Origin of the sequence: Streptomyces sp. NPDC050509, from assembly GCF_044457965.1 — a bacterium.
Lineage (GTDB): Bacteria > Actinomycetota > Actinomycetes > Streptomycetales > Streptomycetaceae > Streptomyces.
In genome coordinates, this window is the sequence record NZ_JBITHL010000024.1 from 1 (window position 1) to 57,671 (window position 57,671).

Annotated in this window: 45 protein-coding genes and 3 pseudogenes (1 of these 48 running past the window's edge); 26 read left to right on the plus strand and 22 right to left on the minus strand. The window is 68.1% G+C overall.

Annotated features, from left to right (window positions below; all coding sequences use genetic code 11):
* Positions 1–128: 128 nt before the first annotated feature.
* From ACIBJC_RS38335 to ACIBJC_RS38345, 3 genes are all read right to left on the minus strand, one after another.
* Complete coding sequence (locus ACIBJC_RS38335; RefSeq protein ID WP_399301143.1) at positions 129–815, minus strand: siderophore-interacting protein; 687 nt, start codon at positions 813–815, stop codon at positions 129–131.
* Positions 816–825: 10 nt separating this feature from the next.
* Positions 826–1,095, minus strand: a complete 270-nt coding sequence (locus tag ACIBJC_RS38340) for a hypothetical protein (RefSeq protein ID WP_399301145.1) — start codon at positions 1,093–1,095, stop codon at positions 826–828.
* 179 nt (positions 1,096–1,274) lie between these two features.
* The gene (locus ACIBJC_RS38345; protein WP_399301147.1) at positions 1,275–1,634 is read right to left on the minus strand and encodes a darcynin family protein; all 360 of its coding nucleotides are present in this window, start codon (positions 1,632–1,634) and stop codon (positions 1,275–1,277) included.
* 242 nt (positions 1,635–1,876) lie between these two features.
* On the opposite strand from ACIBJC_RS38345, the gene ACIBJC_RS38350 reads away from it, so the two are divergent.
* Positions 1,877–2,449 carry a TetR/AcrR family transcriptional regulator gene (locus ACIBJC_RS38350; protein ID WP_399301149.1) on the plus strand — a complete coding sequence of 191 codons (573 nt, stop codon included), beginning with the start codon at positions 1,877–1,879 and terminating at the stop codon, positions 2,447–2,449.
* A 59-nt stretch (positions 2,450–2,508) separates the two neighbouring features.
* On the opposite strand, the pseudogene ACIBJC_RS38355 reads toward ACIBJC_RS38350, so the two are convergent.
* Positions 2,509–2,701: pseudogene (locus ACIBJC_RS38355) on the minus strand (transposase); the annotation flags it as partial.
* A 131-nt stretch (positions 2,702–2,832) separates the two neighbouring features.
* Here ACIBJC_RS38355 and ACIBJC_RS38360 point away from each other — a divergent pair.
* Positions 2,833–3,288 (plus strand): Lrp/AsnC family transcriptional regulator, encoded by a 456-nt coding sequence (locus ACIBJC_RS38360; protein ID WP_399301151.1) that lies wholly within the window; start codon positions 2,833–2,835, stop codon positions 3,286–3,288.
* A 58-nt stretch (positions 3,289–3,346) separates the two neighbouring features.
* Here ACIBJC_RS38360 and ACIBJC_RS38365 read toward each other — a convergent pair whose 3' ends face one another.
* From ACIBJC_RS38365 to ACIBJC_RS38380, 4 genes are all read right to left on the minus strand, one after another.
* Positions 3,347–4,480 carry an epoxide hydrolase family protein gene (locus ACIBJC_RS38365; protein WP_399301153.1) on the minus strand — a complete coding sequence of 378 codons (1,134 nt, stop codon included), beginning with the start codon at positions 4,478–4,480 and terminating at the stop codon, positions 3,347–3,349.
* A 100-nt stretch (positions 4,481–4,580) separates the two neighbouring features.
* Positions 4,581–5,243, minus strand: a complete 663-nt coding sequence (locus tag ACIBJC_RS38370) for a TetR/AcrR family transcriptional regulator (RefSeq protein WP_399301155.1) — start codon at positions 5,241–5,243, stop codon at positions 4,581–4,583.
* Between the two features lie 153 nt (positions 5,244–5,396).
* Entirely contained in the window at positions 5,397–5,870 is a 474-nt protein-coding gene (locus ACIBJC_RS38375) for a transposase (RefSeq protein WP_399301157.1), read from the minus strand.
* A gap of 475 nt (positions 5,871–6,345) precedes the next feature.
* The gene (locus ACIBJC_RS38380) at positions 6,346–7,320 is read right to left on the minus strand and encodes a TetR/AcrR family transcriptional regulator C-terminal domain-containing protein (protein WP_399301159.1); all 975 of its coding nucleotides are present in this window, start codon (positions 7,318–7,320) and stop codon (positions 6,346–6,348) included.
* 182 nt (positions 7,321–7,502) lie between these two features.
* Here ACIBJC_RS38380 and ACIBJC_RS38385 point away from each other — a divergent pair, with 182 nt between their 5' ends.
* Together ACIBJC_RS38385 and ACIBJC_RS38390 are read left to right on the plus strand one after the other, a co-directional pair.
* Complete coding sequence (locus ACIBJC_RS38385; protein ID WP_399301160.1) at positions 7,503–8,747, plus strand: FAD-dependent monooxygenase; 1,245 nt, start codon at positions 7,503–7,505, stop codon at positions 8,745–8,747.
* An 11-nt stretch (positions 8,748–8,758) separates the two neighbouring features.
* Positions 8,759–9,211 carry a VOC family protein gene (locus ACIBJC_RS38390; protein WP_399301162.1) on the plus strand — a complete coding sequence of 151 codons (453 nt, stop codon included), beginning with the start codon at positions 8,759–8,761 and terminating at the stop codon, positions 9,209–9,211.
* Between the two features lie 161 nt (positions 9,212–9,372).
* Here the strand turns inward: ACIBJC_RS38390 and ACIBJC_RS38395 are convergent, their stop codons facing one another.
* The 3 genes from ACIBJC_RS38395 to ACIBJC_RS38405 all read right to left on the minus strand — a co-directional run bounded on the left by ACIBJC_RS38395 (position 9,373) and on the right by ACIBJC_RS38405 (position 11,357).
* Positions 9,373–9,813: a helix-turn-helix domain-containing protein gene (locus ACIBJC_RS38395; protein WP_399301222.1), complete on the minus strand. Its 441-nt coding sequence runs from the start codon at positions 9,811–9,813 to the stop codon at positions 9,373–9,375.
* A 62-nt stretch (positions 9,814–9,875) separates the two neighbouring features.
* Positions 9,876–10,577: a hypothetical protein gene (locus ACIBJC_RS38400; RefSeq protein ID WP_399301164.1), complete on the minus strand. Its 702-nt coding sequence runs from the start codon at positions 10,575–10,577 to the stop codon at positions 9,876–9,878.
* Between the two features lie 279 nt (positions 10,578–10,856).
* Positions 10,857–11,357, minus strand: a complete 501-nt coding sequence (locus ACIBJC_RS38405; protein WP_399301166.1) for a hypothetical protein — start codon at positions 11,355–11,357, stop codon at positions 10,857–10,859.
* A 445-nt stretch (positions 11,358–11,802) separates the two neighbouring features.
* Here ACIBJC_RS38405 and ACIBJC_RS38410 point away from each other — a divergent pair, with 445 nt between their 5' ends.
* Both ACIBJC_RS38410 and ACIBJC_RS38415 read left to right on the plus strand, forming a co-directional pair.
* Positions 11,803–12,039 carry a hypothetical protein gene (locus ACIBJC_RS38410; RefSeq protein ID WP_399301168.1) on the plus strand — a complete coding sequence of 79 codons (237 nt, stop codon included), beginning with the start codon at positions 11,803–11,805 and terminating at the stop codon, positions 12,037–12,039.
* A gap of 99 nt (positions 12,040–12,138) precedes the next feature.
* A complete protein-coding gene (locus ACIBJC_RS38415) occupies positions 12,139–12,837 on the plus strand; it encodes a class I SAM-dependent methyltransferase (protein ID WP_399301170.1) in 699 nt (232 codons plus the stop codon).
* A 535-nt stretch (positions 12,838–13,372) separates the two neighbouring features.
* Here the strand turns inward: ACIBJC_RS38415 and ACIBJC_RS38420 are convergent.
* The 6 genes from ACIBJC_RS38420 to ACIBJC_RS38445 form a co-directional block, all read right to left on the minus strand.
* Positions 13,373–15,193, minus strand: a complete 1,821-nt coding sequence (locus tag ACIBJC_RS38420; protein WP_399301172.1) for a DUF885 domain-containing protein — start codon at positions 15,191–15,193, stop codon at positions 13,373–13,375.
* Entirely contained in the window at positions 15,193–16,800 is a 1,608-nt protein-coding gene (locus ACIBJC_RS38425) for a gamma-glutamyltransferase (protein ID WP_399301174.1), read from the minus strand. The genes ACIBJC_RS38420 and ACIBJC_RS38425 overlap by 1 nt, the downstream gene beginning before the upstream one ends.
* Positions 16,801–16,984: 184 nt before the next feature.
* Positions 16,985–18,202 (minus strand): PucR family transcriptional regulator, encoded by a 1,218-nt coding sequence (locus ACIBJC_RS38430; RefSeq protein ID WP_399301176.1) that lies wholly within the window; start codon positions 18,200–18,202, stop codon positions 16,985–16,987.
* 448 nt (positions 18,203–18,650) lie between these two features.
* Complete coding sequence (locus tag ACIBJC_RS38435; protein WP_399301178.1) at positions 18,651–20,270, minus strand: alpha/beta hydrolase family protein; 1,620 nt, start codon at positions 20,268–20,270, stop codon at positions 18,651–18,653.
* 419 nt (positions 20,271–20,689) lie between these two features.
* The gene (solA, locus tag ACIBJC_RS38440; protein ID WP_399301180.1) at positions 20,690–22,018 is read right to left on the minus strand and encodes an N-methyl-L-tryptophan oxidase; all 1,329 of its coding nucleotides are present in this window, start codon (positions 22,016–22,018) and stop codon (positions 20,690–20,692) included.
* A gap of 155 nt (positions 22,019–22,173) precedes the next feature.
* Positions 22,174–22,431, minus strand: coding sequence for a hypothetical protein (locus tag ACIBJC_RS38445; RefSeq protein ID WP_399301236.1), 258 nt, complete (start codon positions 22,429–22,431; stop codon positions 22,174–22,176).
* On the opposite strand from ACIBJC_RS38445, the gene ACIBJC_RS38450 reads away from it, so the two are divergent.
* From ACIBJC_RS38450 to ACIBJC_RS38465, 4 genes are all read left to right on the plus strand, one after another.
* Positions 22,318–23,478: an amidohydrolase family protein gene (locus ACIBJC_RS38450; protein WP_399301224.1), complete on the plus strand. Its 1,161-nt coding sequence runs from the start codon at positions 22,318–22,320 to the stop codon at positions 23,476–23,478. The two genes, ACIBJC_RS38445 and ACIBJC_RS38450, sit on opposite strands and share 114 nt — an antisense overlap.
* Positions 23,479–23,538: 60 nt before the next feature.
* Positions 23,539–24,996, plus strand: coding sequence for an MFS transporter (locus ACIBJC_RS38455; RefSeq protein WP_399301182.1), 1,458 nt, complete (start codon positions 23,539–23,541; stop codon positions 24,994–24,996).
* Complete coding sequence (locus tag ACIBJC_RS38460) at positions 24,993–25,919, plus strand: hypothetical protein (RefSeq protein WP_399301184.1); 927 nt, start codon at positions 24,993–24,995, stop codon at positions 25,917–25,919. The genes ACIBJC_RS38455 and ACIBJC_RS38460 overlap by 4 nt, the downstream gene beginning before the upstream one ends.
* Before the next feature lie 98 nt (positions 25,920–26,017).
* Complete coding sequence (locus ACIBJC_RS38465) at positions 26,018–28,201, plus strand: alpha/beta fold hydrolase (RefSeq protein WP_399301186.1); 2,184 nt, start codon at positions 26,018–26,020, stop codon at positions 28,199–28,201.
* An 85-nt stretch (positions 28,202–28,286) separates the two neighbouring features.
* Here ACIBJC_RS38465 and ACIBJC_RS38470 read toward each other — a convergent pair whose 3' ends face one another.
* Both ACIBJC_RS38470 and ACIBJC_RS38475 read right to left on the minus strand, forming a co-directional pair.
* Positions 28,287–29,816, minus strand: a complete 1,530-nt coding sequence (locus ACIBJC_RS38470; protein WP_399301188.1) for a helix-turn-helix domain-containing protein — start codon at positions 29,814–29,816, stop codon at positions 28,287–28,289.
* Between the two features lie 175 nt (positions 29,817–29,991).
* Positions 29,992–30,648: a class I SAM-dependent methyltransferase gene (locus tag ACIBJC_RS38475; protein WP_399301190.1), complete on the minus strand. Its 657-nt coding sequence runs from the start codon at positions 30,646–30,648 to the stop codon at positions 29,992–29,994.
* A 237-nt stretch (positions 30,649–30,885) separates the two neighbouring features.
* Between ACIBJC_RS38475 and ACIBJC_RS38480 the strand changes: the two are divergent.
* The 6 genes and pseudogenes from ACIBJC_RS38480 to ACIBJC_RS38505 form a co-directional block, all read left to right on the plus strand.
* A pseudogene (locus tag ACIBJC_RS38480) lies at positions 30,886–31,150 on the plus strand (SWIM zinc finger family protein); the annotation flags it as partial.
* A 374-nt stretch (positions 31,151–31,524) separates the two neighbouring features.
* Complete coding sequence (locus tag ACIBJC_RS38485) at positions 31,525–32,556, plus strand: hypothetical protein (RefSeq protein ID WP_399301191.1); 1,032 nt, start codon at positions 31,525–31,527, stop codon at positions 32,554–32,556.
* Positions 32,557–32,770: 214 nt separating this feature from the next.
* Positions 32,771–35,485 (plus strand): aconitate hydratase AcnA, encoded by a 2,715-nt coding sequence (acnA, locus tag ACIBJC_RS38490; RefSeq protein ID WP_399301193.1) that lies wholly within the window; start codon positions 32,771–32,773, stop codon positions 35,483–35,485.
* A 174-nt stretch (positions 35,486–35,659) separates the two neighbouring features.
* A complete protein-coding gene (locus ACIBJC_RS38495; protein WP_399301195.1) occupies positions 35,660–35,929 on the plus strand; it encodes a hypothetical protein in 270 nt (89 codons plus the stop codon).
* Positions 35,922–36,551 carry a DUF6879 family protein gene (locus ACIBJC_RS38500; RefSeq protein WP_399301197.1) on the plus strand — a complete coding sequence of 210 codons (630 nt, stop codon included), beginning with the start codon at positions 35,922–35,924 and terminating at the stop codon, positions 36,549–36,551. The genes ACIBJC_RS38495 and ACIBJC_RS38500 overlap by 8 nt, the downstream gene beginning before the upstream one ends.
* 147 nt (positions 36,552–36,698) lie before the next feature.
* Positions 36,699–38,969, plus strand: a complete 2,271-nt coding sequence (locus ACIBJC_RS38505; protein ID WP_399301199.1) for an ATP-binding protein — start codon at positions 36,699–36,701, stop codon at positions 38,967–38,969.
* Between the two features lie 97 nt (positions 38,970–39,066).
* Here ACIBJC_RS38505 and ACIBJC_RS38510 read toward each other — a convergent pair whose 3' ends face one another.
* Entirely contained in the window at positions 39,067–42,936 is a 3,870-nt protein-coding gene (locus tag ACIBJC_RS38510) for a GH92 family glycosyl hydrolase (protein WP_399301226.1), read from the minus strand.
* A 423-nt stretch (positions 42,937–43,359) separates the two neighbouring features.
* Between ACIBJC_RS38510 and ngcE the strand changes: the two genes are divergently transcribed.
* The 8 genes and pseudogenes from ngcE to ACIBJC_RS38550 all read left to right on the plus strand — a co-directional run bounded on the left by ngcE (position 43,360) and on the right by ACIBJC_RS38550 (position 52,973).
* Positions 43,360–44,808, plus strand: a complete 1,449-nt coding sequence (gene ngcE / locus ACIBJC_RS38515; protein WP_399301201.1) for an N-acetylglucosamine/diacetylchitobiose ABC transporter substrate-binding protein — start codon at positions 43,360–43,362, stop codon at positions 44,806–44,808.
* A 123-nt stretch (positions 44,809–44,931) separates the two neighbouring features.
* A complete protein-coding gene (locus tag ACIBJC_RS38520; protein ID WP_399301203.1) occupies positions 44,932–45,855 on the plus strand; it encodes a carbohydrate ABC transporter permease in 924 nt (307 codons plus the stop codon).
* Positions 45,855–46,787, plus strand: a complete 933-nt coding sequence (locus ACIBJC_RS38525) for a carbohydrate ABC transporter permease (RefSeq protein ID WP_399301205.1) — start codon at positions 45,855–45,857, stop codon at positions 46,785–46,787. Before ACIBJC_RS38520 ends, ACIBJC_RS38525 begins: the two co-directional genes overlap by 1 nt.
* 308 nt (positions 46,788–47,095) lie before the next feature.
* On the plus strand, positions 47,096–48,319 hold the full coding sequence (locus ACIBJC_RS38530; protein ID WP_399301207.1) for an ROK family protein: 1,224 nt from the start codon (positions 47,096–47,098) through the stop codon (positions 48,317–48,319).
* A 133-nt stretch (positions 48,320–48,452) separates the two neighbouring features.
* On the plus strand, positions 48,453–49,553 hold the full coding sequence (locus ACIBJC_RS38535) for a substrate-binding domain-containing protein (protein ID WP_399301228.1): 1,101 nt from the start codon (positions 48,453–48,455) through the stop codon (positions 49,551–49,553).
* 284 nt (positions 49,554–49,837) lie between these two features.
* Positions 49,838–50,626 (plus strand): ATP-binding cassette domain-containing protein, encoded by a 789-nt coding sequence (locus ACIBJC_RS38540; RefSeq protein WP_329823598.1) that lies wholly within the window; start codon positions 49,838–49,840, stop codon positions 50,624–50,626.
* A complete protein-coding gene (locus ACIBJC_RS38545; protein ID WP_399301210.1) occupies positions 50,623–51,948 on the plus strand; it encodes a sugar ABC transporter permease in 1,326 nt (441 codons plus the stop codon). Before ACIBJC_RS38540 ends, ACIBJC_RS38545 begins: the two co-directional genes overlap by 4 nt.
* Positions 51,949–52,390: 442 nt before the next feature.
* Positions 52,391–52,973 (plus strand): annotated as a pseudogene (locus ACIBJC_RS38550) (HD family hydrolase).
* Positions 52,974–53,062: 89 nt separating this feature from the next.
* Here the strand turns inward: ACIBJC_RS38550 and cutA are convergent.
* A complete protein-coding gene (cutA, locus tag ACIBJC_RS38555) occupies positions 53,063–53,389 on the minus strand; it encodes a divalent-cation tolerance protein CutA (protein WP_399301212.1) in 327 nt (108 codons plus the stop codon).
* Positions 53,390–53,831: 442 nt separating this feature from the next.
* Between cutA and dxs the strand changes: the two genes are divergently transcribed.
* Both dxs and ACIBJC_RS38565 read left to right on the plus strand, forming a co-directional pair.
* Positions 53,832–55,739, plus strand: coding sequence for a 1-deoxy-D-xylulose-5-phosphate synthase (gene dxs, locus ACIBJC_RS38560; protein ID WP_399301231.1), 1,908 nt, complete (start codon positions 53,832–53,834; stop codon positions 55,737–55,739).
* A gap of 173 nt (positions 55,740–55,912) precedes the next feature.
* Positions 55,913–57,412, plus strand: a complete 1,500-nt coding sequence (locus tag ACIBJC_RS38565; protein ID WP_399301214.1) for an amino acid permease — start codon at positions 55,913–55,915, stop codon at positions 57,410–57,412.
* Positions 57,413–57,464: 52 nt separating this feature from the next.
* On the opposite strand, the gene ACIBJC_RS38570 is transcribed toward ACIBJC_RS38565, so the two are convergent.
* Positions 57,465–57,671, minus strand: the 3' portion of a protein-coding gene (locus ACIBJC_RS38570; RefSeq protein ID WP_399301233.1) for an NTP pyrophosphohydrolase. 183 nt of this gene lie beyond the right edge of the window; only the last 207 of its 390 coding nucleotides appear in the window; its start codon lies beyond the right edge, outside the window; the stop codon is at positions 57,465–57,467.

Consider the following 57,671-nt stretch of genomic DNA (forward strand, 5'->3'; position numbering starts at 1 on the left):
CAGCAGTCAACACGAACTCGACGGAAGGACGCCTCGGAAACGACATCCAGAAACCCTAGCAACTTAATGCCGGAATTTCAGGCGCATAACACTAGTCGGGGGGCGGACGGGGGAGTATGCCCCGGCCGTCATTCCATGCCTTTCTTGCCTGGCGTCCAGAAAGGTTTGGTCAGGACCGCGCGCCGGTCCCAGCCCGCTTCCTGGACGAGCACCCGCCGCACTGCTTGCACGTCCCGTGCCTCTCCGGCGACATATGCGATCCCTCCGGGTTTGGGAGCGATTCGTCGTACCGCGTCTGGCAGTGACGTCTCGCCCCGGAGTACCCAGTCGAGCCGGTCGCCGCTTGCCAGGGGTAGGCGATCCGCGGCTGTCGCCGTCTCGACGCACCCGGAGACGACGGCTTCCCCGGGAAGTGCCGCGAGCATCGCACCGAACGCGACTGAGGCCGTCTCGTCGCCGACGAAGAGGTGGCGGGCGGCATCGGGGCGCAGCGTGAAAGTGCCCTCGGGTCGCCGCAGGCGCACCTGTTCGCCCGGTGCGGCGGTGCGGCCCCATCGGGCGCCCGGTCCGCCCGCTGCGTGGTCCAGTACGCACAACTCGACGGCGCCGGACGGGTCGTAGTGCCAGATCGAGTATGTACGGAGAGTGAGTCCGCCGACCAGGACACGTACCTGCTGGCCTGGCTGGACCTCCAGACCGGCCAGATGTTCGCCGGCGATGCGCAGCCGACGCATCCGGGCGGTGAGCTGCTCGGCCTCGGTGACGGTGCCGCGTACGGTCAGAAGATCGAGGACGGGGTTCAGGACGGAGGGCATGAAGGGCTCCTCAAGGGGGCGGGTTGTCGTACTCAGCGGGAAGCGAAACGGGATAGTGCGCGTTCACGAGAGTGCGTGCCGGGGTGGCGCCTCCGTAACCGGAGACCACGGCCAGCGTCACCGCCGACAGAGTGACCGGCGCAAGGCCGGAGGTCAGGCCGGTGCGGGCGGACAAGATGATGTTGGCGGCCACAATGACCAGGGCGGTGCCGGTATCCCGGGCTGTGATGCCGAGACCGGAGTCCAGGCCCGCCTGGTGCGGCGAGAGCGAGGCCGCCACGCCGTAGGCGAGTGCCGGACCGGTGCCGACCGAGACGGCCTGGAGTCAGTAGGCGTGCTTCCAGTACGGGGGCGCCCGCTTCCGAGGGCGTCCTTGTGCCGCCGCGGAAGCTAAGTGGCCAGTGCCGAATCACGGTTCGTCGGATGGTCACCTACCGCGCCGCACCGGTAGGCGGATACTTAGGCGTTGACGGTCGCCAGAATGCCGGGGTCGTAGTGCTTGGCATATGCGTTCTCGACACCCACAAGAATTTCGACGACCTCGAAGTAGTGGTCCCAGAACGGCGTCTCGCGCAACGCCTCGACGACCAACTGGAAGGACTCGTGATCGCGTGCCTCCCAGATCCAGATGTCGGTGACGCGGGCCGTGTAGAACTCGGTGTCGAAGTAGCGCCAACGTACGTCCTGGGCCTTGTCCTTGACGGCGGGCAGAACGCTTTCCTGGAAGGCGGCGACACGCTCCGGCACGGACAGCTCCAACCAGGCTCGCTTGGTCTTGAGGAGGATGAACGCTGTTACGGCAGGCTCGAAGTCGGACATGCAGAATCTCCTCGCGGGGTGCTGGACGGTGGTCACGATGAGCCTCGATCAGGCTGGGAAGGTCGGATGTCGGTCGGGAAGCTCGCGCGCCGGTTCCCGTTGCCCCTGCGACGAGGGCGGGCGTGACTTTCCCCAACCGGTTTCGGTTCACCGTGTACCGAAACAATAGGAGTATCGATGCATGGTGTCTAGTTATCCGGCGAGGTGATGATCCAGTCGGGCAGTCTCGCTACCATGGCGGGATGATCGAGACGAAGCGCCGCGGTGGCCGACCCCGCAGCGAGCAGGCACGCCAGGCCGTCCTGTGTGCCGTCGACGATCTGCTGCTCGAGGTCGGCTACGCGGCGATGTCCATGAAGGGCATCGCTATGCGGGCGGGCGTCGGGCGGCAGACGGTCTACCGCTGGTGGTCGACGAAGGCGGAGGTCCTCTTCGAGGCGTGTGTGGACGACGCCGAGGAGGAGCTCGCCGTCGCGCCGTCGCCTACCCGGCTCGCCGAGGTCACGTCCTACCTCGACGCGCTGATGCGCTTCCTCGCCTACTCACCGGCTGGAGCCGGCTACCGCGCCCTGCTCGCCGCCGCGCAGCACGATCCGGCAGTGAAACAGCTGATCGCAACCAAGGACGTTCTCGGCGACAGCGCGAGGGCTGTCCTGCATCGCATCGACCCGGGCCGGCCGACCGGCGACCACGCAATCGACCGGCTAATCGGACCCACCTTCTTCTGGATCATGAGCGGGCGCGACCCGGCGCAGCTCGACATCCACGAGCTGGCGCGAAGCTTCCTCCATGGTTTCGGGTCTGAGGAATCCTGAAGGCGAGCCCGGCTTGTCACTCCCGGCCACATGCCGACGGCTGTCATCGGTGTTTCGTAGTAGACCGTCTTCCACGGGCCGAACCGTTCGGGCAGGTCACGCCCCCTGAACGCCGGTCCGCACCCGGTGCAGAATCCCGTCGATCACCTGCCGGTGATTCCGCCACCTGCCACAACGCCTGTTACTGACCGGCAGGAACGGTCGCAGCCGTTCCCACTCGGCATCCGTCAGATCCCCCCGCCCTACGTACACATCAACGACACGACTGCGAAGTAGTCACATGATCGGCCGGACAAGTCCTAGGAGGGAAGATAGGCGATGGATACGCGAAGGTGTTGTTGTATGTTCCCCGGATTTCCCGGTTCTCGGGGACAATATTCTCCATGGATGACCTGGACCGGAAGATTCTTGCCGAGCTGCAGATGGACGGCCGTCTGACGGTGACCGAGCTGGCCGCCCGTGTGAAGCTGAGCGTGTCGCCCTGCCACCGGCGCGTGCGCGACCTGGAACGAACGGGCGCGATCCGCGGCTACCGCGCCGTCGTGGACCCGGCCGCCGTCGGCCTGGACTTCGAGGCCCTGGTCTTCGCCACCCTGCGCTGGGAGGACCGCGACACCGTCGCCGCCTTCGAGCAGGCCGTGGCGGCGGTCCCGTACGTGGTGCAGGCCCAGCGCCTGTTCGGAGAGCCCGACTACCTGCTGCGCGTGGTGGCCGCCGATCTGCCGGCCTTCCAGCAGCTCTACGACGGGCAGTTGGCCACGCTGCCGGGCGTCCAGCGCCTGACGTCCACCATCGTCATGAAGCACATCGTCGACGACCGCCCGCTGCCGGCCCGCTGACCGGGCTCGTGCGCCGGTGGTCCGCCGTGACCGGACGGCACGCCATCTGTTCCGGTGTTCACCGGTGTGCGCGGAAGAATTCGGTGAGGTCGTGCGCGAGGAGTCCGGGTTCCTCGTGGGCGGCGAAGTGCCCGCCTCGGGGCATGCGGGTGTACCTGGTGACGTGGTACGTGCGCTCGGCCCAGCTCCGGGGCGGCCGGCTGAGGTCGGCGGGGAACAGGGCGACGGCGGTGGGTACGTCGACCCGCTCGACCCGCCTGGTCAGCCGCCGGGCGTATGCGTAGTAGGGCTGGAAGGAGGTCGAGATGGAGCGGGTGAACCAGTAGAGGGACGCCTGGGTGAGGAGGAAGTCGTCGCTGAACCGGGACGACAGATCCCCGCCGCAGTCGCTCCACGCGCGGTACTTCTCGACGATCCAGGCGAGCAGTCCGGTCGGCGAGTCGGCCAGGCCGTAGCTCAGTGTGACAGGGCGGGTGCTCTGCTGGTGCATGTACGCGCCCTCCTCGGTGGACCACTCCGCGACGGAGTCGAGGTACGCCCGCTCCTCGGGGGTGACACCGGCGGCGTCGTAGGTGAGCGGGCCGGCGATCGCCGTCAGGTGGATGCCCACCACGGCCTCGGGATGGGCCTCGGCGAGCCGGGAGGTGATGCCGGCGCCCAGGTCTCCGCCGTGGGCGGCGTAGTGGGCGAAGCCGAGTTCGTGGTGCATGAGCCGGTGCCAGACCTCGTGGGTCTGCGGCGGTTCCGTGAGGGAGGGGCGCTGCGGTGAGAACGTGAATCCGGGCAGTGAGGGGACGATGACGGTGAACGCGTCGGCCGGGTCGCCTCCGTACCGCGACGGCGTGGCCAGTCGGCGGGCGAGAGCGGTCAGTTCGAGGAAGGAACTGGGCCACCCGTTGGTCAGGACGATCGGCAGGGCGCCGGGATGTTCGCCGTCGAAGCGGAGGTAGTGGACGGGGGTTCCGTCGATGTCCGCGTAGTGGGACGGCAGGGCGTTGATGGCGGCCTCGTGGACCCGCCAGTCGTAGGCGGAGGCCCAGTGGGTGACGAGGCGTCCGAGCTCTTCGGGGTCGGTGCCGGCCTCCCATCCGTCGACGGGCCAGGGCGTCGGCCAGCGTGTGTGGAGGAGCCGCGAGCGCAGTTCGTCCAGCTCGGCATCGGTGACGGCGAGCAGGGGCGGGTGGTGGGTCACGTAAGTCTCCGGAGTTCTCGTTCTCACAGGACGGCCGTGCGTGCCGGAGCGCCGGTGCCGGTACGGGGGTGCCCGCCGGGGGTGGAGGCGGCCGTGCCCGTCACGACGCGGGCCGGCCCGTCGGGCCGAGCGTCAGGTCGATCGCGTCCCGCGTCGTCGCGCGCGACTCCGGCGCGGTCGTGAGCAGAGCATGCATGATCATTCCCTCCAGGAGCGCGTCCAGGCGCGCGGCGCTGTCCGGGTCGGTGAAACGAGCCAGCACGGTGCGGCTGTCCTCCGTCCACGCCCGTGTGAGGGTGCGCAGCCCGGGGCTGCGGAGCGCCGCCAGGTGCAGTTCGAAGCCGAGAACCGCGCTGCGGTGCCTGGCAGGACCTCCGTGTACGAGATCGACCAGGACCTCGACGAATCGCTCACGCGTCGCGACCCCGTCGAACAGGCCCTGGAACACCGCCGACTGGAGCTCGACGTGCCGGGCGAACGCCCGCGTCAGGAGATCGGTCAGGCTGGTGAAGTGATAGGTGATCGACCCCAGCGGCACATCGGCCCGGGCGGCGATGTGCCGATGCGTCGTCCCGGCCACCCCGTGCTCCGCGATGACATCGAGGGTGGCGTCCAGGATGTGCGTCCTGCGGTCGGGGTCGCTGCGACGAGTCCGCCGCCCACCGCCCGCCCCCGTGGAGGCGCTTCGCCGCTCACGGCCGGAAGCTTCCTCGGCCGTGTCGCTTCCCGGAGGAGCCGCCGACGGCGGTTCGATGCGCTGCATACGTACAAATGTACAAGCCGTAAGAACGGATGTACAAAGCGGTGGGGGGCGGCAGGTGGCCGCGATCGAGGCGTCCGGGGGCGCCAAGGTTGCGAAACTCGGTCGCCCGGGGCCCGCACGATCGTGGAGTCCACCCACACCAGCCAGCCGATGTCACCGGCCGCGTCCGTCTCCGTCCGGATCGCCTTCAGCATGCGGGAGAAGGTATCGTCCCAGCGCCCACCTGCAGGAACGTGTGTAAAGGGTCTGCCAGGAACCGTAGCGTTCCGGCACGTCCCGCCGGGCGGAGCCGGTCCGGAGCTTCCGCACGGTCCCGTTCAGCACCACCCGATCGTCCGCCCGGGGCAGCCCAGGGTTCCCTGACTCGGCACCACCGTGACAGCACAGTCCACTCGGCATCCGACAGCTCATGGACGCACCACACCCGAAATGAGCTCTCATCACGTGATCCGCTGTGAGGACGATCTCTGGGCGACCGTGAGCACGATCTTGCCCTGGATACGCCCTCGGGCGGCGGGTTCGTGCGCGGTCGCCGGTCGGCACTGCATCGCCGGACCGCCACCCTGGAACGACTCCGCATGGGCCGCCACTCGCGAACTCACGGGCCTCATGGCCTCCGGGGAGCATCGGAGCGGCAGCAGCAAGTCCACGACAACGCGACGGCGGTTGTCCTGGCGACGCAGGCCGTACTCGCTGCCAGAGGGTTTCGTCACCGTGCTGGCGGCCCCAGCATCGGCGAAGCCGTCGGCTCTCTGGCAGCTCTGCCCATGGGCTCGCTGGAGGTCACTCTCGGGTGCCTCATGCAAGATCGGCCGGAGGGCTTCAAGCGGCTCCTCATTCCACTGCGAGACCGTGACGGAGTGCGTGGAGGTGTGCACGGCTGCCGCTCTGGCGTACAGCACACCGCACGTGTTGAGACCAACTGCCCTGCGGACCAATCCCACCGGCCACGGCCCTGAACAGACCCGCTACGAAACCCTGGGTAGCTGTGACGGAATCCGTAGTACCAGCTCCCACCTGCGGAAACGTGGTTTGGAAGGGGGTATCCCAGCACGGGTGCTCCATCCCGGCACCATGCAGCTGAGGTACGGGGACCAATCGACTACGCCGGCGCGGCGGAGCTGCCCCCGCGGCCGCCGACCAGTGCGGCGAAGCCGTCGAGATGGCGTTCCAGTCCGTACTCGAACAGGACGTCCAAGTCGGGTGCCGTGTCGTCCGAGATGGTTGCCAGGAGGGGAAATCTTCCGCTGGCGAGGAGCTCCCGGCGGTGGGACCGCTGAGTTTCGGACCAGCGATTCAATGTCATGCCGGTGTTCCTCTCGGCCTGGGCCTCGTCGGCCCTGGACAGTCCGATGGTCACGACGAGCGCATGCAGGGTGAGCGTTTCTTGAAGTCGGACGTCCATGGGGAGATCGAGTCCGTCGAGGGCCCGCAGCGTCCATTCGGTGTGGGCCATCATGTTGGGGACCAGGACGGGGCGAGTGAACGAGACGACGTGAGGCAGCCACAGATGCCGTCGGCACAGCCGCCATTGCTGACGGGCGACGAGTTCGAGTTTGGCGCGCCACCCCTGCGGACCCTCTTCAGGCAGACTGAGATCACCGAACACGAGGTCGGCCATCTGTATCAGCAGTTCCTCCTTGCCTGTGACATGGCGATACAGGGACATCGGCCCGAGGTCGAGCCTGGCCGCGAGCCGGCGCATCGTCAGCGCCTGAAGCCCGTCGGCATCGGCCAGTTCGATGGCGGTCCTGAGGATGCGCAGCCGTAGCAACTCCTGATCGGGCGTCTCGGCTCCCCGTGCGGTCGGAGCGGCGCCGTGAGTCGTGGGTGCCCGTTGACGGCCGGCCTGTGGGCTGACCACCGTGCCGGAACCGACGTTCGCCTCGACGAGCCCCTCGTCGCGCAGGGCGGCTGTCACCTTGGTCGCGGTCGCGATCGCGACGCCCCACCGCTGCGCGATGGCCCGGATGGACGGCACTCGGTCACCGGGACGGAGATCGCCGCTGACGATCCGGGAGCGAATCTCCGCGGCGATCACGCGGTAGGGCGGTTCGGTGTACTGCGCTGACGGCACGTGATCCTCCGGTGACTTGGGTCCGCATCCAGGATGTCAGAGCATATTGAACTAGTTCACTTCGGTCGATGCACTAGTTCACCGTGTACCTGCTGATCCCTATTTTTCTTGAGGTTGGGTCAATACGGTGTACGCATAGCGACGCGTGAAACAGCGTATAGAAGGACGGAGGAGATGGACGTATGGAGAATCGCGACATCCTCGTGTCAGGGGGTGGCATCGCCGGGACGGCCCTGGCGTACTGGCTGGCCCAGTACGGGTTCCGGCCGACCGTGGTGGAACGTGCCCCTGCCCCTCGCACGGGTGGCCACGCGGTCGACATCCGCGGCACCGCGCGACAGGTGATCGAACGCATGGGTCTCGCTGCGCAGGTCCGACGCGCTCGGATCGGTGCCCGCGGCATGGCCTTCATCAATGAGAAGGGCAAGCCGGTGGCGAGGCTGGGCACCGACGTGTTCGGGCCGTCCGGCGGACCTGTTGCCGAGTGGGCGCTCCTCCGCACCGACTTGGCCCGGATCCTCCACGGCACGATCCGCGATGACGTCGAGTACGCCTTCGGCAATGCGATCACCAACGTGCGGCAGGACGAGGACGGCGTCACTGTCGCGTTCGAGAAGGGCCAGTCCAGACGGTTCGATCTGCTCGTGGGAGCGGATGGCGTGCATTCCGCCGTGCGTCGGTTGTCGTTCGGCCCTGAGGACCGCTACATACGTGACCTCGACTCCTTCATCGCTCTCTTCTCCCTCGCGACGGATGTCGATCTTGACGGCTGGCAGTTGATGTACACCATGCCTGGTGGCGCCGACCGGCCCGGCAGAACAGCGGGTCTGCGCCCGTTGGCCGAACCGGGCACGGCGCTCGCGGGGTTCTTCTTCCGCGCCCCTGGACTCGAGTTCGACCGGCGTGACGTTGCCGCGCAGAAGCGGATTGTCGCTCGCCATTTCGAGGACGCCGGGTGGGAAGTTCCGGGTTTCTTGTCGAAGATCTGGGACGCACCCGACTTCTACTTCGACCGGGTTGAGCAAGTGCACGTCGACACCTGGTCGATCGACCGCACCGTGCTGGTCGGGGACTCCGCTTTCTGCGCTTCTCCCATGTCCGGGATCGGCACCAGCCTCGCCCTGGTCGGCGCCTACATCCTTGCCGGCGAACTCTTCAAGGCCGGGGGCGATCACCGTGTGGCCCACGCCGCGTACGAATCGGGGATGCGCGAGTTCGTCGACCGTGCCCAGGAATTCGCCCGCGCATCCGGCGACGGCGGCCTGATGCCTGACTCGCACGCGCAGATGTGGCTGCGGAACCAGTCGGTGCGGGCCCTGCCGTACCTGCCCAGACGCATCGTCGGTCGGGGTCTGGAGAAGGTGGCCGACACCGTCGTGCTCGACAGCTACACCGATCTCGCACATCACCGAACAATCAAGCCGTAGGGGAAAACACCATGCACGTCAGCACCTTTCTGTGGCTCGACGGCCAGGCTGAAGCAGTCGCGACCTACTACACGACGCTGTTCGCCGATTCTCAGATCGGTGACGTCCGGCGGGACCCGGACGGTCGCGTCACCACCGTCGACTTCACTCTGGGCGGACAGCGATACGTCGCCTTCAACGGCGGACCGCAATATCCCTTCACCCGCGCCATCTCCATGTATGCGGAGTGCGACACCCAGCCGGCGCTGGACGCCCTCTGGGCGAGCCTCACCGATGGCGGCGAGGAAGGGCCGGGTGGCTCGCTGACCGATCGTTTCGGAGTGACCTGGCAGGTCTTGCCCACGAACCTGCGGGAACTCCTCCGCAGCGCCGACCCAGCGACCGCTGAACGCGTCCTCACCGCCCTGCACGCCATGACCAGGATCGACATCCAAGGCTTGATCGACGCCCATGACCAGGCATGAAACCGTACGGAAAACGCAGACAATGAATCCCAGCCCCCCGGCCTGGCCTGTCCAACCAGGGCCCTCCCAGCCCAAAAACGACCGACTGCGCGCCGCGTGGACGCCGGCACTGCTGACGACGTTGTGCGCGGAACTGACGTACACCGCAGTCGCCGTCACGATCACGTGGCTGCTTCGGGTGCGGCAGGACTGGGAGCCGGAAGACCTGATCGAGGACTGGACGCTTCTCGAAGCTGCGGCCGAACATGTAGCAGGCAGGGCAGAGACGTCCGCTGAAGTCGCCCCAGGCCAAATAGCTGTCGCAGGAGTAGGCGGGCTTGCGACAGCCCTTCGGATACCGGCTCATTCCGGCGGAAGCGACCGGCCGTCGCGGCGCTTGGGCGCCACCGCCGGAGCAGCAGTACCGGAGCAGCTGTGCCCGAGCTGACCGCGACTCGACCGGTCTCCTCCCGACCAGGGCGGTTGACCTTGCCCGGCTCCGGGATCAACAGGTCGCTGATCTCGCGGCCGAGGACGACGCAAATGACGTCCATGTCCTCCAGCTTGAGCGGGACCGGCCGGCCGGACCACAGCCCGGACATCCTTCCTGCCGAGAGCACCATCCCGTGCTCTGCGAGGCTTCGCTGGAGCTCGGACGCCTTCCGGATTCCCTTGTTCGCGGCGGTCAGCCGCAAGTACCACCTCGTCGGGCCAGTCCTTCCAGCCGCATCGCGGCCCGTTGCATCCCTGCGACCCGGGCGTCCTCGACGCGGGTCTGCTGCACGTGGATATGGCGCATCCTCGTGGCGATCCAGGAATGCCCCAAGACCTCCTCGCTCACCCGGAGGCCGACCTGGGACATCAGCTTCGAGGCGGTGTAGTTCCTGGCGGTAGGGGCGAACGTGCGGCAGGTTGCCAGCTCACCGCCCCAGCCGCTGAACAGCGTCCCGACCTCCGGCTCGCTCGGCGGGATCCGAAGCTGGGCGTCCTTGGCCCCGCTCGGCCGGTTCATCTCGTCGATCGGGCACTCGATAACCTGTCCGGTCATCCGGTGAATTTCGACCTTGTGCCGCAGCTCCAGGAACATGAAGTACGTGGTCAGCGCCTGCGACCGGGCCAGCCGGGTGCCGCTCGGCGAGTTCCTCAGGACCTTCCCGAAGTACACGTCCGCGTCGGCAGGTTCCATGTCCCACAAGGGCCGGCCGAACCAGGTCCTGATCTGGTCCAGGTGTCCGACGTCCCCGCGGATGGTGCCGTCCGCCAGCCCTGCCGAGGCCCGCGCGAGGACGAACCCGGACAGCACGTCGGTCTCGAACCGTTCCAGTTCCTCCGCCGTCGCGGGCGCCCGGTGCTCGCGCAGGCCCCGTACGACTGCCAAGGCCGCCAACCCGACCCTCGCCTTCGACCCGACTGCGGATCGGTCGGACGAAGTGATGACGTAACTTCGGGAATCCCGAAGTTACGTCACAAGCTGGCAGAGCACCCGAAGGAGGAAGAACCCCCTGGCCACGGGGTCGGGGTCTTAGGGAGGCGCAGAGGAACTCACGGGATGTCGCACACAACGCGGGGCGTTCCAATGATCTGCAACTTCCCGATTCCTACCGTCAACGGGCATGACAGAGATGGGGAACCCTGAAGGGCTCACGCCACCTCGACGAGCTCCGGTTCAGACGCTCGGTGAAATGCCGAGGCCTACACCGTTGATCGCCCCCGCCGAGTTCACCGGGGCGGCGTGGGTGATGGTCCGTCCGAAGCACACCGACCAGGATTTCGCCCCCACCCCCGATGACGAGCACGTCCACTCGTTCAGGTAACCGCTGGAGTTCGCCAGGTCCATGGCCGCTGTCGCACGGTAGGAACTGGATCGTTCGTTGCGCACGATCACCGCCCCCTGTACGCCGTTCCCGTTCCCGTTCGACGCCCTGACCGCGCAGACCTGAGCGAGCACATCGGACTCGATGTGGACCGTACTGGCGCAACGCCAGAGGCTGGAGCTGGAGGTGATCGGATTTGTGTTCCCGTAAGGTCGCCAACTGCCGCTCTCCGCGGCTGCGGCGGGGGCGGCGGTCGCCAGACTCAAACCGACGACAGCGGTGAGTGCGGCTGTCGACCCTGCGACCATCCGGGTAACTCGCGTGTTGATCCGTCGTGCTGGTTTCACGTTCATGTTTTCTCCCCGTTGGGCCTCGGGCGCTTCCCTGAGGCTGGTCGTGTTGACGGGGCCGATACTGCCGTGGTGCCAGCGGAAAGTCCTTGGCCGAGAGTCCACATGTCTTGACGATGCGTCTACAAGCAGCCCTCAGTGGCGGCACTGGCTCTGGCCCATTACCTTTTGCCTGTTGAGGACTTGTTGAACCGCTGATCCCTACCGCGGGACGGTGAGGGCGGACGGCGGGCGAAGAACCGGCCGCGTAGAGGCGTTCGGCGCGGGCCCGGCCTGGCCCGGCCCGGCCCCGCGGATTTCGGGGCCGGGCCGGGGCCGGACCGGCGTAGCCCGCGGGCCGGCCAAGAAGCCGCCGCCCGAGCGCTCGCACGCCGCATGCTCGCCGGCGAGCTCACGCCTCGGGAGTTCGCTTTCCGGATGCACCAGCGCTACGGACATGAGCTGCCCCTTGGCCGAGCGGCTCGCCGAACTCGCCGAACTCGCCGAACTCGCCCAACTCGCCCAACTCGATGACGAGTACGACGTCCTCGAATACGGCGACAGTACTGCGGGCCAAGTCGATGCCGAGGCCACGGCCGAAGCCCGCCGCCTCGAAAACCCACCCCGCGGGTCCAGCCGAACCCACGGACACACCCAGCACAAGTCCGACCCGCGAGTTCCCTTGAACAGACTTCGGTTTCCCTGAACTCGCGGGGCTCGCCTTGCGATGAGGGCGGACTGTTGGGGGATGCGGCAGGGGCAGACGTGGTCTTTCACAGCAGCCCCTGCCGTGTTCCTATGGGGTATGAGCGGGCGGATGCGCGAGGGTTGCCAAGGAACCGGGCCGGGAGCAATCACGCCGGACGGGTGTGCAGTCGAGCTGTACGAGCGGCTCCCCGTGGGCGACGAGCCCGACATTGTCCAACGGGCGGTCCCCGCCGAGGCTCGTATCCTCGAACTGGGATCCGGTGTGGGCCGCGTGACGCATCCGCTGGTTGAGCGAGGCTTCACCGTGACTGCCATCGATGAATCTCCCCAGATGCTGGAGCGGGTCCACGGCGCCCGGACCGTCTGCAGTCCGATCGAGGAGTTGGAGCTCGATGAGCGTTTCGATGTGGTGTTGCTGGGGTCATTCCTTGTTCACGCCAGTGATCCACAAGTGCGGCAGGGGCTGCTGCGGACCTGTCGACGGCATGTCGCGAACGACGGCTGCGTACTGATCCAGCGAGAGAGCGAGGGTCGGCACGAGGATCTGCCGCAAGAGCGGAAGATCGCTGACGGTCTTGTTCGGGTGGTGTCCTCCGACCCCGTGGGCCCAGGTGTGCGGTCCGTCCACGTCGAATACGTCTTCTCGGACGCCCGGTGGGCCCAGACGTTCCTGTCACGCCCCCTGACCGCCAAGGCCTTCGAGCTTGCTTTGAGCGAGGCAGGGCTTGCCGTCGACGCCTACCTGACTGGCGACCGGACCTGGGTGCGGGCTCTGCCGGTCACCGGTCGGCCGTAGCCGGATCGTGCCAGCCGGCGCGAGAGGCATCCGTCCTGGAGGACATCGACTTCGCCGAGGAAGCCGTCCATGTACGGCGGCAGGTCAAGATGGTGCGGGCGAAGCTCTGTTTCGCGCTTCCCCAGGTCGGAAGAGCCTCTGGAGCGTAACTCGCAGCCCGCTGCGGGCCCAAAGTCCCAGAGCAGCCCCAGAGATGCCGCCGCACCCCATCCTGGCCTGCTGAGTAGCAGGTCGGACGGGGCGGCGGCATCTGCGTGTCAGATGTCCCGGAAGAGACCAGGGAGCGCGGTGACCTGCCACGATCAGGGGGACGTGGTTGCTGACCCGCGCGAATGGTCTTTCAGTTGTTTCACGCTCGTGCCGGTTGATGAAGCCGGAAGTCCCAGAGAAGTCCCGGAGTGCCGGCCAATGCCGACGTGCTCGGATGGGAGCTTCGCGCGTAGGCCACTGCTGAAGCTGATCAGGAAGAGCTCGACCACATGGTCGCCGACCTGGAGGCGACCCCTGAGATCGATGTCGGCCGTCCTCCGGCAGCTCATCGTCCGCCGCCACGCTCAGCTCTTGTGACGTGCGCGGCGGAGTCACGGACGAAGCGCCGGCGCCCTTCTGTGCCGGCTTTCTCGTTGGGGTGCGCCCGGGTGAGCTCTTGCCGGACGTGCGCCGCGACGAGGGGGAGGGGAAGCCCGGATCCCCGGAGCACGGCGTCGTGGAAGCCGACGAGGCTGAAGTCGTCTCCGAGCGTCACGCGGAGTTCCTCGCGAAGCTCGTACAGGAAGTCGTCGCCGAGCTTGTAGGCCAGAGCCTGCGCGGGGATGTCGCAAGAGTAACGGAGGGTCTCGGAGTCGATCTCCGCCGTGTCCATGAAGGCGTTCTCCCTCATGTATTCGCGGGCCTGCTCCAAGGTCCAGCCGTGGGCGTTCATGCCTGTGTCCACGACGAGGCGGGATGTGAGGAAGGCTTCCATGACGAGCCGCCCGAAGCGCTCTTCCGGCTCCCGGTACATGCCGATCTCGCCGGCGAAACGGGCCGCGTACTCGGCCCACCCCTCGTCGAACGCATTGACCGGCGCGTGACGTCGGATGGGGTGGAACTGCGTGGCCTCGCGTTGTGTGGCCATCTGGAAGTGATGGCCCGGCACCAGCTCGTGGTAGTTGAGGGCGGCCACCATGGGCAGGGCGGCCCGGGAGAGGTTCGCCGCGTTGAAGAGGTAGAGCCCGCGGTCGCGATCCGGCTGCGGCGGAGAGTAGTAGCCGAACGTCATCGTGCCCGCTGAGGCTGCGGGCAGTGGCACCACGCCATAGCCTGCGCGCGGCCGCGAGCCGAAGTAGGTGTCCACCTCGGGGGCGAAGCGATCGATGTAGCGATCGAAGAAGACCGTGATCTCTTCCGGCGTCGTCGCTCGCCAGGCGGGGTCATCCGCGAGGTACGCGAGGTATTCGAGAGGGGTTCCTTCGAAGCCCACCTGAGCGACAAGCGCTCGCATGTCCTCACGGATACGAGCCATCCTCGCGTGCCCGCGATCGTGCACCTCGGCGGGCGACAGATCCAGCGTGGTGTGGATCCTGACGAGCTCCGCGTAGACCTCTTCTCCGCCCGGGTAGTGGGCCATCCCGACGACGTCCGGAGCGCGATCCGCGTATGTGGTGCTCTCAAGGATCTGAACGAGCTCATCGAAGGCGGGATCGACCTCCGCTGTGATGCGAGTCTCGACGAGGCCGAGATGGGAGAGCTCAGGAGACCTCTCGGCCACCGCTCGCAAGACGCCGCGGGCTACGCCCTTGAGGCCGCGGAAAAGCGGTGTCGCCCGTGTGAGCTGCGCGGCAGGCATGATGATTCCGCGGTCCGCCTGACCCGCGGTGCGCTCGCCGAGCTGGCGCACCAACCGTCCGTACTCGTCTATGAGTGCGAGGTAGCGGTCGATCGTGACCTCGTCCCCGATCGTCACTTTCTCCAGCGCCTCGTGCACGATGTTGAGCAGGAAGCCGCCGGAGTAGGCGGCCGGTGCGAACATGCTGAAGAACCCGACCCCCATCGGGTCGAAGGCGAGCCAGTACCAGTCCTCTTCGCGAGCCCATCGCGCCGCCATGGTGTGCGACGCCGCGAGCGTGATCGCGAGGTCCCCCGGTAGCAAGTCCGTGTCCACCCGCGCGATGCGGGCGAGAATCTCTTTGCCATCACGCGTTCTGCGCGAGACCGCGTCGAGCCCGATATCCGGGAGTCGGTCGACGGTTCGCCCCAGCTCACGCGAGGCGTAGGGCGTCTCCGAGACGACGCGCCAGGTCTCGTCGAGGATCGCTCGGGCGGCCGACACAGCGGCGTCCACCGCGGAGTTCGGAGTTTCCTCGTGGTCCGGCATCAGAATCCTCCTGCCGATCCCTCGCGGCGCGGCCCCGAGCCTGCGTGCAGCACGTTCGACTCGCGCCAGGCGGTCTGGTAGCTGCCCATGTGGTAGTCGTATTCGGGGAGGGGGTTCACGAGGACCCCCAGCTTCGCGAGACCGCTGACGTACTCCCGGCCGACTCGGCTCTCGATGGAGAGAACGTAGTCGTCCGCGAGCGGGAGCATACGCGGCAGCTCTTCGGCGACGTGTGGACTGTGCCCGTAGAGCACGACGTTCGCCAAGACCTGGGGCACCGTGCAATGGACGTTTCCGGGACTCCCCAGCGAGGCCACGAGCTCGCCCGCCCGTCGGATCATGGTGTTGCTCAGCACGGCCCGCATCCTGCCGCCGCCGGTGAGCCAGCCCGAGATCGGCGACGCGAGGGACGTGATCTGGTGGCTGCCGACCATCGGAACGCCGCCCACCACTTCGCCCGGGATGCCACCGCTCTGCAGAGTGTTCATGAGCTGTACCCAGTTGCCCTGCGGGTCGATCGCCGTCAGCTCACAGCTGCCGGCCGGCTGCTTCGACGCACCGCCGGCCGCGAACAGGGCAGGGCCGCCGAAGGTCAGTTCGACGTGCGACGTCAAGTCGATCTTAGGAAGGCTCTTGCGCAGCTTCTTCGCCAGGAACCCGTGAAAGTCCGGGTCCAAGAGGATCGGGCTGGGGTCCTCGAAGACCGCGGGATCGTTGATGAAGCCGGTCTCGTGGTGCGCGAGACGGAGAGCATGGGCCATGAAATAGCCCGCTTCCGCCGACTCCGTGAAATGCCCCATGGAGGGTACGTCCAAAGCATCGAGGACACCGATGACGATGGCGCAGAAGACGGCCTGCCGGTCCGGGGCGGAGAGCTGAGAGATCTCGTAGTCGCCGACGTGCCAGCTCGCCGGTGCGGACCAGCGAGGGGTCGTCACCAGGTCGTCGGGTGCGATCCCCCACCCGAGCTGTGTCGCGCGCGCGACGAACTGTTGCGCCCATCCTCCCGTGATGAAGAGGTCGGGGCCCTCGGAGGCGAGAGCGGACATCGTGTCCGCGAGCGCCGGGCTCGCCCACACGTCGCCGACCTGGGGGAGGTGGCCGCGCGGTGTGAAATGCTCTCGCCCCGACGCGGTGTAGAGGAAGAAGTCGACGGTCTGGGCCAGGACGAGGTGTTCGAACGATGTGACCTCATGCCCGTCCTGCGCCGCCTTCACGGCGGGTGCGACGAGGTCGCTCCAGCTCTTGGTGCCGAACTTCTCGTGGATCGCCTTCATCGCGGGCATGAAGCCAGGGACGACCGACATCGGGCCCCTCGTGCCGGCCGGCGCGTACAGACCCTTGCCGCCCGGGACCGGGTGGTGGGGGGACAGACCCGGAACGATCCGGCCCATCGAGTTGAGTTCCATGATCTCGCCGGTGGCCGCCGAGTGGAACAGACCTGTGACAGAACCCGCGTGGTTGGTCATGTCCTGCTGGACGACTGCCTGCACGATGCTTCCCGCGACGACGGCGTCGGCGGCGCTCCCGCCCGCGTGCATGACCTCGAGCATGGTCTCGGTGACCGTGGGGTGCTGGCTGGAGGCGACCGCCCGGTCAGTGCTCACGTAACCCTTCGCGCCGACGCGGCCGCTCCCCTCCGCGAAAGTGAACGGGCTCGCTTTCTGGCCCATGGCGTGTGCCTCCCGTATCGACGGTGTCTTACGGGAAACGTATGCAGAGCGAGTGTTCGAGGCATCAGCGAGCGGTCGGACACGTCGACGCTCGTTTTCGACATCTGTAGGGATGCGCTTATTTGCCCTGTGTCTCCAGGTTCACGAGTCGCGCGATCTTGAGCCCGAGATGCGCGATGAGCCGGTCGTCGCCGTTGGAAAGGTCGAGACCGGTCAGCTCCTGAATGCGACGCAGACGGTAGTAGAGGCTCGTGCGGTGGGCGAAGAGGCGTTCGGAAGCGGCTTTCACATCACCCGCGCTGTCCAGGAACGTCTCGAGGGTCTGGATGAGCGAATCGGAACGAGAGCCCTGCTCCATGAGCACACGCAGGCCGGGATGAAGCATCGAACGCAACGTGCTCTCGGGCACCTGGCCGAGCAGTTCATACACGCCGAGACGCTCGACCGGAGTGACCGGGGCGAGTGTCCGCACCCTCCGGCAGACGCGGATGGTGCGCATCGCCTCGTCGTACGAGGACGTGACCTCCGCGAGGTCGCTGCGCGACCGCCCTATCCCCACCCAGCACTCGTCGGCATCCGATGCGGCACGTACGGCATCGCGCAAGGAGACCCCTAACGCGATGAGGACGTCGCGTGCCGAAGGACCCGGCGGTTCGGCGGTGATCAGGATCGCTTGGTTGCGCCGTTCGAAGGTGAGCACGCTCTGCGGCGCCCGTCTGCTCCGGACCGCTGCGAGTCCAGAGGCGAGGGCGAGCTGGTCCCCGTCGGTCGCATGCCCGCCGGGGCGGTCGATCTCGGCGACGAGCACGGCACAGGAGCCCATGGTGAACAGTCTCTCTTCGATGATCTCGGCGGCAGCCGTTGCGCGTTGGGTGTCGACGCCGTCGAAGAGCTGCTCGATCAGCGCGTGCTCGCGGTCGCGGTCGAGCCCGGCCTGGAGAAAGTCGCGGTGCATGATGAGCGCGGCATCGGAGGCGGCCCCGCGCGCGGCATCATGATGCTCCCCCTCCACGGGGCCCTCGGATGTCAGAAGCCAGACGAAGCCCAGGAGCGCGCCCTGGTGGATGATGGGGTGACCGATCCTGCCGTCGTCCAGGCCGAGGTCCTCGCGAGGCGTGACGAGGAAGAGGCCGGTGGCGCCGTCGCGGCACGCGTGGACATGTTCGGCGACCACTTTCGGCACCGCCCGGCGGAGGACCGACTCGGCGCGGACCCGGTCCACCTCGCCCTGGTGGGAGCTGTGGGCGAGTAACCGAAGACGAGCATCGTCGATGGCCGCCGATCGCCCCAGCCGCTCGGCAAGGCTCTCCGTGATGCGCTGAAGGGAATTGGTCACTCTCCGATGCTAGTGCCGTGAGGGGCACTGGCATCACGCGATGTTACCGCCGCGTGAGGCGTCGTCACCTCGGTCTCACCGAGCGGCTCGCCGCGAAGCTTCGACACCTGTCTGAACGGGGGTCGGGCCTTTGCGTCACATGCGCGGCGCGAGGCACGCGGCACGAGGCAGCGTGGTTCATTGGCAGGACGAAGCCCAAGAGGCGTCGATCGAACCGGAGATGCACCGCGAGGACAGGACCGCCTTCGCCCGCGCAGGGCTACCCGCGCGCGTTTTACGCTGATCGCCCTCGGCGCTTCGCCCAACTCCCTCGATGTGACACGGCACTTCGACCCAAATGCCATGGCGATCATGTCGTTGTTCAACGGAACCCGTCGAGCGGCTCGGTGGCGACGGATCGTTGACGCCGAACCCCGGCTGAGCGCCCACTACCCGGCTCTCAGCCGGGTCACGCCGGCATGTGCCGGTCGAACCACAGGGTGACGCGAGTGAGGAAGTCGGCCATGGCCGAGTAGCTCCGGATGCCGTGCCCCTCTTCGGGATAGATCACGAGGGAGGACTCGACGCCGTGAGCCGTGAGTGCCTGATGGAACTCACGCGCCTGAGCGGCAGGCGTGCACCGGTCGAGCGCGCCGGCGACGTTCAGGCACGGCGTCCGTACTCTGCTCGCCCGGAGTACGGGGCTGCGCGTGTGCGCCATCGTCCCCGGCGTCTCGGGATCCGCCATCAGGAACGCCTTGCCCCAGCCGGCGACATTGCTCGTGAACGACTGGCTGTACCAATCGGTGACGGGCGAGACAGGAACGGCCGCGGCGAAGCGCTGGTCCTGAGTGACCAGCCACGAGGACATGAATCCGCCATAGCTTCCGCCGATCAGTCCGACACGAGCGGGATCGACGAGGCCGCGGTCGACGAGGTCGTCGATGCCCGAGAGGATGTCGGCGGTGTCCCGGCCGCCCATGTCTCCTACGACCCGTTCGGCGAAGTCCTGGCCGCGTCCCCCGCTGCCGCGCGGGTTCGGGCTCAGCACCGCGTAGCCCCGCGAGACCAGCAGCGGAACCCACGGATACCGCATCGACCACGAGTCCTGGAAGGCCCACACCGGGCCGCCGTGGATGTTGACGACGAGCGGGAACGGCCCGTCGCCTTCCGGTACCGCGAGCACTCCTTCGATGCGCAGTCCGTCGGGCGCCTCCCAGGAGACGGCAGCTGACGAGCCGCAGACCGACAGCAGATAATCCGTTCCGTCGTGCCGGACGGAAGCGAGAACCTCCGCTGAGGTCTCCGAGACCCTGACGAGCTGATGTGGAAGCCGGTAAGCATCCTCGACGACGAGCGCCTCGCCCGACGACGCGAACGCGGCGTCCGGGTAACGGTAGCCCGATGAGTGGGAGGTGGACCGAAGCTCGGCCACGGCGCCGGTCTTCGCGTCATAGCGCGCCAGCACGGAGTCGAGCCCCCGCTGTCCGGCGTATCCAAGACGGTGGGGAGAGAACCATCGGGCGGCTGTGACATCCGTCCCCGCCGTGTCGACGGTCGATCTCGCGTCGGACGCGAGATCGATGACGATCAGGTCGCCGGCCATCACCTGGCGATCGCTGCATACGCCCTCCACGACGCTCGCGTACCGGCCATCCGGAGAGGCGGAGGGAAGTGCCAACTGGACCTGGCTCACCAACACATCACGATGTGACCTGTCCGAGGGATCGATGATCGCGAGCGTGGACTCGTACCACGAGTCCTCGCTCGGAGAATCGCTCCTGACGGCGAGAAGGTGATCCGGACCGCACCAGCTCGCCTCCCAGCAGTTCACACCGTCGGGTGAGGCCGGAGAGAGCGTGCCGGTGGTGACGTCGTAGATCCACAGCGTGCGCCAGGCGAACTCGGGAACACCGCTCTCCACCGTCGGGTGCCACGTCGGCAGTTCGGGATCGGTCCTCGCGGTCGTGCCGGACCCCTGGCCGCCCGGGAGATCCGCTCCGTTGCCCGCCACACCGATGAGCACACGGTCACCCGCGGGTGACCAACGCAGGTACTCGACGGTCCCGTCGACGCGCGGGGCGGCCACGGCCTCGGGCTCGGCGAGAGAGCTCAGATGAAGCTGGAACCCTTCTTCGCCGTGCGGGGCACGCAGAAACGCGAACCGTGTGCCGTCCGGCGCGAACCGCCCGCCTCGTGACGCGCCGTCCGACGGTGCTGCGGGAACGAGCGCCCCATTCCCGACGGCGAACAGCCGCGGGACAGGCACACCCTCGAGGCGGTCCAGCACCGACCCCGTGACGAGCACCTGTGAGCCGTCCGCGGACACCTCTGGCTCCGAGAGGGCATGCGGCCGTCCGAATGCAGGCGCATGCCAACACAGCAGATGGTCTTCGACCGCGGCGAACTCATCGAGCCCTTGAACGTCGTGCACGGTTCTCTCCTTGGCCGGTCTCCGCCGAAACTATCGCTCGGCGGCCCTGACAGCGCGCCGGTGGCCCGTACGGTTCAGTCCCCGGAGACGGCGGTGGGGATCGCCTCGTGATCCTGCGTGCCCAGGCGGAATGCGGGGACGAACGCGGGATCGACGATCGCGGGCCGCGTCAGGCTGAACGGCGTGATGTCGTAGGCGGTGTGGCCGCGTGTTGTGAGATCGGCGAGGATCTGTCCGACGAGGCTCGCGAACTTTCCGGCGTGCCCCGCGCCGTTGAAGACGGCGACGTGCGGATGTCCCGGAACCGTGTCCAGGACGAAGTCGCGGTCGGCAGGCATGTCGTACACGCAGGTCTTGCTCAAAAGCAGCGAACCGGCCGCCCCAGGAAGATACTTCGCGAGGAATGCCCGCAGGAGACGCGGTTCCTCGCTGTCGCCCTGGAAGACACGCTCGTCGCTGGTGATGAAGTGTCCACGCATGTCGCGCGCGATCTTGACCGCGGCCTCGCCGTAGACCGGGAACCCGTAATGGATCTCCGAGCCGTGGTGGATCCAGATCGGGAACCGGTCGGGCGTGAAGTCGGCGAGTTGAGGGGCCGAGAAGTAACCCACCTGCTCCTGCGAGAGCGTGAGGCGGAAGTTCAGCCCGAGGTCGGGCATCAGGTCACCGAGCCACGAGGCGGCGGCGACCACGAGGTTGTCGGCGTGGATCTCGCCGTCGGCCGTCGTGACGGCGATGCCGTCGTCGTGGATGTTGATCGACAACGCCTTCGTACGCGGGCGGAACTCCACGCCGTTCGCGATCGCGAGCGAGGTGTGCGCCGAGACCGACTTGCGGATGTCGAGGATTCCACCGTCGGCCTGGTAAACGCCCAGGGTGTCGTCGGAGATGCGCCACTGCGGATACCGCTCACGGATCTCGTCGGCCGTCAGATTCTCGTACTCGATCGAGGCGGCATCCATCGCCGTCTTGTACTCGTCGATCTCCGCCGCCGCGGAACTCCCGGCCGCCGCGAGGTCGATGCCGCCCGTTCGCAGGTAGAGAGGGAGACCGGAGCGTTCCTCGATCCGATCCCACGCGTCGAACATGGCGCTCGTGAGCCTCGTGTAGTCGTCGCGGTGGTACGCCCGTCGGATCAGGCGCGAGTGGTCGCCGGAGGATCCGAGCGTGTTGACGAGATCGAACTGCTCCAGGACGACGACACGTTCGGCGCCGGCCTCCGAGAGCCAGTAGGCGGCGGCCGAGCCGATCGCCCCCGCGCCGATGACGATATGCGAGTAACCCTTGCTCATGCTGCCTCCCGTTTCACGTGTCCTATGGCTACATTCGCCGGTCGGAAGTTCGTGATTCGACAACGTTCTGTGCGAGATCGGGGCGTCGTTTTCGACAGGTGTCGCATCCACTGCCGCAGGGCCGTCCACTCATGACAGATGTCGAGATCCGGCACCGCTCGTTTCGGCAGATGGCGCAGTCACCCCGCCCGCGTCTCGCAGTAGGTTCCTGATGAAGACACCGACGACGCGGATCGGCGCACCGTCGTCCGCCATCGCTCCGCAGGTCACGAGGCCCGGACGCACTGACCCGACAGGACCGAGAACATGTCGAACGAGACCACGGCAGCTGTTTTATGAGCTCGGACTACTGGATCGTCGGAGCGCGGATCATCGATGGCACGGGCCGAGATCCTGTCGACGGGTCGGCGATCCACGTCGTCGACGGGCGCATCGCGCACCTCGGCCCGGCTCCCGCCGACGTTCGGACCCTCGACGCCGGGGGACTGTCGATCACCCCCGGGCTGATCGACGCGCACGTCCATATCGGGCAGTCGAGCGATATCGGACCGAGCCTGAGGCGCGAGCTCTCGCCCGCCGAGATCGCCGCGGACATGTTCACGACGTGCGGTACCACGCTCGACGGGGGATTCACCACGGTGAGAGACGTCGGCGGCATCGATGCGGGGGTCGCCCGAGTCGTCGCGTCCGGAAAGGTCAGAGGGCCGCGGATCCTCCAGAGCGGCCCGATCCAGTGTCAGACGGGTGGTCACGGTCACCTCGCGGCGGATTGGGAGCCGACGGCTGACTGGCATGACCACGCGATCCCGGGGCTGCGTGCGCTCTCGCTGCTCTCTGACGGCCCCTCGGAGGTTCGCAAGAACGTCCGCGAAACATTCCGGCGCGGCGCGGACTTCATCAAGATGTGCGTCACCGGGGGAGTCGTGTCCACTCACGACAAACTGACCGACACGCAGTTCAGCGTCGAGGAGATCGCGGTCGCCGTCGAGGAAGCGGCTGCCCGCGGGACGTATGTGACGGTGCACGCGCACAACAACGCGGGAATCCGCAACGCCGTCCGCGCCGGGGCGAAGTGCGTCGAACACGGATCCGAGATCGACGAGGAGACGGCGACGCTCATGGCCGACCGTGGAGTGGCGCTCGTGCCCACTCTCTCGGTCGTGAAGGCGCTGCTCGAAGACTCCACGGAGGCAGGGCTCCCGGCCGGGACGAAGGAGCGGGTCGGACCGGTCCTCGACGGGCAGATCTCCGCTCTGAAGATCGCGCGGGCGGTGGGCGTCAAGGTCGGCGTGGGCTCTGACCTCATCGGGCCCCGCCAGCGGCTTCGCGGTCGGGAGATCACGCTTCGCAGCAAGATCGAGACACCGATGCCGGCTCTGGTCGCCGCAACACGCGTCAACGCGGAGATCCTCCGCCTCGACCACGAGATCGGCACCATCGCGGTCGGCAAGCTCGCGGATCTGACGGTGTGGTCGACCGACCCCCTGGCGGATCCGGACGTGTTCGGCGATCCCGAACAGGTCGAGTTCGTCATCAAGGGCGGCGAGGTCGTGAAGGATGCGCGTCGCTGATCGAGCGCGCGAGGGCAGACCTGACACGTCTTCCGAGGACAGAAGCTAAGGAAACCACCGATGTTGCACCGTCTCGATCCGAAGCGCGGCCGGAAGGCCGCGGCCAACGCGCCCGGATCCGCCCAGCCCCTCCGCCGCGGTCTCTTGACCGCGTTCACGCTGCCGACGCTGATTCTCGGCGTCATGCACGGCCCGGAGGGCCTCATTCAGGGCGTCTACGCGAAGCACGCCGGCATCTCGCTCGGTGCGCTGGCGGCGGCGATGCTGCTGACGAAGATGTTCGACGCGCTCACCTACCCGCTCGTCGGATACTTCTCCGACCGCACGTACGCGCGCACCGGCACCCGACGGTCGTGGAGCATCGCGGGCGCCGTCGCGTCGGTCGTCGGGATCTGGTTCCTGTTCCGTCCGCCGCAGGAGGCGACGGTCGGCTACTTCGGGATCTGGATGGCCGTGACCTACCTCGGCTGGAAGATGATCGAGATACCTCTTCAGGCCTGGAGCTATGGGCTCTCCGCCGACCACAAGCAACGCGGTCGGGTGCAGGCATGGCGCGGCATGGCGCAGGTCGTCGGCCAACTCCTGTTCTTCATCATGCCCTTCCTCGCACTGCGGTGGGGTGTCTCGGACAGCACAGAGGTCGACTTCCGTAGTCTCGGCATGGTCGCGACGATCTGCGCGGTGGCGCTCCCCGTCGCGATCGGAATCCTCATCGTCCGAGTGCCCGCCCGCGCCGCAGTGCCCCTGGACGCGCCGGAAGCCGTCGGGCCACGATTCCGGGTGAGGGAGACGTTCGTCGCGGTGCGGGGCAATCCCCCGTTGCTGCGACTGCTCGCGGCGTTCCTGCCGGTGAACCTGCTGGCGGGCATGAGCACCGGTCTCGCCTACCTCTACATAGACACCTACCTCGGCCTGAGCGCCGAGCTACCGGGCATCATGGCCACCGCGCTGCTGGCGAGCGTGGTGGGGATCCCGCTCTGGACGGTGCTGTCCGTGCGGTTCGAGCGTCATCGGGTCTGGGCGTGCGCGCTGATCCTCGGTGCCCTGGCATGCGGCACGTTCGCGCTCGTGCGGCCGGGGTCGGGTGCGCTCCTCGCGTGCTTCATCCTGTTCCCGGTGATCACCTTGGTGCTCACCGGTTCCGTCATCGTCTACACGATGTCGGCGGACATCGTCGACTACGGCCGGCTCCACACCGGCCAGGACCACGGCGGGCTGTACGGGTCGATGTTCGCGTTCCTGCAGAAGTCGCTCATGGGCGTCGCGGGGGCCCTTGGGCTCGCACTGGTCGGCGCCTTCGGGTTCGACGCCACAGCCGCCGTGCAGACCATGCCCGCGGTCATCGGCATCAAGGTCGCGTTCGCGATCGCACCCGCTCTCGGGTTCCTGGGTGCCGCCGCCATCATCTGGAACTATCCGCTCGACAAGCGGAGTATCGACGAGATGCAGGCAGCGCTCGCAGTGCGAGCCGAGATGTCCGAGGCGCCCGACGCCCCGAAAATGGATGACGGATCATGACCAACGCTGAATCGGGCGAAGAACGCGCTGCGCAGGGCATACCCCTGATCGATCCCGCCCCCCGGTCGATGACTTTGGCGGATGGCAGGCGCGTGACGTGGCAGGAATTCGGTGCGCCCGGCGGAAGGCCGGCGCTCTATTTCCACGGCGCGGGCGCGACGAGTCTGGAAGCCGGGATCTTCCACCGTGAGGCGGTGAGCCATGACGTGCGTCTGATCGCCGTGAACCGGCCGGGCGCCGCCGGCTCCAGCCTCTGCGCCGGACGACGGGTGGCGGACTACTCGCTCGACCTCGTCGAAGTGCTCGATGAGCTTCAGGTCGACCGGTTCGCATGCTTCGGCGAATCCAACGGCGGGATGATGACGATGGCCGCGGCGGCGACCATGGGCGCGCGGGTCCTGGGTGCCGCACCCATCAACCCCACGGTGCCCTGGTTCGATCCGGTGGCTCGGAGCGTGTCGTCCTCGTCGGCGGCGATCGGCTACCGATTCATCAAGTACCTCCCGAGGGCGGTCGCCGCGTTGGACGCGAGCGCCGCCGCACGCCGAGGCACGCGGAAGCCGTCGCCCGCTCCGCCCCGACAGCCGCACGATCGGGCAGACCTCGAGGGACCGCCTCCTGGAATCGAGAAGGATGTCGGCGAGTTCCAGCTGCGCGTGATGACGGAGCGGGCCGGAAAGCACGCGCTTCTCGCGGAGATGACGTGGGCGAGTACGGACTGGGGATTCGACCCGTACTCGATCCCGGTCCCTCTGGACTTCTTCTGCGGCGTGCATGACGCTCAGGCTCCGTTCGCGCTCATCCTCACGGACCGCAATCCGGATGCGCGCTTCCACCACTTCTCCTTCGGGCACAGCGGGTACGCGCATCCGGATGCCCGGTGCCGGATCCTCGAGACAGTGGCCGGCTACTTCGGGTCGTGAGCCGACGGGAGAGCGCTCGACAGTTGTAGCGTTCGGCGTGCGGATGTTCCTACGGGGGACGGACGTCTGCGATCCCGGCACTCGATAGCGTCGGGGCCATGTTGACGATGCTCGAGCGCTACCGGCATGCGGCCGCTCTCGCCCCCGGAAAGCTCACGTCTCTCATGCGCAACCGGCGCGTGGACCCGGTGTGGACAGGCGACGGCGATGACTTCTGGTATCGACGGGAGACACACGGCGACGAGCAGTTCGTGCGTGTCGACCCGGGGGCGGGGACGAGAAGGACGGCCGGGAGTCTTGCCGAGCTCGGCATCCACAGCGAATCCACGGTGGTTCCCCCGGGAGTGCTGCTCGGTCCGGACGGCCGCGGGCTACGGCGTCGCGATCACAACCTGTGGCTGGTCGACGGCGAGCGCGAGACGCAGATCACCTTCGACGGGGAACCGGATTTCGCGTGGGGTGCGCTGTCCGCCGACAACAACATGGTCGTACCCTTCCGGCGGATGGGGCTCGACCTGCCTCCGGTCGGCACAGTCCATTCGCCGTCCGGTCGCCGTGTCATCACCATGCGACCCGACGAACGACGCATGGCGACCAAGCACATGGTCGAGAACCTTCCCCCGTCGGGGGCGGCGCGGCCGCAGGTTCACGAATGGAAGGTTCAGCTTGAGGACGAGGGCGCTCCGCCTCCCCCCGAATGTCGTGTGATCGATCTGGACACGGGCAAGTGGGTGTCCGTGGACGCCGGGGACGGACTCGTGTCGCAGCTGATGGTCAACGGCAGCAGTGAGATCACCTGGTCCGCCGATGAGGCGCATCTTTACCTCTTGCATCACCGGCAGGGTGGATCCCGTGCGGCCATCGTCGAGATCGACGCCGCCACCGGCGAACGTCGCGATGCCGTGGTGCTCGACGAGGGGCCGCTGTACGAGCCGAACCAGTTCCTCTACAACCTGCCGCTCGTCCGCGTGCTTCCCGACAGCGGAGAGGCGCTGCTGTTCTCGCAAGGTGACGGGTGGGGCCACCTCTATCTCCATGACCTCACGACCGGTGAGCGCAAGAACCGCATCACCGATGGTGACATCGTCGTGCGCGACATCCTGCACCTCGATACCGAGCGCCGCGAGATCACCTATCTGGCGGGGACGTCGTCGGACGGCGGCAATCCTTACTGGCGCCGGCTCTACCGCGTCGGCCTCGACGGCGGTACGCAGCGCCTGTTGACCCCCGAGCCGGCCGACCACGATCTCGTGGCGCCGGAGCCGCAGTTCTTCCACCTGGTCTTCGGACAGGGAAAGCCACCCGTTCAGAGCATCAGCCCGAGCGGCCGTTTCTTCATCGATCATCAGTCGACCGTCAGTGATCCGCCTGTCATCCTGTTGCGCGATGCGGAGAATGACGGTCGCATCGTGTTCGAGCTCGAGCGCACCGACGTCGGCCCCCTGCTCGACGCCGGGTACGTGGTGCCGCAAGCGTTCTGCGTCAAGGCGGACGACGGCGTCACCGATCTCTGGGGTGTGCTGTCCCTGCCGCGGCATCCGTTCGACGCACGCAGCATCCCGATCATCGAGGACGTGTACGCCGGCTATCAGACAACTCACTCCCCGCACGCATTCGTCGGCGGCAGCAAGATGGCCGCCCGACAGATTCACCTTCCCGCCTACAACGCACTGGGCTTCGCCACTGTCATGCTCGATGCGCGAGGCACCCCCGGTCGCGACCGCACATTCCGGCAATGGACCTTCCAGCACTTCCACACCGGCCGCGGTCTCGAGGACCACGTGACAGCGATCACGGCGTTGGCCGACGAACACCCGCAGCTGGACCTCAGCAGAGTCGGCGTCGTCGGGCACTCCTACGGCGGGTACAACGCAGCGAGGATGATTCTGATGTTCCCGGACTTCTACCGGGCGGCGGTGAGCAGTGCCGGCGTCCACGATCCCCGGAAGATGCCGTTCGGCAGATGGGACTGGCACCTCGGTGGGGAGGTCGATCGTGAGAGCGACGCCTATCTCGGACTCGGCAACGTACAACTCGCTGATCGGCTCGTGGGCGACCTGCTCATCATGTGCGGAGAGATCGACGAGAACGCCACGGTCGATCACTCGTACGCCCTGGCGGATGCGCTGATCCGCGTGGGCAAGAGGTTCGACTTCAAGATCCGGCCCGGCGTGGACCATTACCGGATGGGCCCCTATCAGTCCATGAACATCTGGGACCACTTCGTGCGAAGCCTGTACGACGAGAAGCCGCCGCGCGATTTCGTTCCGGAGCAAGGCTGAGCGCGGGTGTGTCCATTCAGATGCCGCCGCACCCCGCCTGACCTGCTCAATAGCAGGTCAGGCGGGGTGCGGCGGCATCCGCGTATCAGATGTCGCGGAAGATCTCGATCTGCGCGCCCACCGAGTTGAGCCGCTCCGCCAGGTCCTCGTACCCCCGGTTGATGACATACACGTTGCGCAGTACGGACGTGCCCTCCGCCGCCATCATCGCCAGCAGGACCACCACCGCGGGCCGCAGCGCGGGCGGGCACATCATCTCGGCGGCGCGCCAGCGGGTCGGGCCCTCCACCAGGACGCGGTGGGGGTCGAGGAGTTGGAGACGGCCGCCGAGGCGGTTGAGGTCCGTGAGGTAGATGGCGCGGTTGTCGTAGACCCAGTCGTGGATCAGTGTCTGGCCCTGGGCGACCGCCGCGATGGCCGCGAAGAACGGCACGTTGTCGATGTTCAGGCCGGGGAACGGCATCGGGTGGATCTTGTCGATCGGCGCCTCCAGCTTCGAGGGCCGTACGGTCAGATCCACCAGCCGGGTACGGCCGTTGTCGGCGCAGTACTCGGTCGTACGGTCGTGGTCGAGACCCATCTCCTCCAGCACCGCCAGCTCGATCTCCAGGAACTCGATCGGGACGCGGCGGATCGTGAGCTGGGACTCGGTGACCACGGCGGCGGCGATCAGGCTCATCGCCTCGACCGGGTCCTCGGAGGGGGAGTAGTCCACGTCCACGTCGATGGAGGGCACACCGTGGACGGTCAGTGTGGTCGTGCCGATGCCGTCGACCCGTACGCCCAGCGCCTCCAGGAAGAAACAGAGGTCCTGGACCATGTAGTTGGACGAGGCGTTGCGGATGACGGTCGAGCCGTCGTGGCGCGCGGCGGCCAGCAGGGCGTTCTCGGTGACGGTGTCCCCGCGCTCGGTCAGGACGATCGGGCGGTCCGGTGAGACGGAGTGGTCCACCTGGGCGTGGTACAGCCCCTCGGTCGCCGCGATGTCGAGACCGAAGCGGCGCAGCGCGATCATGTGCGGCTCGATCGTGCGCGTACCGAGGTCGCAGCCGCCCGCGTACGGCAGCCGGAAGGCGTCCATCCGGTGCAGCAGCGGGCCGAGGAACATGATGATCGAGCGGGTGCGGCGGGCCGCCTCCGCGTCGATGGCCTCCATGTCCAGCTCGGCGGGCGGCACGATCTCCAGGTCCACGCCGTCGTTGATCCAGCGGGTGCGGACGCCGATGGAGTTCAGCACCTCCAGCAGCCGGAAGACCTCCTCGATGCGCGCCACCCGGCGCAGCACCGTACGTCCCTTGTTGAGCAGCGAGCCGCAGAGCAGCGCCACACACGCGTTCTTGCTCGTCTTGACGTCGATGGCTCCGGAGAGCCGCCGCCCGCCGACCACCCGCAGATGCATCGGGCCCGCGTACCCGAGGGACACGATCTCGCTGTCGAGTGCCTCGCCGATGCGCGCGATCATCTCAAGGCTGATGTTCTGGTTGCCGCGCTCGATGCGATTCACAGCGCTCTGGCTTGTGGCCAATGCGTCGGCGAGTTGGCTCTGTGTCCACCCCCGGTGCTGCCGGGCGTCACGGATGAGCTTGCCGATGCGTACGAGGTAGTCGTCTGCCATGGCGACAGGTTATCTCACCTGTGAGATAACGGCTCTCCTGGGGTGGGCTGTCGGAGTGTCACCCAACTCATCGTGCGGTCGGCCGCACGATGAGGCCACCGGGGTACGGCCGTACGGGTGACCGAGCGGGGCGGCACCGGTCGTGGACAAGAGCGTTGCCCCGGGGCGAGGCCGCTCAGCGGTGCTGCCATACGAGCGTGTAGCGCCAGAACAGCCTGCGCCGCAGTCGGGCGCCGGGCAGGACCGCACGGGCCTCGCGGACGATGTCGGGGAAGCTCATCTCCGCCGGCCGGGTCGCGGCCGTCATCGAGACCGGACGCGGTGCGGTGCGGCCCCTGTTCCTGAACCAGCCCGTGGCGGCGTTGAGCGGTGCGGCCACGGTTCCGAGCAGGTGGTCGCCGGGCGTCGTCGGGCGCGACAGCCCGAGCACCACGAGGGTTCCGCCGGGCGCCAGATGGCGGCGGAAGGCGCTGAGGGCGTCGGCGAACGGCAGGTGGTGGATCGTGGCGACGCACGTGATGACGTCGTAGGAGGCCCCGGGGATCCCGGTCGGCGCGTCCGCGGTCGTGAAGGTGACGGGGGTCGCCGCAGGGGTCAGTTCCCGTGCCCGGGCGGTGATCCGCGGGTCGGAGTCGATGCCGTGCACCGTGCCCGCGCGCGTGGCCAGGAGCCTGGCCAGGTCGCCGGTGCCGGAGCCGATGTCCAGGGCGCTGCCGAAGCGCCGGGGGAGCTGCCGCAGGATCCAGGGGTGGTAGTGGGCGTTGTGGTCCCACGGGTGGGCGGCATTGAACCGCTCAAGGGCCACGAGGAGGCGGTGCGGCAGCGTCGTCATATCGTCACTCCGTCAGGATTCTCGTACCCGCCGACGAAGGTGTGCGTACGGGGTGTACGTGGGCAAGCCCCTGGATTCGTGGAGCCGTTCGGGCGCCATGCTGCCGGACGGCTCCCGGCCGGGCAACGGAGGATCGTACGGAGGCGAGCGGCTCACGCGGCCCGATGTCAGTCCTCGGTCGTAGCGTGTGCGTGTGACCCAACGCGTGCGGAGCTACTCCTACATGCGCCCTCCGGCGTGCGCGATTCCACGGCCGGGCGCCGTCTCGCCCTGGAGACGTCCGGCGGTGCCTCCCCGGCCGGGGAGGCGGCCAACCCCCGCTTCTTCAGCGGGTTCCTGACCGCGCCGGCCGCCGCGGCGACGGCGCTGCTCGCGGTCGCCGCGGCGGCCGGCGCCCGCTACCACCGGGTCGAGCGCCGGGGGTTCGCTCGACCCGGTGGTGACGGCCGACGGCGACCGGCTGCGACTGGAGTCCTCCTCCGGATGCTGCGGCGCCTATGCCGGGCACCTCGGCTCCGACGACGGGCAGCGGCTGGCACAGTGGCTGCGCGAGGGCGGTCTGCCGCACTGGGACTCCCTGCCCTATGTCTGGGACGAGAGCCACCTGCGCCCCGAGCCGGCCCCCGGCCTCCCGCTCCTCCCGTTCGTCGCGCGCACCGGATCGAGCCAGGTGGCGAAGAACGCGAGACCTCTTGCGCGACGTACTCGGCTGAGCGCGCGAGCGGTGCGAGCGGTCGGTCGGCTGAGCCCCGGACCCGTGTGTCCTCCTGGACCACCGGCCGTGCCGCCCCGGCCGGGCACGTCCGGAGAACCGTTGGCGGTCCGCCCGGCGTCCCTTCCGGGAACGGAACCGGAACGTACAGAAGGCTCGACCACATGCGTACACAGCACGACCCCACGGTGCGACCGACGAGCGGGATCCCGCGACGCGGCCCGGCCGCCACGACCTTCGCCGTCCTGCGGCTCCACCGGGGCGTTCTGGCAGGTGCGACGGTACGCATCGTCGGCCTGTCCGGACTGGCCTGGCTGCTGATGACGGCCGCGATATTCGCGCTCGCCTGGCCCGTCTTCACCCGGATGCGGAACCAACGCATCTGGTACCACCACATCGAGGACCCCTATCTGCACGACCGCACCGGCCTGGTACTGGTCGCCCTCGGTACTCTCCCGCTCTTCCTGCTTCTCCTCGGCACCGGCGGCGCGGCCCTGCAGACCGTGTGCTCGCGGGCGGTCGCGGCGGGGTCCCGCGCGCCCTCGCACGGGGACCGGTCATGTGCCACGGCCCCCGCGCGGCTGCGATCGGTGCTCGCCGTGTACACGCTGCGCGGCCTGATCGTCTGGCCCCTGCCGCTGCTCGTCGCCTACGTGGCGGACAGCCTCACCGGCCTCCATCTCGACACCGAGGAGCAGCTTCTGGAACGCGGATCGTGGCCCCACACACTCATCGAGGTCTCCCCGGCGGTGGCCGCGTTCGCCGCCGTGCTGCTGCGCCTCGCGCTGGCCCTCGCCCCGGCCGCCGCGGCCGAAGGCCTCGGCCCCCGCGCGGCTCTGCGCCGTTCCTGGTCACTGACGCGGACGCGCGCCGGAGCGGCCGGCGTCCTCGTCCTCGCGCTCCCGCTGGCCGTGCTCACCGCTGGGGTGCTCCGGCTGGTGGTGCAGCTCGCCCTGCCGCTGCGGCCCCTCGTGCGAACCCTCCTCGAACAGGCCACGGGTAACTTCTTCGCCGCGTACTACGCCGGCATCCTCGCTCCCGTCATCGTCGGCATCCTGGTCACCGCGGCCGTGACTCTCCCGGTCACGTTCACGGCCTTCGCGGCCCTCCAGGACCGGCTGCGGTCGCCCCGTACCTCTCCCCGGGGCGCCGGGGGCGCCGTGGGCGGGCGGGACACGGCGGACTCCGTCACCTGACGCGCGGCCGTCGATGACACAGCACGACCGGGCCTGGGCATGACCGAGCAGCGGTCATGTACTAGAGTTATCTCGACATCGAGATATCTGCCCGAAGGCGTACAGCGGCCGCCAATCGGTAAGGGTTACCTAACTAAGCCTTACCTTAGCGGATCGGTGAGGAGCCGTGGCGGCAGCATGACGTAGTACGTGCACATTGATGAAGGAGACTGTCGTGTCGGCGAACAGCTTCGACGCCCGCAGCACGCTGCGCGTGGGCGACGAGTCGTACGAGATCTTCAAGCTGGACAAGGTCGAGGGCTCCGCACGCCTGCCTTACAGCCTGAAGGTGCTGCTGGAGAACCTGCTCCGTACCGAGGACGGCGCGAACATCACCGCCGATCACATCCGCTCCGTCGGCTCCTGGGACTCCCAGGCGCAGCCGAGCCAGGAGATCCAGTTCACGCCGGCCCGCGTGATCATGCAGGACTTCACCGGGGTGCCCTGTGTGGTGGACCTCGCCACCATGCGTGAGGCCGTGAAGGAGCTGGGCGGCGACCCGGCGAAGATCAACCCGCTGGCGCCGGCCGAGCTGGTCATCGACCACTCCGTCATCGCCGACAAGTTCGGTACGCACGAGGCGTTCGCGCAGAACGTCGAGCTGGAGTACGGCCGCAACCGCGAGCGCTACCAGTTCCTGCGCTGGGGCCAGACCGCCTTCGACGAGTTCAAGGTCGTCCCGCCGGGCACCGGCATCGTGCACCAGGTCAACATCGAGCACCTGGCCCGTACGGTCATGGTCCGTAACGGCCAGGCGTACCCCGACACCCTCGTCGGCACCGACTCGCACACCACCATGGTCAACGGCCTGGGCGTGCTGGGCTGGGGCGTCGGCGGCATCGAGGCCGAGGCCGCGATGCTCGGCCAGCCCGTCTCGATGCTCATCCCGCGCGTCGTCGGCTTCAAGCTGACCGGTGAGCTGCCCGCCGGCACCACCGCCACCGACCTGGTCCTCACGATCACCGAGATGCTGCGCAAGCACGGCGTCGTCGGCAAGTTCGTCGAGTTCTACGGGGAGGGCGTCGCCGCCACCTCCCTCGCCAACCGCGCCACCATCGGCAACATGTCGCCGGAGTTCGGCTCCACCGCCGCGATCTTCCCGATCGACGACGAGACGCTGAAGTACCTCCGCCTGACCGGCCGGGACGAGCAGCAGGTCGCCCTCGTCGAGGCGTACGCGAAGGAGCAGGGCCTCTGGCTCGACCCGGCCGCCGAGCCCGACTTCTCGGAGAAGCTGGAGCTGGACCTCTCCACGGTCGTCCCCTCCATCGCGGGCCCGAAGCGACCCCAGGACCGCATCATCCTGGCCGAGGCCAAGGCGAAGTTCGCCGAGGACGTACGCAACTACGTCTCCGAGGACGAGGAGGCGGGCAAGGAGTCCTTCCCGGCCTCCGACGCCCCGGCCTCCGCCAACGGTGTGCCGACACGCCCGACCCTGGTCACCGCCCCCGACGGCTCGACGTACGAGATCGACCACGGCGCCGTCACCGTCGCCGCGATCACCTCCTGCACCAACACGTCGAACCCGTACGTGATGGTGGCCGCCGCGCTCGTCGCGAAGAAGGCGGTGGAGAAGGGCCTCAGCCGCAAGCCGTGGGTCAAGACCACCCTCGCCCCCGGCTCGAAGGTCGTCACCGACTACTTCGACAAGGCGGGCCTCACCCCGTACCTCGACAAGGTCGGCTTCAACCTCGTCGGTTACGGCTGCACCACCTGCATCGGCAACTCGGGCCCGCTGCCCGAGGAGGTCTCCAAGGCGGTCAACGAGCACGACCTCGCGGTCACCTCGGTGCTCTCCGGCAACCGTAACTTCGAGGGCCGGATCAACCCCGACGTCAAGATGAACTACCTGGCGTCCCCGCCGCTCGTCGTCGCGTACGCCCTCGCCGGGTCGATGAAGGTGGACATCACCAAGGACGCCCTGGGCACCGACCAGGACGGCAAGCCGGTCTACCTCCAGGACATCTGGCCCACCGAGGCCGAGGTCAACGACGTCGTGGCCAACGCCATCGGCGAGGACATGTTCAACAAGTCCTACGCCGACGTCTTCGCGGGCGACGCGCAGTGGCAGGCGCTGCCGATCCCCACCGGCAACACCTTCGAGTGGGACCCGCAGTCCACCTACGTCCGTAAGCCCCCGTACTTCGAGGGCATGACGATGGAGACCACGCCGGTCGCGGACATCTCCGGCGCGCGCGTGCTGGCCAAGCTGGGCGACTCGGTCACCACCGACCACATCTCCCCGGCCGGCGCGATCAAGGCCGACACCCCGGCCGGCACGTACCTGACGGAGCACGGCGTCGAGCGCCGCGACTTCAACTCGTACGGTTCCCGGCGCGGCAACCACGAGGTCATGATCCGCGGCACGTTCGCCAACATCCGCCTGCGCAACCAGATCGCGCCGGGCACGGAGGGCGGCTACACCCGCGACTTCACGGTGGATGATGCCCCGGTCTCGTTCATCTACGACGCCTCGCGCAACTACATCGAGCAGTCCATCCCGCTCGTCGTCCTGGCGGGCAAGGAGTACGGCTCGGGCTCGTCCCGCGACTGGGCCGCCAAGGGCACCGCGCTGCTCGGCGTGAAGGCCGTCATCGCCGAGTCGTACGAGCGCATCCACCGCTCGAACCTGATCGGCATGGGCGTGCTCCCGCTCCAGTACCCGGAGGGCGCCTCGGCGCAGTCCCTGGGCCTGACGGGCGAGGAGACCTTCTCCTTCACCGGCGTCACGGAGCTGAACAACGGCACCACCCCGCGCACGGTCAAGGTGACCACGGACACCGGCGTGGAGTTCGACGCGGTGGTCCGCATCGACACCCCGGGTGAGGCGGACTACTACCGCAACGGCGGCATCATGCAGTACGTGCTGCGCAGCCTGATCCGCAAGTAGGCCCCCGCGGCTCGCGCCGCCACTCGACCAGGGCCGTGCCCCGTACGTTCGCGTACAGGGCACGGCCCTCGGCGTTGGCGAGAACCTGTCCCTGTCGTACGTTGCTCTGCGTAACCATCCGCATATACAATTGGTGGCAGTTGTGCACTCAACCAACTCGTTGCGGAGGCAAGCGTGGAACGTGCCTGGGAGGCCGACCCATCCGCCTTATTCGCCCACCGGCTGGGAAAGTCGGCAAAGGAACTGGGGAACTCTGACGGTTCCGACGAATGCCCGGACATCTGGCAGCTCGACAACGGTGATATCGCCGTGATCGGCAGGGACCTCACTTCCCATTACGCTCGGCGACTGCCAGTGGGTGTCGCTCTGGCCGCGGACGAGCGACTGGTCATCATCCCTGGAAATATGCTCAGCGCGGCGAAGCCGGATATTGCCGATGCTTGATCTGCGCGCACCGACCCTCCTCCCCGAGCAGGGTGAGAGGCTCGTACGAGACGTTTACAAGCGGGAATTCCGGGAGCGGGACGCGGCGATTCATGACCGGGACTCGTGGAAACTGGAGCGACGGCAGCACTTCGAGGAGCAGGGCAGTCCCAGCCGCGACGCGCTCTCGCGGGGGGACTGGAGGGAATCGCTGCGGCTCATGGAAGAACGGCGCGAGAAACTTCTCGCCGCCGCCCAGGCGGATGAGCGCCGCAACTCCGCTTTTCACCGCGTGCGGGTGGTCGAACAGCCGCTGACGCCTTACCTGCAATGGGAGCTGAACTCGTTGCGGCAGCAGGCGGAATGCGGAATGCGGGTCCGCGTGGTCGGTGTCGAACTGGTGACCCCATCGGAGGGCGAAGGTCTTCTGCCGGAGTTGGTCATCCTCGGCGGAGACGTGCTGTACCAGGTTCTTTACACCGAAACCGGTGTCCCGAACGGTGCGATTCGTTATACCGACCCCGACATCATCAGGGGCTGGGAAAGCTACATCAAAGAACTCTACCGGGTGGGTGAGGACGTGATGGACTTCTTCGACCGCGAGGTGGCTCACCTTCCCCCTCCGATGATGAAGGCGGATTAGGCGATCAACGAATCCACTGGAAACGGAAATTACCCCGACAGGTCGCGGAACGACCTGTCGGGGACTTCCCGCGATGTCGTGCAAGCCGGAAATGTGGCCGGAGGAATTCACTTCCATGGGCCCGGCCCACAGGGCGAGGGAGGCTCCATGAACCCCACCCCACGGCAACTCCCCGCCGACGTCAGTCAATTTGTCAACCGCACGGACGAACTCAACCAGTTGAACGCGGTGCTGGCCGACAACGACGGCCGCCCGCTCGTCATCTCGGTCTGCGTCATCGCCGGTACCGCCGGTGCGGGAAAGACCTCGCTGGCGTTGCACTGGGCCCATCAGGTCCAGGAGCGTTTCCGGGACGGGCAGCTTTACGTCAATCTGCGCGGCTACGACCCGGGGGAGCCGGTCACCGCCCAGGAGGCGCTGCACCGATTCCTGCCCGCTCTGGGCGCGCCTCCCGGATCGCTGCCGCAGGATTCCGACGCCGCCGCCGCTCTGTACCGCTCACTGCTGGCCGATCGCCGGATGCTGATCGTTCTTGACAACGCTGCCACAGTCGGTCAGGTGCGTCCGCTGCTCCCCGGCAACAAGGACTGTCTTGTGGTCGTCACCAGCCGCAGCAGGCTCTCCGGGCTGGCCGTCCGTGACGGGGCGCGCCGGCTGACGCTGGGCACCCTGCCCCAGCCGGAGGCCGTCGCGCTGCTCCGTGCGGTCACCGCCGGGTACCGGCCGGAGGACGACGCGGACAAGCTCACCGAACTGGCCGAGCTCTGCGCCCGACTGCCCCTGGCGCTGCGGATCGCCGCCGAACGCGCCGCGAGCCACCCGCACATGCGGCTGGACGACCTGATCGCCGACCTGCGGGACGAGAGCGCCCTGTGGGACGCCCTCAGCACCGGGGACGACGAGGAGGCCGAAGCGGTCCGTACGGTCTTCGCGTGGTCCTACCGTGCCCTGCCCGACCAGGCCGCCCGACTGTTCCGGCTGCTCGGTCTGCACCCCGGACCCGAGTTCGGTCTTGACGCCGCCGCCGCTCTCGCCGCCCTGACGACCAGTCGGGCGAGGCAACTTCTGGACTCGCTGGTCGGTGCTCATCTGCTGGAACAGACCGCGCCGGACCGCTACCAGTTCCATGACTTGTTGCGTGCCTACGCCACCGATCAGGCTCAGCATGAGGAGCCGCTCGCGGAACGTGAAGCCGCGCTGCAGCGCGTTCTGGACTGGTATCTGCACACCGCCGACGCGGCCCAGAGCTGGATCAGCCCCGCAGCGACCCACCTGGTCCTCGCTTCGCCGACGGCAGGTGTACGGCCCCTGGGCTTTCAGGACTACGACGCCGCCGTGGACTGGGCGGAGCGGGAGCACAGCAATCTGCTCCAGGCCGTACGCTCCGCCGCCGGACATGACCGGCTGGTCTGGCAGCTCGCAGCCGTCCTGGCGAACGCGTATTTCCCTTCGGCTCCGGCCGCGGACTGGTTGGCTGTAGGCCGTCTCGGCCTTGCGGCAGCGCGCCGGGTAGGGGATCGCGGCGGAGAGGCCCGACTTCTCACAGAGATGGGCATGAGCTACACCCGCGTCAACCACCTCACCGAGAGCCAGGAGAGCCACCAGGGCGCCCTGGCGATCTGGCGTGAGCTGGGCGACCGGCTCGGCGAGGCCCATTCGCTCAACCTGATCGGCCTGTTCCATCTCCGCAGCCGTCAACTGGCGTCGGCCGCCGACCACTTCGAGCAGGCCATCGCCGTCTTCCACGAGCAGGACTCCGCCCACTGGGCGGCCACCACGCTCTCCAACCTCGCCAGCACCCACTACGAGGCCGGGCGGCTGCCGGAGGCCGCCACCGTCACCCGGCAGGCGCTGGAGGCCCACCGCTCCCGGGAGAACCAGCGGGGCGAGGGCAACATCCTGCGCCTCCTGAGCCAGATCGAGTGCGAGCGGGGTGAGACGGAGCAGGCTCTCGCGTCGGCCCGTGCCGCCCTCGACATCGCCCTCACGCTGCGCGACCACCGGCTGGAGGGCTACTGGCTGCTGCCCCTGGGCGCCGCCCAGCGCGCGAGCGGCGCGTTCCCGGACGCCCTGGAGTCGTACCAGCGCTCCGCCACGCTCCAGCGCCGCCTCGGCAACCGCAGCCGGGAGGCCCGGGCATGGCACGGCGCGGCGCTCACGTACCGGGCTCTCGACCGGGGCGAGGAGGCCGCGCGCTTCCACCTGCTGGCGGCCACGGTCCACCGGGAGCTGGGCGACACCTGGGACGAGGCGCAGGCCCTGGACGGGCTCGCGGTCACGCTCCTCGGGGACGATCCGGCGGGTGCGGTGCGCCACTGGGCGCGGGTGCTGGGGCTTCTCGGCGGATACGACGACCCCCGGGCGGCGGCCCTGCGCGAGCGCGTCGAGCGCGAGCTGGCGGCGGCCCGTCCGGAGTGACCGTACCCGCGGTGAACGTTCCCGCGGTGACCGTACGGCGAGGGGCGGGGCACCCGGTCCGTACCGGGTGCCCCGCCCCTGCCGGGGAGCTGAGTCGTCAGCGCAGCAGCTCCACCTCCGCCAGGGTGGCCGGCGCGCTGCTCACCAGGCGGTACTTCGCGTACGTCCCCGGCTTCGCCACCGTGAAGACGCGGGTCTGGCGGTCCCAGGCGAAGGACTGTCCCGACCGGGTGTCCAGGGTCCGCCACGTCGTACCGTCCGTGGATCCCTGCAACGACCACCCCGTCGGGGCCCGGGCCGCCGTGGCCGATGTCAGCGTGTACTGGACGGCCTTCGTCGCCGACGCGACCGGCAGCTCCACCGACTCGACCGGTGTCTCCGTGCGCGAGGTGTTGTCGAAGAGCGGGCCCGCTCCTGTCAGGGCGTCGGTGCGCGGTGAGGGCACCTTGTCGTCCCGCGTGATCGAGACCGGCGCCGCGTCCCGGCCCGCGCCCTTGCCCTTGCCGGTGCCCCAGGAGGACGGCTTCGGGCCCATGGCGAACTCCACCGTGCCGCCCCGCGCCAGGACCTCGTGCGGCAGCGCCGTCGAGTTCCAGCTCTTCCCGTTGACCTTCAGGCCCTGCACGTAGATGTTCTTCGCGCTGTTCTTCGGCGCCTTGACGACCAGCGTGCGCCCGTTGTCCATCCGTACGGTCGCCTTCGTGAAGAGCGGCGAGCCCACCGCGTACTCCCCGCTGCCCATCACCAGCGGATAGAAGCCGAGCGCCGAGAAGAGGTACCACCCGGACTGCTCGCCGTTGTCCTCGTCACCGTGGTAGCCCTGGCCTATCTCGCTGCCGGTGTAGAGCCGGCCCAGCACCTCGCGGACCTTCTCCTGTGTCTTCCACGGCTGTGCCGCCGCGTCGTACATGTACGTGACGTGGTGGGCGACCTGGTTGGAGTGGCCGTACATGCCCATCCGTACGTCGCGCGCCTCCGTCATCTCGTGGATGACCCCGCCGTACGACCCGACGAACTCACGCCCGGCCGTCTCCGGCGTCGCGAAGTACGTGTCCAGCTTCTGGGCCAGGCCCGCGCGCCCGCCGTACAGGTTGGCCAGCCCGCGCGAGTCCTGCACGGCCGTGAACGCGTAGCCCCACGCGTTCGTCTCCGTGTAGTCGTAGCCCCAGACCCTCGGGTCGAACGTGTCGGACGGGACCCGCCAGTCGCCCTTCAGGTTCCGGCCCTGGAAGAAGCCCGCCTTCTTGTCGAAGAGCGAGACGAAGTGCTGGGCGCGGTTGAGGAAGTACGCGGACTCCTCCTTGTACCGGGCCTTGCCCGTCTTCTTGTGCAGCGCCTCGCCCATCTTCGCGATGCCGTAGTCGTTGAGGTAGCCCTCCAGCGACCAGGACAGGCCCTCGTGGGTCTCCGTGGAGGCGTAGCCGAGGAACGGCGAGGTCTCCGTGCCCTTGCGGCCCACGCCCGCGCTCGGCGGCGCCACCGTCGCGTTCTTCAGGGCCGCGTCGTACGCCGCCTCCGCGTCGAAGCCGACCCCCTTGACGTACGCGTCCGCGAAGGCCACGTCCGAACTGGTGCCGGTCATCAGGTCGGCGTAGCCGGGGGAGGACCAGCGGGAGATCCAGCCGCCGTCCTTGTACTGCTGGACGAAGCCGTCGACCAGCGACCCCGCCTTCTTCGGGGTGAGGAAGGAGTACGCGGGCCAGGTCGTCCGGTACGTGTCCCAGAACCCGTTGTTGACGTACACCTCACCGTCGACGATCTTCGCGCCCGTCCGGGTCGGGGTGTCCGTCCCGGTCTTCGGCGAGAAGGGGCTCGCGTACTGCTGCTTCGGCCGCGCGAGCGAACCGGTGTTCTCGAAACCGGAGTTGGGGTAGAGGTAGAGCCGGTAGAGGCTGGAGTAGAGCGTGGTGAGCTGGTCGTGGTCCGCGCCCTCCACCCGCACCCGGCCCAGGATGTCGTCCCAGGCGCGCTGCGCCCGGTCCTCGACCCGTTCGAAGCGGGTGCCGGCCGGGATCTCGTCGGCGAGGTTCTTCTTCGCCTGGTCGACGCTGATCAGCGAGGTCGCCAGGCGCAGGGTGACGGTACGGTCGGCGCCGGCGTCGAAGCGCAGATAGCCGGTGACGTCCGCGCCCCCACCGCCGGGCAGCTTGCCGCTCGCGGTGACCGGTGCGTCGAAGACGCCGTACACGAAGAGACGGGTGGCGCCGGTCGACAGCCCGCTCCGTACGTCGGAGTAGGCGGTGAAGGAGCGGGTCTCCGGATCGAGGGTGAGCCCGCCCGCGTTGGAGACGTTGTCGAGGATCATGCTCGCGTTGTCACCCGGATAGGTGGTGCGCACCATCGCCGCGTGGTCGGTCGGGACCATCTCGGTCTTCAGACCGTTCTCGAAGGTCACCCCGTAGCGGTGCGGCTTCGCGGTCTCGTTCTCGTGCCGGAAGGGCAGCGCGCGCGCCGTGCGGGAGGCGTTCGGGGCGCCCTCGGCCACGGACGGCATGAGCTGGAAGGTCTGCCGGTCACCCATCCACGGGCTCGGCTCGTGGCTCGCGGCGAACGCCTGGAGGGTGGGCAGGTTGTCGGCGTTGTTGCCGCGGCTGTACTCGTAGAGCCAGCTCGACGAACCGGCGTTGGTCACCGGCGTCCAGAAGTTGAACCCGTTCGGCACGGCCGTCGCGGGGAAGGTGTTGCCGCGCGAGAACGAGCCGCTGGAGTTGGTGCCGCGCGTGGTGGACGCGTAGTCGGAGAGACGGGCGAGCGGCTTGTCCGCCGCCTTGGGCGCCAGGGTGATGTCGTCGATCCACCCCTCGAACTCCCCGGGTCCCGTACGGGAGTCGTACGCGACCAGGATCCGGTCGACGGTCCTGCCCCGGGCGACCTGGCCGATCCGGGCGTCCACCTGGTTCCACTGGTTGACGTAGAGCCGCTTGGCGTCACCCTGGCCCTGCGGGGTCAGCGCCCCGCCGTGGGAGTCGCGCGCGTTCAGGTCGCTCAGATAGGTGCCGTCGGTGAAGGCGAGATCCACCGACACGTTGGTGGCGGGGTAGTTCAGATCCGTCCCGGTCATCGAGGGGTGGATCCGGTACGAGAGCGCCGTGTCCCGCCGTACGGCCACATCGACGTCGAAGATCTTGTTGTACGAGTAGGCGCGCCCCTCCGCCTTGTGGGTGCCCGCGTACTTCAGCGCCCGCTTCCCGGTGAATCCCGCGCCGGACTTGGCGGTGGGGGAGCCGACGGGACCACGGTCGACCTGGGTGCGCATGTCCTCGGGCGCGGGGGTGCTCGTACCGCCGTCGGAGAACTGGACATCGGCCAACTGGGTGGCGTCGGAGGCGCCGTTGTTCTTCGTGATGTCCAGCCGGTAGTGCCGGTACGCGCCGGCCGCGTCCGCGTCGATGTCGTAGCTGGCGGTCCGGAGGCGCTCGGGGAAGGTCTGGCCCTCGCGGGTGTCCAGGTCCTTCCACTCCTTGCCGTCGGTGGAGCCCTGGAGCGTCCAGTCCCGGGGGTCGCGCTCCGCGTGGTCGTTGGCCGAGGTCAGGGCGTACGTGACGACCTTGACCGGCTCGTCCAGGTCGAACTCGACCCAGGCGGTGGGCGTGAAGGCCAGCCACTTCGTGGCGGACCGCACATCGACCAGGTTCTCCTTGGTCTCGCCGCCGCCGGTGTTCTCCCCGCTGGCGCGCAGGTCCACCACCCGGTCGGTGACACCGCCCGGAATCCCGCCGGTGAGGCCCCCGTCGACGCCCGACGACCGCTTCTCGCCATCGGGTCCCACGTCGACGGTGTTGCGCCAGTCCGGAGGGGATTCCTCCTGTTCGAACGAGGATGTGAATTCCTTTTCCGCCGACGTCGGACGCGGTGCGGTGGTCTGTACCGCGGCGGCGGACTGGGCCGTCACGACGAGCAGTGAGGCAGCCGCCACCAGGGCGGCCGAATGCCATGGTCCGGGACGGAGTCCGGGTCTGAGCTGCATACCGAGCTGCATACCGAGCTTTCCTCCTGCGTACCGAGCTGGACAACGTTGTCAAACCAGAGGCGCAGGGTCCAGTAGGAGGCAAGTGCACAGTGGTGTCAAGGGTGTTGAAGCGACGGCCTGTCCGGAAGTGGACGTGAGCGAAGGACCGGTGCGGTCGAATGCGACGGTCGACCGGCGCGGATATCCGGGAGGTCTCAACTAGGGAAAGACTGCCGGGCAAACTCCCTTTTGATCTTGCTCAGTTGACAGGAAATGGACTATACCTGTCGGCGTCCGCCCCTGATGGCCGAACATGATCGAGCACGACATTCCTGCACGACCCAGCTTCATTCGACCGCGGTGGCGGAGCCCTTCTCCTCAGGCGAGAAGGACGGGCGACCGGTACACCGCCTGAGTCCTGGAGAAGGCGAGGACTTGAGCATGGGATCCACCTCCGCTCGGAACGACAACGCGGGCCTCGGCCGTCGTGATGTGATCAAGCGGTCCGCCGCGATCGGCCTGATCACCGTCCCGACGATGAGCTTCCTCGCCTCCTGCGCGAGCAGCGACAGCGGAAGCGACAAGAAGGTCGAGAAGGGCAAGAAGTCCGAGAAGAACCCGCTCGGGGTGAACGAGAGCGCGCCGCTCGACTTCGTCCTCTTCAACGGCGGGTTCGGTACGGAGTACGGCAAGGACGCGGCCAAGCAGTACGAGACGGCCTTCCCCAAGGCGAAGGTAAAGATCGCCTCGACTCAGAAGATCCAGTCCGAGCTGCAGCCGCGCTTCAACGGCGGCACCCCGCCCGACCTGATCGACAACAACGGTGCCGAGCAGATGGACATGGGCGTCCTCGCGGGGAAGAAGCAGCTCGCCGACCTGACGCCGCTCTTCGACGCCCCGTCGTACGACGACCCTTCCAAGAAGGTCCGCGACACGCTGCGCCCCGGCGTCGTGGAGATGGGCCAGCTCGACGGCGACCCGGTGTGGATCATGTACTACGCGTACACGGTCTACGGTGTGTGGTACTCGCAGACCGCCCTCGACCGGCTGGACGCCGAGTACCCCGAGGACTGGGACGGGATGCTGGCCCTCTGCGCGAAGGCCAAGAAGAAGGGCATCGCCGGATGGACGTACGCCGGCAAGTACCCGTACTACATCCCCTTCTCGCTCTACCCGTTCATCGGGAAGATCGGCGGCCGTGAGGTCCTGGACGCCATCGACAACCTGGAGCCGAACTCCTGGAAGCACCCGGCCGTGAAGTCCGCCTTCGAGGCGTACTACGAGCTCTTCAAGAAGGGCTACATCCTCCAGGGAACGCCCGGTCTCGACCACACACAGTCGCAGACGGCGTGGACCGAGGGGGAGGCGCTCTTCATCCCCAACGGCTCCTGGGTGGAGAACGAGGCGGCGAAGACCACGCCGAAGGACTTCCGAATGAAGGTGTCCGCGCCGTCCGGTCTGGACAGCTCGGACAAGCTGCCGTTCGGCACGATCTGGGCCTCCGGCGGGGAGCCGTTCATCGTGCCCGCGAACGCCAAGAACCCCGACGGCGCTATGGAACAGCTCCGCATCATGCTGAGCGAGGAGTCCTCGAAGAACTTCACCGCCAAGGTGAAGTCCCTGACCGCCTTCAACGGCGGCACCGACGGCCTCGCCCTCTCCACCGCGCTCCAGTCCGGGGTCGACGCGCTCGCCAAGGCGGGTGACAACGCGCTCAACCCGCGGATGCAGGACTGGTATGTGGAGCTCCAGAAGCAGAAGATCGGGGTGGGGGTGCTCGGCGAGCTGATGGCCGGGCGCATGACGCCGGCCGAGGCCGTCAAGAAGTGCCAGGAGTTCGCGGACGCCACGGCCAAGGACACCTCCATCAAGCACTACAAGCACCAGTAGCTACTAGCTAGCAGCAGCGGAAGCGTCCGGAGGCCCCGGTTCAGGGGCCTCCGGGTCACGGCCCGTCGTACGGGCCCCCAGAGCGGCACGGCGCCACCCGCCGGAGATTCGGGGTCGGGAGACATGCAGCACGGCAAGTACCGTTTCATCGTGGGGTTTCTGGTATTCCCCCTCGCGCTGTACGCGCTTTTCGTCATTTGGCCATTCGTCCAGTCGATCTACTACTCGTTCACCGACTGGACGGGTCTGAGCCCCGACTTCTCGATGGTCGGCTTCGACAACTACAGCCGGATGCTCGACGACGACACCTTCTGGAGCTCGCTCCGGCACAGCCTGCTCTTCGCGCTGCTGCTGCCCGTGGTCGTCCTCGGCCTGGCGCTGTTCTTCGCGTTCATGCTGAACGTCGGCGGGCGGAGCCGTAAGGGAGCGACCGTCTCGGGTGTCCGCGGCTCGTCCTTCTACAAGATCGTCTACTTCTTCCCACAGGTGCTCTCGATCGCGATCGTCGCGCTGCTCTTCCAGTTCGCGTACAACCCGAACAGCGGCGCCATCAACTCCGCGTTCGCCGCGGTCGGTCTGGACAGCGTGAAGCCCGACTGGCTCGGCGATCCGAAGCTCGCGCTGTGGTGCGTGATGGCCGTCCTCGTCTGGAGCACGACAGGGTTCTTCGTGGTCCTCTTCTCCGCCGGCATGGCCTCCATCCCGAAGGACTTCTACGAGGCGGCGCTGCTGGACGGCGCGAGCCGCGTCACGACCTTCTTCCGCATCACCCTGCCGCTGCTCTGGGACACCGTGCAGTCCGGCTGGGTCTACATGGGCATCCTCGCGCTCGGGGCGGAGTCCTTCGCGGTCGTCCAGATCATGACCGTGGGCCCCGGCGGGCCCGCCGATTCGACCAATGTCCTGACCCTGCTCGTCTACCAGAAGGCGTTCCGTGACGGTCAGGCGGGCTATGCGACCACGATCGGTGTCGCCCTGCTCATCGTCACGCTGGCCTTCGCCGCCCTCGTGATGCGGCTGGGCCGACGTGAGCGGCTGGAGTACTGATGAAGACCACCGACACCCCTCCGCCGGCCGATCTGCCCTCCGCGGCGGACCCCGCGACCCGGCCCGCCGTGACCAAGACCGACGCGCCTCCCGCCAAGGAGAGCGCGACCGGCGGCATCCTCAACGTCTTCTCGCACGGCGTCCTCGTCATCTGGGCGTTCCTGGTCGTCATGCCGCTGCTCTGGGCGGTCATGACGTCCTTCAAGGACGACCGGTCCATCTTCACCAGCCCCTGGGCGCTGCCGGACCGGCTGCACTTCGAGAACTGGTCGCGGGCCTGGACCCAGGCGCACATGAGCGACTACTTCCTCAACACCATCCTGGTGGTGGCCGGTTCCCTGGTCGGCACGCTGCTCCTCGGCTCGATGGCCGCGTACGTCCTGGCCCGCTTCGAGTTCCCGGGGAACCGCTTCATCTACTACCTGTTCATCGGCGGCATGAGCTTCCCGATCATCCTGGCGCTGGTCCCGTTGTTCTACGTCATGAACAATCTGGGCCTGCTCAACTCCATCCACGGTCTGATCCTGGTCTACATCGCCTACTCGCTGCCGTTCACGGTCTTCTTCCTGACCTCCTTCTTCAGAACGCTGCCCACCTCGGTCGCGGAAGCCGCGATCATCGACGGCGCCTCGCACACCCGGACGTTCTTCCAGGTGATGCTGCCGATGGCCAAGCCCGGGCTGATCAGCGTCGGCATCTTCAACTTCCTCGGGCAGTGGAACCAGTACCTGCTGCCCACCGTGCTCAACACCGACCCGGAGCGCAAGGTCCTCTCCCAGGGGCTGGTGCAGCTCGCGGTCAGCCAGGGGTACAAGGGCGACTGGTCGGGGCTCTTCGCCGGTCTGGTGATGGCGATGCTGCCGGTGCTCGCCGCGTACATCATCTTCCAGCGGCAGGTCGTCGCCGGACTGACGGCGGGAGCGCTCAAGTAGCACGGCCCTCGTACGGGGCCACCCTGCCCGTAGGACACGGTTTCTCGTACGGGGGCCACCCCACCCGTACGGACACGGTCCTCGTACGGGTCCGGTCCTCGTACAGGGCCCGAAGGTACGGTCCAACCGCCCGTCACGGCTGTCCGACGGGCGGTTCGGCGCGTTCACCTTGCTCAAGGCCTTGACGGGGGCGGGCCCGAAAGCTGTGCTTAGGGTTCACAAGTTGGAGATACGTCGGGGTCTCATGGGCGCGACCCCGGCCGGCGGCGGTCGTCGTACCGTCCGCCCAGGGCAGGAGTGGATGAGTCGTGGAGACTCCAGGGTCGCAGTCGTCTCTGCACCGGGCCAACCTCGAACGGGTCGTACGCGCGGTGCGTATGGCCGGTTCGCTCACCCAGGCGGAGATCGCACGGAGCACGGGACTGTCGGCGGCCACGGTCTCCAATATCGTCCGTGAGCTCAAGGACGGCGGAACGGTCCAGGTCACCCCCACCTCGGCCGGCGGCCGCCGGGCCCGCAGCGTCTCCCTGAGCGGGGACGCGGGGGTCGTCGTCGGGGTGGACTTCGGCCATACGCATCTGCGCGTGGCGGTCGGCAACCTCGCCCACCAGGTGCTCGCCGAGGAGTCGGAGCCCCTCGATGTGGACGCCTCGTCCGCGCACGGCTTCGGCCGCGCCGAGGAGCTGGTCGAGCGGCTGATCGTGACCACCGGCGTCAGCCGTCAGAAGGTGATCGGTGTGGGTCTCGGGGTGCCGGGCCCGATCGACGTCGAATCGGGCACGCTCGGCTCCACCTCGATCCTGCCGGGCTGGACCGGCATCAACCCCGGCGACGAGCTGGCCGGGCGCCTCGGCGTACCGGTGTACGTCGACAACGACGCCAACCTCGGCGCCCTCGGCGAGCTGGTCTGGGGGAGCGGGCGCGGGGTCAGCGACCTGGCGTACATCAAGGTCGGCAGCGGTGTCGGCGCAGGTCTGGTCATCGAGGGCCAGATCTACCGCGGCCCCGGCGGCACGGCGGGCGAGATCGGGCACATCACGCTGGACGAGTCGGGCCCCGTCTGCCGCTGCGGCAACCGCGGCTGCCTGGAGACCTTCGCGGCGACCCGCTACGTACTGCCCCTGCTCCAGTCCAGTCACGGTGTCGACCTGACCATGGAGCGCGTCGTCCAGCTCGCCCGCGAGGGCGACCCCGGCTGCCGCCGGGTGATCGCGGACGTCGGCCGCCATGTCGGCAGCGGCGTCGCCAACCTCTGCAACCTCCTGAACCCCAGCCGTGTGGTGCTCGGCGGGGACCTGGCGGAGGCCGGTGAACTGGTGCTCGCGCCGATACGGGAGTCCGTCTCGCGGTACGCCATCCCGAGCGCCGCCCGGCAGCTCTCGGTGCTCCCCGGGGCGCTCGGGGGCCGGGCCGAGGTGCTGGGGGCGCTGGCGCTCGTACTGAGCGAGATGGGCGATTCGACCCTGCTGGAGAGCGGTCTTCCGGCCGCCACGCCCGCCACCTCATCCGTGTCGGCTCCCGCCTTCACTTAGATAACGGATGGCACCGTTGTCATCTCGTTAAGGATTTACTCCTTGACGCCGACATCGGACGAGAGTTGACTTCCAGCCACCTCGGCCGCAACGACGCGGCCTCGTCAGGGAGGTTTTTGAAGTGAACGCAAAGATGCGTCGCGCCGCCGTGGCCACCGTCGCGACCGCGATGGCCGTCTCCCTCGCCGCCTGCGGCAGCGCGAAGGAGTCCGGCGACAAAGCCGAAGCGTCCACGTCGGACAAGAAGGGCCCGATCACCGTCGGGCTGCTCCTGCCGGAGAACCAGACAGCTCGGTACGAGAAGTTCGACAAGCCGCTGATCGAGAAGAAGGTCAGCGAGCTGACCGACGGCACCGGCAAGGTCGTCTACGCCAACGCCAAGCAGGACGCGACGACGCAGAGCCAGCAGGTCGAGACCATGATCACCAACAAGGTGAGCGTGCTCGTCGTGGACGCCGTCGACTCGAAGGCCATCGCCAACTCGGTCAAGAAGGCCAAGGACGCCGGCATACCGGTCGTGGCCTACGACCGGCTCGCCGAGGGGCCGATCGACGCGTACACCTCCTTCGACAACGAAGAGGTCGGCAAGGTCCAGGGCCAGGCGCTCCTGGACGAGCTGGGGGACAAGGCCAAGTCCGGCGACATCGTCATGATGAACGGCGCCGTCACCGACCCGAACGCCGCCCTGTTCAAGAAGGGCGCGCTCTCCGTCCTCGACGGCAAGGTGACCATCGGCAAGTCGTACGACACCAAGGAGTGGAAGCCGGAGAACGCCAACGCCAACATGGAAGGCGCCATCTCCGCGCTGGGCAAGGACAAGATCGTCGGCGTCTACTCCGCCAACGACAGCATGGCGGGCGGCATCATCACGGCCCTCAAGGGCGCCGGCTTCTCCAAGCTCCCGCCGGTCACCGGACAGGACGCCGAACTCGCCGGTGTGCAGCGCATCGTCACCGGTGAGCAGTTCATGAGCGTCTACAAGTCCTACCCGCAGGAGGCCGAGGTCGCGGCCGAGATGGCCGTCGCGCTCGCCAAGGGCGAGAAGCTCGACTCCATCGCCAAGACCACGGTGGACAGCCCCACCACCAAGGGTGTCCCGACGGTGCTCGTCCCGGTCGTCTCGCTGACCAAGGACAACATCAACGACACCGTGATCAAGGAAGGCATCTACACGGCCGCCGAGATCTGCACCGGCAAGTACAAGGCCGGCTGCGACGCCATCGGCGTCAAGTAGGCCGACCGGCCCGCAGTAGGCCGACCGGCGTCAAGTAGGCCGACCGGCCCGCAGCAGGCCCGGTCCGTACACCTGTCCGGCACCCCGCCCGTCCACGCCCCGCAGCAAGGGCGGGGCGCCGGACGGACCCGCGACGGCCGTCGTCCCCGGCCGCCGTCGCGGGTCGTTCCACCCGCCGTGCCCCGCGCCCCGTGTTCTCCGCGCGGCAGGCTCCCCCGTTCTCTGTGCTCGACCTCCGCGCCTCACCCCGGCGCGGCATCCCCGCCGGTCAGGCGGCGAAGGAGATGGTTCATGTGACCGCTACGCCCGTGCTGGCGTTGCGAGGGGTCTCCAAGCGGTTCGGTGCCGTCCAGGCGCTCACCGACGTAGAGCTTGAGGTCCACTCCGGTGAGGTGGTCGCCCTCGTGGGCGACAACGGCGCCGGGAAATCCACGCTGGTGAAGACCATCGCCGGCGTCCACCCCATCGACGACGGCGTCATCGAGTGGGAGGGCAGGCCCGTCTCGATCGGCCGGCCGCACGACGCCCAGAACCTGGGCATCGCGACCGTCTACCAGGACCTCGCCCTCTGCGACAACATCGATGTCGTCGGAAACCTCTATCTCGGCCGTGAGCTGCGCAGTTGGGGCGTCCTCGACGAGGTCGAGATGGAACGCCGCTCGCGCGAGCTGCTGACAACGCTGTCGATCCGTATCCCCAGCGTCCGTATCCCGATCGCCTCGCTCTCCGGCGGGCAGCGCCAGACCGTGGCCATCGCCCGCTCGATGCTCGGCGAGCCCAAGCTCGTCATCCTCGACGAGCCGACCGCCGCCCTCGGCGTCGAACAGACCGCCCAGGTCCTCGACCTCGTCGAGCGGCTCCGGGAGCGCGGCCTCGCCGTCCTCCTCATCAGTCACAACATGGCGGACGTCAAGGCCGTCGCCGACCGGGTCGCCGTACTCAGGCTCGGCAGCAACAACGGTGTCTTCGATGTCGCGAGCACCTCGCAGGAAGAGATCATCGCCGCCATCACCGGCGCCACGGAGAACGCCGTGACCCGCCGCGCTTCGCGCAACGTGGAGGTTCAGAAGTGAGTACGGACAAGACCTCCCCGTCGCTCGCCAAGAGCACCGACGCGCAGGTTCCCGCCCAGGCCCCCGCCCCGGTCGACGCCCCGCCCGCCGCGGACGGCGCCGTCACCGCGGTCGACCCCCGGCTCCTCGTACGCGAACAGGGCTTCGCCGGCTACCTGACCGAGTTCAAGCGGAAGATACGCGCCGGCGACCTCGGCTCCATACCGGTCGTCATCGGCCTCGTCGTCATCTGGGCCATCTTCCAGAGCCTCAACTCGAACTTCCTCACCGCGGGCAACCTCTCCGACATCTCCGTCGCCATGGTCGGCACCGGAATGATCTCCGTCGGGATCGTCTTCGTCCTGCTGCTCGGCGAGATCGACCTCTCGGTCGGCTCGGTCAGCGGTGTGTCCGGCGCCATCGTCGCCGTGCTGAGCGTCACCCACGGCATGAACGAGTGGCTGGCCCTGCTCGTCGCCATTCTCAGCGGTACGGTCATCGGCGCGATCCACGGCTTCTTCTTCGCCCGCGTCGGCGCCCCCGCGTTCGCCGTCACCCTGGCCGGGCTGCTCTTCTGGTCCGGCTTCATGCTCCAGATCCTCGGCAGCAACGGCACGATCAACCTCGACGCCGACGGCGTGGTCGCCCAGCTCACCAGCTACTACTTCAGCGATGTCGCCGCGGCCTACGGCCTCGCCGTCGTCGCGGTCGCCGCGTACTTCCTCACGGCGTTCCTCGACAACCGCCGGCGTGAGGCGGCCGGGGTCCCGTCCCGCCCGCTCAGCGAGATCCTGCTGCGCACCGGACTGCTCGCCGTCCTCTCCTTCGGCGTGGCGATCCTCTACAACCAGTACAAGGGCCTGCCCCTGGCGGTGGTGATCTTCCTCCTGGTGCTCGTCGTCACCGACTTCGTGCTGCGCCGTACCTCCTACGGCCGGAAGGTCTTCGCCCTCGGCGGCAGCGTCGAGGCGTCCCGCCGCGCGGGCATCAACGTCACCCTGATCCGGATCTCGGTCTTCTCGATCGCCGGTACGTTCGCGGCGGTCGGCGGCCTCTTCATCGCCTCCAAGATCGCCTCGGCCAACCAGGGCGCGGGCAGCGGTGACCTGCTGATGAACGCGATCGCGGCGGCCGTCATCGGCGGCACCAGCCTCTTCGGCGGCCGGGGCCGTACCTGGAACGCGCTGCTCGGTGTGCTGGTGATCGTCTCCATCCAGTACGGCCTGGCCCTCCAGGGCATCGCCTCGGCCATCCAGTTCATGATCACCGGTGCGGTGCTGCTGGCGACCGTCGTCATCGACGCGGTCACCCGCAAGACCCAGAAGACCGCGGGCCGCGCCTGACCCGGCGGAACACACGCACGACGCTGCCCGGCCCCCGGTCGACCTCCGGGGGCCGGGCAGCCGGTTCGCGGAGCGAGGCACGGGCGGCCGAGCAGGCACGTGGTCCGGATCAGTTCCTCCTGCGCCGTCAAGCCCTGCACCTGTCCGGGTAGGGCGTGGCGTCCGGCACCGAGGACTGGCTCACGACGCGGGCGAGGCAGCGAACCTGGCCTACTGGGCGTACTGGATCGGTGAGACGACCGTGCCGCAGCTCTCGGACGACTTCATCGCTGACGGCACCCTCGGCACGTGGACCGGGGACCGGGGACAAGCTCCTCGCTCATCTCGCAGAAGGCATGGCGCGTCATGTTGGACAGCCGTGAACTTTCGGCGCGCGGGCGTCGGGAGATGGAGAACATCCGGTACGCGATCCGCCTCACGGAGGCGTGAGAGGAGCCAGACGGTGTCCGAAGACCTGACCGCCGTGGCCCGATTCCTGTACGAGGCGGGAACTCTGAAGTCCAACCAAACGCAGCGGCTGGTGGATGGCCGGCGTCAGGGACCCCGAATCAGTCGCTGACCACTCCTGGCGGACTACCCTCATCGCCTCCATCATCGCCAAGTTGGAGGGAGCGGACCCGGCCCAGGCCGCATTCCTTGCCGTCTGGCACGACTCGCAGGAGACCCGCAGCGGGGACGTCAACCACCTCGGCAAGAAGTACACCAAGGGCGAGGCCGATCCCCGCGACATCACCGCCGATCAAGTGGCCGGCATGCCCAAGGTGCTGGCGGACGCTGTCCGGGACCTCGTCGCGGAGTACGAGGCGAAGGAATCCCCGGAGGCTGTTTGCGCGCGCGACGCCGACAAACTGGAGTGCATGATCCAGGGCATCGAGTACCGGGACCAGGGCTATGTCAACGCGCAGCGCTGGATCGACAACAGCCGACGCCGCATCACCACCGAGTCCGGCCAGGCGATCGCCGATGCCGTGCTGGCGACCGGATCGCTCGACTGGCTGCGCTCAGCCCTCGGAGAAGAGCCCTGACCCAGGAGCGGGACCTTGCCGAGCACCTGCACAGCCCCGCACCGTAGGGCTGCGGCCGGTCCGCTCCACCCGGACCCGCCGCAACCTGGCTACGCCTCCGTGCTCTCTGCCACAACCCACGCCAGATACTCTTCCGACCCTCCATCCACGGGCAGGACGATCCACTCCGGCACTTCGTAGTCGTGGGCTTCCTTGACCCACTGGGCCAGATGCGGCAGGCGGCTCCGCGTTGTCTTGTACGAGATACGCCACTCCTTCTCCGTCTGGACGGCGCCCTTCCAGCGATAGACAGCGGTGAAAGCCGGGTCGATGTGCGCGCACGCCGCAAGCCTGCGTTCCACGGCACCCGCCGCCAGGAGGGCGGCCTTCCCCTCGTCGTCAATGGTGGTCTGCGCGATCACCACGTCTGTCGACACGTCGGCTCTCCTTCGTTCGGGGACATCGACCCTACCCAGAACGCCGATCCGCAGATGCGGCCAAGGGAAGGCCGCAGGTCATCAGGGTGGAGAGGAGCCGGGTGGGCGACAGGCCGAGGGCGGTAGTGCTGCCCCCGCCTGATCCGGATCCGGGGCTGCACCCGGTCTGGCCCTCCAGAGCATCGCCTCGGCATCCAGTTCATGATCGCCGGCGCGGTGCTGCTGGCGACCGTCGTCATCGACGCGGTCACCCGGAAGACCGCGGGCGACGTCGTCCCGGCGTGTGAAGGGCGCGTCGATGTGACATTCGGATTTGACATGTATGCGTCCAAGCGAGGGATGCGCAACGTACTGCCCCCCATCCGCCCGTCCGAGTGGAACATTAGACTCGGCGGATCGGCAGGGCTTGACGGCTCATACATGCAAGGAGGCACGGGTGGCGATGTTGACCCGCATCAGGGGACCGCGCGATCTGGACCGGCTCGGCCCGGAGCAGCTCCAGGAGCTGGCCGGCGAGATCCGGTCCTTTCTCGTGGACGCGGTCTCCAAGACCGGCGGCCACCTCGGCCCCAACCTCGGGGTCGTCGAGCTGACCATCGCCCTGCACCGTGTGTACGACTCCCCGAACGACAAGGTCCTCTTCGACACGGGCCACCAGTCGTACGTGCACAAGCTGCTCACCGGGCGTCAGGACTTCTCGAAACTGCGGAGCAAGGACGGCCTCTCCGGCTACCCCTCCCGTGCCGAGTCCGACCACGACATCATCGAGAACTCCCACGCCTCCACCGTCCTGGGCTGGGCCGACGGCCTCGCCAAGGCCAACGAGGTGCTGCGCAAGGACGACCATGTCGTCGCGGTGATCGGTGACGGAGCTCTCACCGGCGGCATGGCCTGGGAGGCGCTGAACAACATCGCCGCCGCCAAGGACCGCCCCCTCGTCATCGTCGTCAACGACAACGAGCGGTCGTACGCGCCGACCATCGGCGGCCTCGCCAACCATCTCGCGACCCTGCGCACCACCGACGGTTACGAGCGCTTCCTGGCCCGCGGCAAGGACCTCCTGGAGCGCACCCCGGTCGTCGGCCGACCCCTCTACGACACGCTGCACGGCGCCAAGAAGGGCCTCAAGGACTTCATCGCCCCGCAGGGCATGTTCGAGGACCTCGGCCTGAAGTACGTCGGCCCCATCGACGGCCATGACATCGAGGCCCTGGAGTCCGCGCTGCTGCGCGCCAAGCGTTTCGGCGGCCCCGTCATCGTGCACTGCATCACGGAGAAGGGCCGCGGCTACGAGCCGGCCGAGCAGGACGAGGCCGACCACTTCCACGGCATCGGCCCGATCCACCCCGACACAGGGCTGCCCATCGCCGCCGGCGGTATGGACTGGACGTCGGTCTTCGGCGAGGAGATGGTCAAGCTCGGCCACGAGCGCGAGGACATCGTCGCGATCACCGCGGCCATGCTCCAGCCCGTCGGCCTGGAGAAGTTCGCCAAGGCGTTCCCCGACCGCGTCTACGACGTCGGCATCGCCGAGCAGCACGGCGCCGTCTCCGCCGCGGGCCTCGCCACCGGCGGGGTGCACCCGGTGTTCGCGCTCTACGCGACCTTCCTCAACCGCGCCTTCGACCAGGTCCTGATGGATGTCGCCCTGCACCGCTGCGGAGTGACGTTCGTCCTGGACCGCGCCGGGGTCACCGGCACCGACGGCGCCTCGCACAACGGCATGTGGGACATGTCGATGCTCCAGTGCGTGCCGGGCCTGCGCATCGCCGCCCCGCGCGACGCCGACCAGGTGCGCGCCCAGCTCCGCGAGGCCGTCGAGATCGAGGACGCCCCGACCGTGGTCCGCTACTCCAAGGGCGCCGTCGGCCCGGCCGTCGCCTCCCTCGGCCGGATCGGCGGCATGGACGTGCTGCGCAGGCCCGAGGAGGGCACGGCCGACGTGCTCCTCGTCTCCGTCGGCGCGCTCGCCCCGATGTGCCTGGAGATCGCCACGCTGCTCGACAAGCAGGGCATCACGACGACGGTCGTCGACCCGCGCTGGGTCAAACCGGTGGACGAGGCGCTCGCCCCGCTCGCCGAGCAGCACCGCGTGGTCGTCACCGTCGAGGACAACGGCCGGGTCGGCGGCGTCGGCTCGGCCGTCGCGCAGGCGCTGCGGGACGCCGGGGTCGACGTGCCGCTGCGGGACTTCGGGATTCCGCCGCGCTTCCTCGACCACGCCTCCCGCAAGGAGGTCATGGCCGAGATCGGGCTGACCGCGCCGGACATCGCCCGCCAGGTCACCGGTCTGGTCGCCAGGCTCGACGGCCGGCTGGTCGACGCGTCCGCCGAGGTCGCCCGCGACTGAGGGCCCCACCGGCGTTCAGCTCCACCCGCGCCGGATGGCGTGAATGGGCCGTTCGGACCACCCTTCCAGGGCGGTCGGAACGGCCCATCCGTGTGAATTACGGCGATACCGGGTATTCGGGGCTCGCAACCTCTCGATTATTGCCGGATGAACGCGCACACGGAGGTACGCCGGTGAGTACCCAGCAGGAACCGGGGCCGGTCCAAAGCGGTCTTTTCCGTACAAAGAACGTAGAACAGTCGATCCGTGACACCGAAGAGCCCGAGTACGCGCTCAAGAAGACCCTCTCCGCCCTCGACCTGACGGTCTTCGGCGTCGGAGTGATCATCGGTACCGGCATCTTCGTGCTGACCGGCGTCGTCGCCAAACAGACCGCGGGACCCGCCACCGCGCTCGGCTTCGTCGTCGCGGGCATCGTCTGCGGCCTCGCCGCGCTCTGCTACGCCGAGTTCGCCTCGACGGTGCCGGTCGCCGGATCCGCGTACACCTTCTCGTACGCCTCCCTCGGTGAACTGCCCGCCTGGATCATCGGCTGGGACCTCGTCCTGGAACTCGCGCTCGGCTGCGCGGTGGTCGCCGTCGGCTGGTCCGGTTACGTACGCTCCCTGCTCGGCAACGCCGGGGCGAGCCTGCCCGACTTCCTCTCCGGCACCCAGAACGGGAAGTTCGGCTTCGACCTCCTGGCCTTCCTGCTCGTCCTCGTCCTGACCGCGATCCTCGTCGCCGGGGTGAAACTCTCCTCGCGGATCACCGGCATCATCGTCGCCGTCAAGGTCACCGTCGTGCTGCTCGTGATCATCGTCGGCTCCTTCTTCATCACCGGCTCCAACTACAAGCCGTTCATCCCGCCCGCCGAGGAGAGCAAGGGCGGCGGCGGGCTGGCCGCGCCGATCATCCAGCTCATGGCCGGGTACACCCCCACCAACTTCGGCATCATGGGGATCTTCACCGCCGCGGCCGTCGTCTTCTTCGCCTTCATCGGCTTCGACATCGTCGCGACCGCCGCCGAGGAGACCCGCAACCCGCAGCGCGACGTACCGCGCGGCATCCTGGGCTCGCTCTTCATCTGCACCGTGCTCTACGTCGCCGTGTCGCTCGTCGTCACCGGCATGCAGCACTACACCGAACTGTCCGTGGACGCCCCCCTCGCCGACGCCTTCAAGGCGGTCGGCCACCCCTTCTGGGCCGGTCTGATCAGCTTCGGCGCGGCCGTCGGGCTCACCTCGGTCTGCATGATCCTGCTGCTCGGCCAGACCCGCGTCTTCTTCGCGATGAGCCGCGACGGACTGCTGCCGAGGACCTTCTCCCACGTCCACCCGAAGTTCGGCACGCCCTACCGCTCCACCATCCTCCTCGGCGTGATCGTCGCGATCGTCGCGGGCTTCACCTCCATCGAGGAACTGGCCGAACTCGTCAACATCGGCACCCTGTTCGCCTTCATCGTGGTCGCGCTCGGCGTCATCATCCTGCGCCGCAAGCGCCCGGACCTGCCGCGCTCCTTCCGCACGCCACTCGTGCCCTGGGTGCCGATCGCGTCCGTACTGGCCTCCCTGTGGCTGATGCTCAACCTCCCCGCCGAGACCTGGCTGCGCTTCGGCATCTGGATGGTCATCGGCTGCGTCGTGTACTTCGTGTACGGACGGACGCACAGCCGTATCAACACGCCCCGCTGACACCTGCCGGGTCCGGGCACACACCCCGGGCACACCCCTGGGCGGGCCCGCGCTACGCGGGCTCGTCCGGGAGTTCCCGTACGGTCCTCGGCCCCGTGCACCGCGCCCCGTACGCCGCGACCCGCAGCCGCAGCTCCCGGTCCGCCGTGACCACGACACACCCGACCCCGTCCCGCTCCGCCCCCGCGGCCAGCTCCACGATCCGGTCGTCGCCGCTGCCGGCCGCCGGTTCGACCCGTACCCCCGGCACCGACTCCAC

Coding starts and splice junctions, on each gene's coding strand:
- ACIBJC_RS38540 (WP_329823598.1), top strand. CDS start 49,838: ATGGTTCATGTGACCGCTACGCCCGTGCTGGCGTTGCGAGGGGTCTCC.
- ACIBJC_RS38520 (WP_399301203.1), top strand. CDS start 44,932: ATGCAGCACGGCAAGTACCGTTTCATCGTGGGGTTTCTGGTATTCCCC.
- ACIBJC_RS38395 (WP_399301222.1), bottom strand. CDS start 9,813: ATGGTGCTCTCGGCAGGAAGGATGTCCGGGCTGTGGTCCGGCCGGCCG.
- ACIBJC_RS38370 (WP_399301155.1), bottom strand. CDS start 5,243: ATGCAGCGCATCGAACCGCCGTCGGCGGCTCCTCCGGGAAGCGACACG.
- ACIBJC_RS38505 (WP_399301199.1), top strand. CDS start 36,699: ATGAACCCCACCCCACGGCAACTCCCCGCCGACGTCAGTCAATTTGTC.
- ACIBJC_RS38500 (WP_399301197.1), top strand. CDS start 35,922: ATGCTTGATCTGCGCGCACCGACCCTCCTCCCCGAGCAGGGTGAGAGG.
- ACIBJC_RS38405 (WP_399301166.1), bottom strand. CDS start 11,357: ATGAACGTGAAACCAGCACGACGGATCAACACGCGAGTTACCCGGATG.
- ACIBJC_RS38475 (WP_399301190.1), bottom strand. CDS start 30,648: ATGACGACGCTGCCGCACCGCCTCCTCGTGGCCCTTGAGCGGTTCAAT.
- ACIBJC_RS38525 (WP_399301205.1), top strand. CDS start 45,855: ATGAAGACCACCGACACCCCTCCGCCGGCCGATCTGCCCTCCGCGGCG.
- ACIBJC_RS38360 (WP_399301151.1), top strand. CDS start 2,833: ATGGATGACCTGGACCGGAAGATTCTTGCCGAGCTGCAGATGGACGGC.
- ACIBJC_RS38445 (WP_399301236.1), bottom strand. CDS start 22,431: ATGGACGTGCGCGTCGATCAGCCCGGGGGTGATCGACAGTCCCCCGGC.
- ACIBJC_RS38460 (WP_399301184.1), top strand. CDS start 24,993: ATGACCAACGCTGAATCGGGCGAAGAACGCGCTGCGCAGGGCATACCC.
- ACIBJC_RS38470 (WP_399301188.1), bottom strand. CDS start 29,816: ATGGCAGACGACTACCTCGTACGCATCGGCAAGCTCATCCGTGACGCC.
- ACIBJC_RS38350 (WP_399301149.1), top strand. CDS start 1,877: ATGATCGAGACGAAGCGCCGCGGTGGCCGACCCCGCAGCGAGCAGGCA.
- ACIBJC_RS38465 (WP_399301186.1), top strand. CDS start 26,018: ATGTTGACGATGCTCGAGCGCTACCGGCATGCGGCCGCTCTCGCCCCC.
- dxs (WP_399301231.1), top strand. CDS start 53,832: ATGTTGACCCGCATCAGGGGACCGCGCGATCTGGACCGGCTCGGCCCG.
- ACIBJC_RS38375 (WP_399301157.1), bottom strand. CDS start 5,870: ATGCTCCCCGGAGGCCATGAGGCCCGTGAGTTCGCGAGTGGCGGCCCA.
- ACIBJC_RS38535 (WP_399301228.1), top strand. CDS start 48,453: ATGCGTCGCGCCGCCGTGGCCACCGTCGCGACCGCGATGGCCGTCTCC.
- ACIBJC_RS38385 (WP_399301160.1), top strand. CDS start 7,503: ATGGAGAATCGCGACATCCTCGTGTCAGGGGGTGGCATCGCCGGGACG.
- ACIBJC_RS38420 (WP_399301172.1), bottom strand. CDS start 15,193: ATGCCGGACCACGAGGAAACTCCGAACTCCGCGGTGGACGCCGCTGTG.
- ACIBJC_RS38415 (WP_399301170.1), top strand. CDS start 12,139: ATGAGCGGGCGGATGCGCGAGGGTTGCCAAGGAACCGGGCCGGGAGCA.
- ACIBJC_RS38345 (WP_399301147.1), bottom strand. CDS start 1,634: ATGTCCGACTTCGAGCCTGCCGTAACAGCGTTCATCCTCCTCAAGACC.
- ACIBJC_RS38390 (WP_399301162.1), top strand. CDS start 8,759: ATGCACGTCAGCACCTTTCTGTGGCTCGACGGCCAGGCTGAAGCAGTC.
- ACIBJC_RS38510 (WP_399301226.1), bottom strand. CDS start 42,936: ATGCAGCTCAGACCCGGACTCCGTCCCGGACCATGGCATTCGGCCGCC.
- ACIBJC_RS38335 (WP_399301143.1), bottom strand. CDS start 815: ATGCCCTCCGTCCTGAACCCCGTCCTCGATCTTCTGACCGTACGCGGC.
- ACIBJC_RS38485 (WP_399301191.1), top strand. CDS start 31,525: ATGCGTACACAGCACGACCCCACGGTGCGACCGACGAGCGGGATCCCG.
- ngcE (WP_399301201.1), top strand. CDS start 43,360: ATGGGATCCACCTCCGCTCGGAACGACAACGCGGGCCTCGGCCGTCGT.
- ACIBJC_RS38455 (WP_399301182.1), top strand. CDS start 23,539: ATGTTGCACCGTCTCGATCCGAAGCGCGGCCGGAAGGCCGCGGCCAAC.